At 36.1% G+C, this 55,124-nt stretch carries 52 protein-coding genes, 1 riboswitch and 2 other annotated features (1 of these 55 only partly in view); of the genes, 46 read left to right on the forward strand and 6 right to left on the reverse strand.

The annotated features are described in order from the left end of the window. The 3 genes from RYK16_RS03830 to RYK16_RS03840 all read left to right on the forward strand — a co-directional run. Window positions 1-807, forward strand: the 3' portion of a protein-coding gene (locus RYK16_RS03830; protein WP_314850895.1) for a hypothetical protein. It extends 66 nt beyond the left edge of the window; the window shows 807 of its 873 coding nt (coding positions 67-873); its start codon lies beyond the left edge, outside the window; it ends in the stop codon at window positions 805-807. A gap of 91 nt (window positions 808-898) precedes the next feature. Further along, the gene (locus RYK16_RS03835; protein WP_314850897.1) at window positions 899-1,174 is read left to right on the forward strand and encodes a ParB/RepB/Spo0J family partition protein; all 276 of its coding nucleotides are present in this window, start codon (window positions 899-901) and stop codon (window positions 1,172-1,174) included. Between the two features lie 13 nt (window positions 1,175-1,187). Then, window positions 1,188-1,919, forward strand: a complete 732-nt coding sequence (locus RYK16_RS03840; protein WP_314850898.1) for a pseudouridine synthase — start codon at window positions 1,188-1,190, stop codon at window positions 1,917-1,919. On the opposite strand, the gene RYK16_RS03845 is transcribed toward RYK16_RS03840, so the two are convergent. Further along, window positions 1,916-3,556: an NFACT RNA binding domain-containing protein gene (locus tag RYK16_RS03845; RefSeq protein WP_314850899.1), complete on the reverse strand. Its 1,641-nt coding sequence runs from the start codon at window positions 3,554-3,556 to the stop codon at window positions 1,916-1,918. The genes RYK16_RS03840 and RYK16_RS03845 overlap by 4 nt on opposite strands. Window positions 3,557-3,646: 90 nt before the next feature. Between RYK16_RS03845 and gmk the strand changes: the two genes are divergently transcribed. The 5 genes from gmk to RYK16_RS03870 all read left to right on the forward strand — a co-directional run bounded on the left by gmk (window position 3,647) and on the right by RYK16_RS03870 (window position 10,186). Further along, complete coding sequence (gene gmk / locus RYK16_RS03850) at window positions 3,647-4,219, forward strand: guanylate kinase (protein WP_294206802.1); 573 nt, start codon at window positions 3,647-3,649, stop codon at window positions 4,217-4,219. A 96-nt stretch (window positions 4,220-4,315) separates the two neighbouring features. Further along, on the forward strand, window positions 4,316-4,882 hold the full coding sequence (locus RYK16_RS03855; protein ID WP_314850901.1) for a helix-turn-helix domain-containing protein: 567 nt from the start codon (window positions 4,316-4,318) through the stop codon (window positions 4,880-4,882). Next, a complete protein-coding gene (locus tag RYK16_RS03860; RefSeq protein ID WP_314850903.1) occupies window positions 4,875-7,211 on the forward strand; it encodes a glycoside hydrolase family 2 TIM barrel-domain containing protein in 2,337 nt (778 codons plus the stop codon). The genes RYK16_RS03855 and RYK16_RS03860 overlap by 8 nt, the downstream gene beginning before the upstream one ends. Before the next feature lie 3 nt (window positions 7,212-7,214). Beyond that, the gene (locus RYK16_RS03865) at window positions 7,215-8,591 is read left to right on the forward strand and encodes a glycoside-pentoside-hexuronide (GPH):cation symporter (RefSeq protein WP_314850904.1); all 1,377 of its coding nucleotides are present in this window, start codon (window positions 7,215-7,217) and stop codon (window positions 8,589-8,591) included. 2 nt (window positions 8,592-8,593) lie between these two features. Continuing rightward, complete coding sequence (locus RYK16_RS03870; protein ID WP_314850905.1) at window positions 8,594-10,186, forward strand: alpha-galactosidase; 1,593 nt, start codon at window positions 8,594-8,596, stop codon at window positions 10,184-10,186. Window positions 10,187-10,585: 399 nt separating this feature from the next. On the opposite strand, the gene rpsD is transcribed toward RYK16_RS03870, so the two are convergent. Continuing rightward, complete coding sequence (gene rpsD, locus RYK16_RS03875) at window positions 10,586-11,188, reverse strand: 30S ribosomal protein S4 (protein ID WP_028078297.1); 603 nt, start codon at window positions 11,186-11,188, stop codon at window positions 10,586-10,588. Between the two features lie 348 nt (window positions 11,189-11,536). Between rpsD and RYK16_RS03880 the strand changes: the two genes are divergently transcribed. From RYK16_RS03880 to RYK16_RS04025, 30 genes are all read left to right on the forward strand, one after another. After that, window positions 11,537-13,267 carry a septation ring formation regulator EzrA gene (locus RYK16_RS03880; RefSeq protein ID WP_314850908.1) on the forward strand — a complete coding sequence of 577 codons (1,731 nt, stop codon included), beginning with the start codon at window positions 11,537-11,539 and terminating at the stop codon, window positions 13,265-13,267. Next, the gene (locus tag RYK16_RS03885) at window positions 13,248-14,387 is read left to right on the forward strand and encodes a cysteine desulfurase family protein (protein WP_314850910.1); all 1,140 of its coding nucleotides are present in this window, start codon (window positions 13,248-13,250) and stop codon (window positions 14,385-14,387) included. Before RYK16_RS03880 ends, RYK16_RS03885 begins: the two co-directional genes overlap by 20 nt. Beyond that, on the forward strand, window positions 14,380-15,567 hold the full coding sequence (gene thiI, locus RYK16_RS03890; RefSeq protein WP_314850912.1) for a tRNA uracil 4-sulfurtransferase ThiI: 1,188 nt from the start codon (window positions 14,380-14,382) through the stop codon (window positions 15,565-15,567). The genes RYK16_RS03885 and thiI overlap by 8 nt, the downstream gene beginning before the upstream one ends. Before the next feature lie 12 nt (window positions 15,568-15,579). Beyond that, window positions 15,580-15,819: a hypothetical protein gene (locus RYK16_RS03895; protein ID WP_314850914.1), complete on the forward strand. Its 240-nt coding sequence runs from the start codon at window positions 15,580-15,582 to the stop codon at window positions 15,817-15,819. 489 nt (window positions 15,820-16,308) lie between these two features. Then, entirely contained in the window at window positions 16,309-16,959 is a 651-nt protein-coding gene (locus RYK16_RS03900) for a hypothetical protein (RefSeq protein WP_314850916.1), read from the forward strand. 107 nt (window positions 16,960-17,066) lie between these two features. Continuing rightward, window positions 17,067-17,135, forward strand: a sequence feature (ribosomal protein L21 leader region). Window positions 17,136-17,152: 17 nt separating this feature from the next. Further along, on the forward strand, window positions 17,153-17,464 hold the full coding sequence (rplU, locus tag RYK16_RS03905; RefSeq protein WP_294021153.1) for a 50S ribosomal protein L21: 312 nt from the start codon (window positions 17,153-17,155) through the stop codon (window positions 17,462-17,464). Window positions 17,465-17,469: 5 nt separating this feature from the next. Next, window positions 17,470-17,781 (forward strand): ribosomal-processing cysteine protease Prp, encoded by a 312-nt coding sequence (locus tag RYK16_RS03910; protein ID WP_314850917.1) that lies wholly within the window; start codon window positions 17,470-17,472, stop codon window positions 17,779-17,781. 5 nt (window positions 17,782-17,786) lie between these two features. Then, the gene (rpmA, locus tag RYK16_RS03915) at window positions 17,787-18,074 is read left to right on the forward strand and encodes a 50S ribosomal protein L27 (RefSeq protein ID WP_006526413.1); all 288 of its coding nucleotides are present in this window, start codon (window positions 17,787-17,789) and stop codon (window positions 18,072-18,074) included. A gap of 65 nt (window positions 18,075-18,139) precedes the next feature. After that, the gene (gene obgE / locus RYK16_RS03920; protein WP_314850918.1) at window positions 18,140-19,414 is read left to right on the forward strand and encodes a GTPase ObgE; all 1,275 of its coding nucleotides are present in this window, start codon (window positions 18,140-18,142) and stop codon (window positions 19,412-19,414) included. A gap of 5 nt (window positions 19,415-19,419) precedes the next feature. Further along, window positions 19,420-20,007 carry a Holliday junction branch migration protein RuvA gene (ruvA, locus tag RYK16_RS03925; protein ID WP_314850919.1) on the forward strand — a complete coding sequence of 196 codons (588 nt, stop codon included), beginning with the start codon at window positions 19,420-19,422 and terminating at the stop codon, window positions 20,005-20,007. 9 nt (window positions 20,008-20,016) lie between these two features. Then, window positions 20,017-21,030, forward strand: a complete 1,014-nt coding sequence (gene ruvB / locus RYK16_RS03930; RefSeq protein WP_314850921.1) for a Holliday junction branch migration DNA helicase RuvB — start codon at window positions 20,017-20,019, stop codon at window positions 21,028-21,030. Between the two features lie 128 nt (window positions 21,031-21,158). Continuing rightward, a complete protein-coding gene (locus tag RYK16_RS03935) occupies window positions 21,159-22,334 on the forward strand; it encodes a CHAP domain-containing protein (protein ID WP_314850922.1) in 1,176 nt (391 codons plus the stop codon). A gap of 75 nt (window positions 22,335-22,409) precedes the next feature. Continuing rightward, complete coding sequence (locus RYK16_RS03940; RefSeq protein ID WP_314850923.1) at window positions 22,410-22,652, forward strand: hypothetical protein; 243 nt, start codon at window positions 22,410-22,412, stop codon at window positions 22,650-22,652. Window positions 22,653-22,691: 39 nt separating this feature from the next. Next, window positions 22,692-23,210, forward strand: coding sequence for an NUDIX domain-containing protein (locus RYK16_RS03945; RefSeq protein WP_314850925.1), 519 nt, complete (start codon window positions 22,692-22,694; stop codon window positions 23,208-23,210). Window positions 23,211-23,343: 133 nt separating this feature from the next. Next, window positions 23,344-23,616, forward strand: coding sequence for a DUF2500 domain-containing protein (locus RYK16_RS03950; protein WP_294206740.1), 273 nt, complete (start codon window positions 23,344-23,346; stop codon window positions 23,614-23,616). A 214-nt stretch (window positions 23,617-23,830) separates the two neighbouring features. Beyond that, window positions 23,831-24,026: a binding site (T-box leader), on the forward strand. 35 nt (window positions 24,027-24,061) lie between these two features. Next, window positions 24,062-26,674: a valine--tRNA ligase gene (locus tag RYK16_RS03955; protein ID WP_314850926.1), complete on the forward strand. Its 2,613-nt coding sequence runs from the start codon at window positions 24,062-24,064 to the stop codon at window positions 26,672-26,674. Between the two features lie 49 nt (window positions 26,675-26,723). Then, on the forward strand, window positions 26,724-27,665 hold the full coding sequence (locus RYK16_RS03960; RefSeq protein ID WP_314850927.1) for a serine aminopeptidase domain-containing protein: 942 nt from the start codon (window positions 26,724-26,726) through the stop codon (window positions 27,663-27,665). Window positions 27,666-27,828: 163 nt separating this feature from the next. Next, on the forward strand, window positions 27,829-30,864 hold the full coding sequence (gene ppdK / locus RYK16_RS03965) for a pyruvate, phosphate dikinase (protein ID WP_314850928.1): 3,036 nt from the start codon (window positions 27,829-27,831) through the stop codon (window positions 30,862-30,864). Window positions 30,865-30,964: 100 nt separating this feature from the next. Beyond that, window positions 30,965-32,464: a glycerol kinase GlpK gene (glpK, locus tag RYK16_RS03970; protein ID WP_314850930.1), complete on the forward strand. Its 1,500-nt coding sequence runs from the start codon at window positions 30,965-30,967 to the stop codon at window positions 32,462-32,464. A gap of 103 nt (window positions 32,465-32,567) precedes the next feature. Continuing rightward, window positions 32,568-33,029 carry a ribosome maturation factor RimP gene (gene rimP, locus RYK16_RS03975; RefSeq protein ID WP_314850931.1) on the forward strand — a complete coding sequence of 154 codons (462 nt, stop codon included), beginning with the start codon at window positions 32,568-32,570 and terminating at the stop codon, window positions 33,027-33,029. 9 nt (window positions 33,030-33,038) lie between these two features. Beyond that, a complete protein-coding gene (nusA, locus tag RYK16_RS03980) occupies window positions 33,039-34,778 on the forward strand; it encodes a transcription termination factor NusA (RefSeq protein ID WP_314850932.1) in 1,740 nt (579 codons plus the stop codon). 2 nt (window positions 34,779-34,780) lie between these two features. Continuing rightward, window positions 34,781-35,038 (forward strand): RNase P modulator RnpM, encoded by a 258-nt coding sequence (rnpM, locus tag RYK16_RS03985; protein ID WP_314850933.1) that lies wholly within the window; start codon window positions 34,781-34,783, stop codon window positions 35,036-35,038. 83 nt (window positions 35,039-35,121) lie between these two features. Then, entirely contained in the window at window positions 35,122-36,993 is a 1,872-nt protein-coding gene (gene infB, locus RYK16_RS03990) for a translation initiation factor IF-2 (RefSeq protein ID WP_314675055.1), read from the forward strand. Window positions 36,994-36,996: 3 nt separating this feature from the next. Continuing rightward, a complete protein-coding gene (gene rbfA, locus RYK16_RS03995; protein ID WP_314850935.1) occupies window positions 36,997-37,359 on the forward strand; it encodes a 30S ribosome-binding factor RbfA in 363 nt (120 codons plus the stop codon). An 86-nt stretch (window positions 37,360-37,445) separates the two neighbouring features. Next, window positions 37,446-37,745, forward strand: a complete 300-nt coding sequence (locus tag RYK16_RS04000) for a WXG100 family type VII secretion target (protein ID WP_314850937.1) — start codon at window positions 37,446-37,448, stop codon at window positions 37,743-37,745. An 11-nt stretch (window positions 37,746-37,756) separates the two neighbouring features. Further along, window positions 37,757-38,056, forward strand: a complete 300-nt coding sequence (locus tag RYK16_RS04005) for a pore-forming ESAT-6 family protein (protein WP_314850938.1) — start codon at window positions 37,757-37,759, stop codon at window positions 38,054-38,056. A 19-nt stretch (window positions 38,057-38,075) separates the two neighbouring features. Beyond that, window positions 38,076-40,130, forward strand: coding sequence for a hypothetical protein (locus RYK16_RS04010; RefSeq protein WP_314850939.1), 2,055 nt, complete (start codon window positions 38,076-38,078; stop codon window positions 40,128-40,130). Next, window positions 40,127-43,369 carry an FtsK/SpoIIIE domain-containing protein gene (locus tag RYK16_RS04015; protein ID WP_314850941.1) on the forward strand — a complete coding sequence of 1,081 codons (3,243 nt, stop codon included), beginning with the start codon at window positions 40,127-40,129 and terminating at the stop codon, window positions 43,367-43,369. Before RYK16_RS04010 ends, RYK16_RS04015 begins: the two co-directional genes overlap by 4 nt. Further along, window positions 43,359-43,619 carry a hypothetical protein gene (locus RYK16_RS04020; protein ID WP_314850942.1) on the forward strand — a complete coding sequence of 87 codons (261 nt, stop codon included), beginning with the start codon at window positions 43,359-43,361 and terminating at the stop codon, window positions 43,617-43,619. The genes RYK16_RS04015 and RYK16_RS04020 overlap by 11 nt, the downstream gene beginning before the upstream one ends. A gap of 35 nt (window positions 43,620-43,654) precedes the next feature. Then, a complete protein-coding gene (locus RYK16_RS04025; protein ID WP_314850943.1) occupies window positions 43,655-45,352 on the forward strand; it encodes a M3 family oligoendopeptidase in 1,698 nt (565 codons plus the stop codon). A 42-nt stretch (window positions 45,353-45,394) separates the two neighbouring features. On the opposite strand, the gene RYK16_RS04030 is transcribed toward RYK16_RS04025, so the two are convergent. The 4 genes from RYK16_RS04030 to RYK16_RS04045 all read right to left on the reverse strand — a co-directional run bounded on the left by RYK16_RS04030 (window position 45,395) and on the right by RYK16_RS04045 (window position 48,751). Further along, complete coding sequence (locus RYK16_RS04030) at window positions 45,395-46,126, reverse strand: amino acid ABC transporter ATP-binding protein (RefSeq protein ID WP_314850945.1); 732 nt, start codon at window positions 46,124-46,126, stop codon at window positions 45,395-45,397. A gap of 15 nt (window positions 46,127-46,141) precedes the next feature. After that, the gene (locus RYK16_RS04035; protein WP_314850947.1) at window positions 46,142-46,891 is read right to left on the reverse strand and encodes an amino acid ABC transporter permease; all 750 of its coding nucleotides are present in this window, start codon (window positions 46,889-46,891) and stop codon (window positions 46,142-46,144) included. 8 nt (window positions 46,892-46,899) lie between these two features. After that, the gene (locus RYK16_RS04040) at window positions 46,900-47,718 is read right to left on the reverse strand and encodes a transporter substrate-binding domain-containing protein (RefSeq protein ID WP_314850949.1); all 819 of its coding nucleotides are present in this window, start codon (window positions 47,716-47,718) and stop codon (window positions 46,900-46,902) included. Between the two features lie 55 nt (window positions 47,719-47,773). Further along, a riboswitch (Lysine riboswitch) is annotated at window positions 47,774-47,942 on the reverse strand. A gap of 41 nt (window positions 47,943-47,983) precedes the next feature. Continuing rightward, entirely contained in the window at window positions 47,984-48,751 is a 768-nt protein-coding gene (locus RYK16_RS04045) for a tRNA 2-thiocytidine biosynthesis TtcA family protein (protein ID WP_314850950.1), read from the reverse strand. Between the two features lie 59 nt (window positions 48,752-48,810). Between RYK16_RS04045 and truB the strand changes: the two genes are divergently transcribed. From truB to rplT, 8 genes are all read left to right on the forward strand, one after another. Then, window positions 48,811-49,653 carry a tRNA pseudouridine(55) synthase TruB gene (gene truB, locus RYK16_RS04050; protein WP_314850952.1) on the forward strand — a complete coding sequence of 281 codons (843 nt, stop codon included), beginning with the start codon at window positions 48,811-48,813 and terminating at the stop codon, window positions 49,651-49,653. Continuing rightward, entirely contained in the window at window positions 49,653-50,579 is a 927-nt protein-coding gene (locus tag RYK16_RS04055) for a bifunctional riboflavin kinase/FAD synthetase (RefSeq protein ID WP_314850953.1), read from the forward strand. The genes truB and RYK16_RS04055 overlap by 1 nt, the downstream gene beginning before the upstream one ends. Further along, window positions 50,572-51,888 (forward strand): RsmF rRNA methyltransferase first C-terminal domain-containing protein, encoded by a 1,317-nt coding sequence (locus RYK16_RS04060; protein WP_314850955.1) that lies wholly within the window; start codon window positions 50,572-50,574, stop codon window positions 51,886-51,888. Before RYK16_RS04055 ends, RYK16_RS04060 begins: the two co-directional genes overlap by 8 nt. A gap of 12 nt (window positions 51,889-51,900) precedes the next feature. Further along, entirely contained in the window at window positions 51,901-53,274 is a 1,374-nt protein-coding gene (locus RYK16_RS04065) for a hypothetical protein (protein WP_314850956.1), read from the forward strand. Between the two features lie 48 nt (window positions 53,275-53,322). Further along, window positions 53,323-53,649 (forward strand): Asp23/Gls24 family envelope stress response protein, encoded by a 327-nt coding sequence (locus tag RYK16_RS04070; RefSeq protein ID WP_314850958.1) that lies wholly within the window; start codon window positions 53,323-53,325, stop codon window positions 53,647-53,649. A 175-nt stretch (window positions 53,650-53,824) separates the two neighbouring features. Then, window positions 53,825-54,373, forward strand: a complete 549-nt coding sequence (gene infC, locus RYK16_RS04075; protein WP_294209304.1) for a translation initiation factor IF-3 — start codon at window positions 53,825-53,827, stop codon at window positions 54,371-54,373. An 11-nt stretch (window positions 54,374-54,384) separates the two neighbouring features. After that, on the forward strand, window positions 54,385-54,606 hold the full coding sequence (locus RYK16_RS04080) for a 50S ribosomal protein L35 (RefSeq protein WP_298664006.1): 222 nt from the start codon (window positions 54,385-54,387) through the stop codon (window positions 54,604-54,606). A gap of 16 nt (window positions 54,607-54,622) precedes the next feature. Further along, window positions 54,623-54,979 (forward strand): 50S ribosomal protein L20, encoded by a 357-nt coding sequence (gene rplT, locus RYK16_RS04085; RefSeq protein ID WP_298664005.1) that lies wholly within the window; start codon window positions 54,623-54,625, stop codon window positions 54,977-54,979. Window positions 54,980-55,124: the final 145 nt, after the last annotated feature.

The following is a 55,124-nucleotide window of genomic DNA, read 5'->3' on the forward strand; positions in this document are numbered from 1 at the left end:
CGATTAGTCACTCTTGCTGCACAACCTTTAGTACGGCATTTATTACGTCATGATGAAATGATTATCGGTATTGAAGAACATTATCATCATGATGGTGTTGTGGAATCTTCCTTTGTATTAACAGAAAATATATCTTTATTGGATGCTATTGATTTAATTGCTGTTTTACTGGAAGCTTATATTCGCCGTTATCATTGTAATCGTATTGTATTTCATACAGAGGATGAACAATTGGTACATGCGTATCAAGCGAATGCGGTAAGATATGAGCATCACCAATTTATCTATGATGTAGAAGAATATCGTCTACAGTTGGAAAATAGCGTATTTGATGAACGTGGTTATATCATCAACCAAGGCAAGATGGAGAGTATTCCGTTTGGGTGGTTTAATACAAGAGATAAGGGTTGTGGATGGATCGCGGCATACAACCTATTAAAACTAAATGGAAAAACCATGTTGATGAAGGATGTACTTGCTGGACTAAAACGTTTTGCATTTATCGGTAATTTATTAGGCCAAGAGAAAATATCTTTATACTTCTGGCTAAAGAAACAAGGTCTTAACGCACATATCAGTGTTGGAACCAATGCTAAGATTATTAAGAAGATGTGCGCAAGTAAGTCTGGAATCTTGTTGTATATCCATCGTACCAATGCACATTATGTGGCGTATGAAGTATTAAAGGATGGTAGAATTCAATTCTACAATGCGGTATATGGGAAAAAGAACCATATTACAACAGCCAGTGAATTTTTATCAGAGAATTCTTTTATCCCATTATCCTCATTAATCTATATTGACTAAGCTCTAACGGTGTTAGGGCTTTTTTCGTATTGCTACGATTGTATATTTTCATCTAGCAGTATGATAGAATTAAGGACGATTAGAGGACATTATGATTAATAAGAAAGTTCATATTTCTAAGATTCACTTTACACATACTGAGTCTGAATCTTTGATAGAGTCTATCGCAAAGCGTGGTGTTGCGATTGCAGTACAGGTTAATGCACATGATAACTATTATGAGTGTGTAGATGGAAATAAACGATTAACAGCTTGTAAGATTCTGTCTTTACAGGATAAGAAATTTGAAATGGTACCTGTGATGATTATGAATGATTATTCTAAGGCAGGTAGTGCTTTCTGGGGTAATACACAGAATAAACACTAATAAAGGAGAGAAGATGGAACGATTACAGAAGACAATAGCGAAGGCGGGTATTGCCAGCCGTCGTAAAGCAGAAGAACTCATTGTGAGTGGCAAGGTCAAGGTGAATGGCGTTGTTGTAACGGAGCTTGGAACACAAGTATCTCCTGATGATGATATTAGTGTAAATGGTGTTGTACTAAAGAAAGAAGAAAAGGTGTACTACCTTTTAAATAAACCTCGTAGAGTTATTTCTAGTGTCAGTGATGAAAAAGGTAGAGAAACTGTTCTTGCCTATCTTAGTGATGTAAAAGAACGCATCTATCCGGTTGGTCGTTTGGATTATGATACTTCTGGTATTTTACTTCTGACAAACGATGGCGATTTTGCAAATGCAATGATGCATCCATCGTCACATTTACCAAAGACATATGAAGTTGCGGTTAATGGTGTACTAACAGATGATATGTTAAATCGCTTGGCGAAAGGTATTATGCTATCGGATGGTAAGACATTGCCAGCCGAAGTAGTATTATTAGAACGTTCTACGAAGAAAAATAAAACTGTACTCCACATTACAATCCAAGAAGGACGCAATCGTGAAGTACGGCGTATGATGGAATATTTCCATTGTGAGGTCACAAGATTAAATCGTATTGGCTATGGTTTCTTAGATTTAGGAAATCTAAGACAAGGCCAATATCGTAAGCTACGTAGTTTTGAAGTACGTAAGTTGCTTGCGATGGTGAAGCGTTCAACAGAAGACTAAAGATCGATGTATTGACGAATTTGTTCTTCATCTGGATCAATATAAATCATCTTATATTTACCTAGTTCAACCATTCCAGGTTTCGCACCTGGAATTTTTTTGAGGTTTTTGATAGGACAATATGCGACCGGAACACTAGAAGACATACGACCTGCTGAGAAGTAAGCTGCAATATTTGCGGCTAAACGTATTGTATATTCATCTGGATTTTCATCATGCACAACAACATGTGAACCATGATAATCCTTAGTATGGAACCAAATATTACTCTTTTTTGTATGCCAAGTTAGTGCATCATTTTGCAAGTTATTTTTACCAAAGGAAATAGCTATACCTTGTTCTGTTGTAATCGTTGTATAAGAAGGTGATACTTCTTTTTTCTTTTTCTTCTTTTTGCCTTTTTCTTTTTCAAAAAGGTAACCAAGTTTTATAAGTTCTTCTCGTATTTCCATTGCTGTATCAAAGTCAGCGTACTTGAGTTGTTCCGCTAGACCACTGAAGTAATCGATTTCCATCTCGCAGAGCTGAATTTGTTCTTGCAAGTACACTTGACCTTTCTTTAACTTATTGTATTTTTGGAATGCTTTTCGAGCATTGCCTTTGCCATCTAATTTTGGATCTAGTGGAATATGAATAGGAGAGTCATCCACAAAACTATTTAGAGTAATCTCCTTGAGTCCTTTTGTATCAGTGATTTGATATGCGTAAAGTAAGTCTCCATATTCACGCCATTTATCGCAATCCTTAGCAGCTTCATACTCTTCGATTAAACGAGGTAACTTTGTGGTTTGGTGTTTTAACTGTCGATTGATAAAGTGTTGAATATCGCCAGAAATCTGTTTAATTCGTTCTTTTTCTTCACGATGGAAGTAGAGAATATCAATTCCTTCAAAAAGAGGATATTCCTTACATATCCCAACACTAGTCAAATTAATACAGTGGAACACTGGTTCATTATCACTGTTTGCGATAAAGATTGATTTACTGTTATAGATTTCCTCCATAATGCTATGGAAGGTTTGTCCTTTTGACATACGATATTCGACTTCTTTTGCAAGAAATGGAGAAAAACCAGAGAACTGCTTTGTTAGTGATATATTTGTATCTACAATCTGCTCAGTGAAAGGGTTCTTCTTATCTTGAGAAGGTGTTGGGATAAATTCAGCACCTGCTTGAATGGTACGTCTACTATTTTCAAATGGGGGAATACGCTTCATCGCATCGATGATTCGATTTTGCGCGTTTACTAAAATTACATTAGCGTACTTGCCCATTAACTCTACGTATAGTTTAAGATACTCTAGATCACCAATTTCATTATGATGACGAATATCGAAAACCATCCAACGGTCTAAATCTACCTGTTGGATTTTTTCAACAATAGAACCTTCTAGATATTTACGTAATACCATAACGAAGTTGGAAGGCTCATTAGGAGTTGGATAACTACGATTCGTAAATAGAATTCGGTTATATACAGAATGTGTCGAAATCAATAATTGTTTCTTACCTGCAGTACCATGCGTTTGTAGTAAAAGCTCAGTCTGAGAAGTCATATATATTTTCTGAATTCTGAATGGAAGTGTAGCTTGAATTTCAGGAATCAGTTTTGATAATAAAATACCATCTAGTGCCATTTGAAAACCTCTTTATTTTTCTTATTATATCATGATTGACTATGTTAAAATTAATGAGTAATCTATTAGGTAAGGATGGAGGATACAATTATGGCTAAGGGATTGTTAATTGTATTAAGTGGACCTTCTGGTGTTGGTAAGGGAACGGTTCTTAAAGAGTTTATTCATGATAAGGATTTGAAACTTGCATACTCGGTTTCTATGACTACTCGTAAGCAGAGACCAGGTGAAGTTGATGGTATAAATTATCACTTTGTCACGAAGGAAGAATTCGAACAAGCAAAGAAGAATGGTGAATTATTAGAGTCAGCAGAATTTGTTGGAAACTACTATGGAACACCAATCTCTGAAGTTGAAAGATTGCGTAAAGAAGGCAAGAATGTCATCTTAGAAATTGAAGTACAAGGATGCACTCAAGTTCGTGAGAAGGTGAAGGATGCCTTAACAATCTTCATTGTTCCACCAAGCATGGCGGAGTTAGAGAAGAGAATTCGTGGACGTAATACAGAACCAGAAGAAATCGTTCAGGAACGTTTGGCGAAGGCTGCACGTGAAATGGAACTCATTGGTATGTACAAGTATGTTGTATGTAACGACGATGCGAAGTTAGCGGCTGATATTATCCGTGTGATTATCAAGCGTCATATGAAATCAAATATTTAATTTGTCTGCCAGTTAATACTGGCAGTTTTTTTATATGCTTGCGTAAGCGTTTTCAATCATTTATAATGGAAACCAATAAATGGAGGCTAGTTTCCAATGGAAAATATACAGCAGGATATCTTAAATGCAACTTTGGTGTTATTCAATGATAGAGGACTAGACTTTACAATGAATGATATCGCAAAGTCGATGCATATCGCAAAGAAGACAATTTATCGTTTCTTTTCGTCAAAAGAAGAGTTATTGATTGCTTTATTGGATTATGGTTTTGAGAATATTCAAAAGGAAAAACAGAAAATCTTATCTAGTAATGATAGTATTGCAAAACGTTTAGAACAAGCTATGATTGCGATGCCAAAACAATATGCAAACATTGACTTTCGCATGTTAGTAAGCTTACGGGATGTTTATCCTGAAGCGTATGTTCGCTTGAATGAACATCTAGAAAATGATTGGGAACCTATTATCAAGTTAATTAATGAAGGTATTCGTAAAAAAGAAATTCGAAAAATTAATACATTCATACTTCGTCAGATTGTGACTGCTACGTTTGAGCAACTCTTATCTACAGATCAGTTGCAAGAAAGAAATTTAACGTATGCTAAAGCTTTAAAAGAAATGATGAATATCATCATGAAAGGGATAGTTATAGATAATGAATAAATTGAATAACAATTGGGAATATATCGACCAATGGAGTGATACGTTTATTAGAGATGGTGCTGCAGACAAGGTAGTTCGCATACCTCATACTGTTCAAGAATTACCTTTGCATTATGCTAATTCAGACAGTTATCAAAAGGTTGTTGGTTATCGTAAGAAATTGACATTTGATTCATCTTTAAAAGATAGAAGACATTTCATACGGTTTGATGGTAGTGCTCATGAGACTACAGTGTATTTCAATGGCAAAGAGTTGTATGTTCATTCGTGTGGCTATACTGCATTTATCGTTGAACTAACGGATTATATTCTCTTTGAACAAGAAAACATTTTAACTGTAAAAGTAGATAGTCGTGAAAGTTTGAATATACCACCATTTGGATTTGTGATTGATTATCTTACCTATGGAGGTATCTATCGTAATGTATGGCTTTATGATAAGCCTGCATACTTTATCAAAGATGTATTTGTACAAACGAAAACACTAGATACAGTCTCAGTATCTATCCAAACAGATGGGGTGATTCCTGTTGATTCATATCAAGTCAAGATTCTTGACTCAAAGGGTGAAATTATCGCACAACAGGCTGTATCAATAAATAAGCAACAAATACAAATACCTGTAAAGAATATTCATGCATGGAGTGCAGAATCACCTACGTTATATCGTTGTATTGTGGAACTTGGTGAGGATACTTTTGTAACAAACTTTGGATTCCGTACAATTCGTTTTGATCAGAATAATTTATATATCAATGACCAAAAGGTATTCTTGATAGGTTTGAATCGTCATCAATGCTATCCGTATATTGGTTATGCGGCTGTTGATTCTTTGCAAGAGGAAGATGTACGTATCTTAAAGGATGAGTTACATGTAAATGCGGTACGTACTTCGCATTATCCACAAAGTCAATCATTTATCGATGCATGTGACCGCTATGGTTTGTATGTGTTTACTGAGATTCCTGGTTGGCAACATATTGGGGATGAAACTTGGAAACAACAAGCAATCCGGAATACAGAAGATATGGTACTACAGTATCGTAATCATCCCTCTATTATTCTTTGGGGTGTAAGAATCAACGAATCATTAGATGATGATAAACTTTATTCGAAAACAAATGAAGTTGCTAGAAACTTAGATCCTACTAGACCTACAGCAGGTGTGCGTTATCTTACGAAGAGTCATTTGTTAGAGGATATTTATGCATTCAATGACTTTTCGCATCATGGTGATAATAAAGGTGCATTAAGTAAGACTGAGGTTATGGTTGATACACATCATCCACTCATCATCTCTGAAGCCAATGGCCACATGTTTCCGACGAAGAGTTTTGATACGCAAGAAAGACGACAAGAACATGCATTACGTCATGCACGTGTATTTAGTGATGCGATGGCTGACCATCAACATACTGGAGTTTTTCAATGGTGTATGTTTGATTATGCTACACATAAAGACTTTGGCTCTGGTGATCGAATTTGTTATCACGGTGTAATGGATAGTTTCCGTAATCCAAAACTTGCGGCAAGTGTATATGCTTCACAACAAGATGAAGAACCAGTTCTAGAAATCAGCACTTCTATGGATATTGGTGATTACAATGCTGGTAATCTACCGGATTTTTACGCATTTACTAATGCGGATGAAGTGCGTTTATATAAAAATGATCAGTTTGTATCAGCATTTTCTCATTCTACATATTCTGGTTTAAAACATGGTCCAATTCGTATCGATGATACAATTGGTAAACTACTTGAAACCAATGAGTATTTTTCGAAAGACAAAGCTGCTGATATTCGTAAATGCTTACTAGCAAGTAAAAAGTATGGTAGTAATTTGCCATTACGTTATCGCTTGTTATATGCGAAGATGATGTTTCAGTATAAGATGAGCTACAGCGATGGTGTCTCTCTATTTGGTAAGTATGTAACTGGTTGGGGATCTGATTCGATTACTTGGAGATTTGATGCTGTAAAAAATGGGAAAGTTGTAAAGTCTATTATTAAATGTCCGTCTGCTAAATTACATCTATCATACCAAGTTTCTCGTACAAGTCTTGTGGAAGGCGATTGTTACGATATGTCTATGATTCGTATTCAAGTAAAGGATGAATATCATAATTTAGCATCCTATGCACAACTACCACTCAATTTCATCACAACTGGACCTATTGAAATTGTAGGTCCTAGTACAGTTGTTACAGAAGGTGGTATGACAGGCACATATATTAAGACAACTGGAGAAGAGGGAGAGGCAATTCTTACAATTTCTACTCCAGATTGCAGCGCAATTACGATTCATTTTACAATTACAAAGGAAGTATAAATTATGAAAGAATTTGGTAAAAAACAATTCGTTGCATATGGTTTAGGTGCGGTTGGAAAGGATATGGTATATGCCTTATCTGCTTCCTATATCATGTATTACTATCAAGATATCCTAGGTTTATCTGCGTCTTTTGTTGGATTTATTTTGATGATTGCTCGTGTGTTTGATGCGGCTAACGATCCATTTATGGGTGTTGTTGTTGCTAAGACAAATACGAAATGGGGTAAATTTCGTCCCTGGTTATTTACAGGTACAATTTTAAATGCTTTTGTTCTATATGCATTGTTTGCGGTACCTGCAGTATCTGGTAAAGCATTAATGATTTATTTTACGGTGATGTATATTCTTTGGGGTGTGACATATACCATGATGGATATTCCATTTTGGTCAGTGATACCTGCAGTTACTTCTACGACAAAAGAGCGTGAGAATTTATCGGTTGTTGGACGTACCTGTGCGGGTGTTGGTTATGCGTTAATTAATGTATTTACCGTCATGGCTGTATCCAAACTAGGCGGTGGGATTGAGCGTACTGGATTTCGCTTGTTTGCGCTTATTATAGCGATCTTGTTTGTTATATTTATTTTATTTACATGTTTTACAATTCATGAACAGAAAGTGGAAAACATGCAGACAACATCTGTTAAAGAGATGTTTAAAGCACTGCTTAATAATGATCAAGCAATTGTAACTGTTGTTACAATTGTACTGATAAATTCTGCGTTATATATTACATCAAATCTTTTAATCTACTTCTTTAAATACGATATTGGGGGAACAACCTGGAAGGATGCGTATACATTGTTTACTTCTGTTGGTGGCATCTCTCAAATACTAGGTATGATGGTTGTATATCCAATCCTTAGAAGTAAATTATCAAATACAATTATTTTTAAGTTAAGTTTGTGTCTAGCAATATTTGGATATGCATTCTTACTAGCATTATGTTTACTAGGATATTCATCTGTTCTAACAATGCTGATGGTGCCTGGTGTAATGATTTTTGTATCTAATGGTATACTGACAGTTTTAACAACAGTATTTCTTGCGAATACAGTTGATTATGGTGAAGTGAAGACTGGTCATCGTGAAGAGTCTGTAATCTTTAGTATGCAGACATTCGTTGTAAAGGCTGCTAGTGGCTTAGCAGTATTCATCACTGGTATTAGTTTGGATCTCATTGGTTTAACAAGCAAAGATGGACTTGGAGAAGGAATACCAACATTCACTTCGCCATTATTAGGACTTCGTTTACTAATGACGATTTTACCTATCATTGGATTGGTTCTTGCTTTAGTGTTATTTACAAGAAAGTTTATTCTTACGGATGAAAAAGCAGAACAAATTCGAAAACAGTTAGAAGAAAAGAGGGTCTGAGTATGCAGGTTCAGTGGTCGATAGAAAGTGTTGATCAGAAAATTAAATTACAAGGCAATGAAAATTGGAAGGACGATGTACTACATATTCATGTGACAACTGCTCAAATGATACTCGGAAAAGTGGAAGCGAAACTATCAATTTCCATTGCAAAGGACGAGAAGATTTTCATGAATGGGTATCAAACATGGACATATTCTCCAGAACTTACAAGATATGATCATACACATGGACTAAAGAGAGTGCCGAAAAGTTTATTACGGAAATATGGGTTTGATCGTTATGGGGATTATCATTTTGTAGACTACCCACAAAAAAAGGGTATTACCCATGGTGAATCATGGTGCTATTTCCGTGATGGAAATAAATATCGCTTATTTGCGTCATTAGATGAAGACCCAGGATATACGTTATTTTGGTATGACGCAAATAAAACTGAATTAACAATTCAAAGAGACTGTAAGGATGTACAGACAAATGGTATCTTTCATGCATTTGATTTATTCTATGCGGAAGGTAGCGAAGAAGAGGTCTTTCAAGCATGGTTTGATGCATTGGAGCTAAAGCCACTTACAACGAAAAAACTGTTTGGATATTCTAGCTGGTATAATCACTATCAAGATATTAGTGAAGATAAGATACGTTATGATTTATCTGGTTGTGATAAAGTTTTTCAACCAAATGACCTATTTCAGATTGATGATGGTTGGGAACCGTTTGTAGGTGATTGGTTAGAAACAGATCCAGTGAAATTCCCAAATGGATTAAAATCGCTTGTAGATGAGATACATGCAAAGGGATATAAAGCCGGTTTGTGGCTTGCGCCATTTGTGGCAGAGGAGAAGTCTTCGATATATCAAAATCATCCAGATTGGTTCTTGCACCATCATGGAAAACCATGGTGTTTAGGCGCTAATTGGTCAGGCTTTTATTCGTTAGATATTGATCATCCAGATGTAATTGACTATATCAAGAAAGTGTTTCATCAAGTATATGATGTATGGGGCTTTGATTTAGTTAAACTTGACTTCTTATATGGTGCAGCTCCATTTGGAAATGCATCTGAGAGTCGTGCTAAGAGAATGAAACGTGCATTGCAGTTGTTGCGAGATATTTCAATTGGTAAAGAAATTCTTGCCTGTGGTGTCCCATTAATGCCATCTTTTGGATTAGTGGAATACAGCCGTATTGGATGTGATGTTGGTTTGGATTGGGATGACGTTTTCTATATGCGTTTATTGCATCGTGAAAGAATCTCTACAAAGAATGCAATTGTAAATACTGTAAATCGTAGACAATTGAATGGACGTGCGTTTATGAATGATCCAGATGTATTCTTTATTCGTACTGAGAATATCCATTTAACGGAAAAGCAGAAGGATGATTTAGCAAGGATACAAGCTTTATTAGGAGGGGTATTCCTAACAAGTGATAGTCCTGCAAATTATACTGATGATATGATTAGAAAGTATCAAGAATACCGTAAACTAGCATCTGCACTAGTAACAGATGTAAGTACAGATGATAGTATTACAATTGAATATGTTTTAGATGGTCAAACAAACATAGTTCATTTTGACTGTACAAATCGATAATGAAAACCCACTAAAGTAGTGCACTCTGGTGGGTATTTTTGTATCCTTGTTTCTTAACAAGGATTTTTATATTGTCTGTTGGAAGAGTATATATTTCTTTATCAAATGCTAGGTAAATGTTTTGGATATTTTAAAGATAGGAAATTATAGCAGAATAGTAAATACATATATATTAGTAACAATATCATTTATCTAGTTCTAGCTCCTCTATGTTATGGACGTTGGTGAACCTTTTCAAGCGTAGGTGTTGCTTGCATGTTTGCGTTAATGAGCTTACTTGTTTCAGCGTATTATCGTATTAAGAAAGCGTAGGGTAGTAAAATATAAAACGCATCTATTAGGATGCGTTTTATTGTTAGGTAAAGAAAAAAGCCAACTTGCGTTGACTTTTTACACTTGTTATCTGTTGTAGAATTCGACAACGAGTGATTCGTTGATTTCTTGGTTCAATTCGCTTCTTTCTGGAAGACGTACGAATGTACCTTTCTTGTTTTCCTTATCAACTTCAACGAAAGCTGGGATAGTGATAGCTGATTCTAATGATTCAGCGATTGCCTTAATGTTACGTGCATTTTCACGAACAGCAATTGTTGATCCTGGCTTAATTAAAGCTGAAGGGATGTCTAACTTCTTACCATTTACTTCGATATGACCGTGGTTTACTAACTGACGAGCAGCCTTACGTGTTCTAGCTAAGCCCATACGGTAAACGATGTTATCTAATCTACTTTCAAGTAGGATTAAGAAGTTAACACCTGCCATACCTTCCATCTTGGAAGCCTTGTTGAATAAGTTAGAGAACTGACGTTCATTTAAACCGTACATGTGACGGATTCTTTGCTTTTCGCGTAACTGTGTACCGTAGCCACCTAACTTAATACGCTTTGTAGGTCCATGTTGACCTGGAGCATAAGTTCTTTTCTTAAGCTCTTCGCCTGTTTCTAAGATGGAGAAGCTTAAGCGTCTAGCTTTCTTCCAAACAGGTCCTGTGTAACGTGCCATGTTTTGTTTCCTCCTATATATGGCTGAGAAACAATAACAGGTGCAGATCATCAATGCGGGGTGTTATCATGAGCCTTTTCACCTTTTGCAGCAGGATACTCAGGAACAAGTTTAACTGTTGATAACGCCTTACGCATGACTCTACATGCTGCCATTATTTAACGCACTCGATATAATACCATTAGTGTGTATAAACGTCAATTGTTTTCACAAGTTCTATCAGAAATAATCATTTGTGAAACACAAAAAAGAATTATGGAAAGATATGTGAAAGTGATAAGGCATATGCCCAAATATATAGATGCTGTGGTAAAATAAAAAAAGATATGACAAGAAAGGTGGAAACATATGAATCAGATATTAACATTGTTATCAGATATCAGATTTATTATTGCCGTAGGTGCAATCTTTGTTTTACTGTTGATTATTTTAATTGTTACTACAGTACGTGCACGTCGTTATAAATCTGAGTATATAGAATTAGAGAATCGCTATCAGTCTATTAAGCAAATTCCTTTGTCATTAAAAATGAATAAAGCAATTGCTGTAAGTAGAGTGAATCAGGATACAGTTGATCGTGTTAATTCAGCACAAAATAAGTTTGACGAAGTGCAGTCATGTATTTCTGCTTTAACAAGTAAGTTAGCAGACTTAGAACGTTATATTTCTGCGGGTACTTTAGCAAAAGCTAGTAATGCCATCAAGGAAATTGAAACATCCATGACTACAACAGAAGCGGATGCGAAGACACTTGAAAATATGTTAGATGCGATTCTTGCAAAAGAAACAGCACAGCGTGAAGAAGTGACGGCTTTAAAGAATCGTTTCCGTGCCCTAAAGGCCCAAGCTGCTGAAAATGCTCCAAAGTTATACTTTGCATGGCCTTTAGTAGAGCAGAAGGTTGTTGATACTGAGAAGATGTTTGCGACTTTTGAAGAATGGATGTTCTCCAGTGATTTCGATAAGGCAAACCGTGAACTTGTAAGTATCAAGGCAGTTATGGCAGAACTAGAAGAAATGATAGAGAATATGCCTTCATTATTAGAAGATGCTAAGGGTGTTATTCCTAATATGGCAGAAGTTCTTCACAAGGATTATATTCATAATCGTAATCGTGGTGTGTATTTGAAACACTTAAATGTAGAAGAAAACCTCAATCAAATGACAGAGTCCTTACGTGAATCTCTAAAGCAGTTAAAGACAGGGTCTACATTAGGCGTTCGTGAAACGCTTGATACTATGAAGGCAAAACTTCGTGAGATGGATCAGGCTGTAAAACAAGAGGGTGAAAGCTTTGATGCGATTCAAGAGTTATCAAAGGAATCTACAGCACTTGCGGATGAAGCAGATAAGAATGCGGCTTATGTAAAAGAAGCATTTGCAAAATCATCATCACGTTTTGGCTTTGCAGATTTAGAAGAAAAGCTTGCAGAGCAGACAGCTCGCTTACAAGAACTTGAAACGAAGATGCCTGTAGTAATGGATAGTGTACGTAACTATCAAGTTCCTGCTAGTACAGTTGTTGGTTCCTTGAAGGAATTAAATGAACAGATCATTGCATGCAATACAGAGTTTAAGAATATTCGTACACGTATTGAAGCTGCTTCTGGTGATGAAGAACGTTGTAAGAAGCAACTAGTGAAGTTGCAGATTGTTATGAATCAGATGCAAGTTAAGATTCGTAAGTATAAACTTCCAAATATTTCAGAAGCTTATGAAGATGATATGCGTCGTGCAAATGACTATATCCATCGTTTAGATAACTTGATGGAAGAAGTTCCATTAAATATGCAGTTATTAAATGGAACTCTACAAGAAGCATTAGATTTTATCTATAAGCTTTATAACAATGTTAATAACGTTGTTGGTACAGTTATGATGGTTGAAAATACAATTGTATTTGGTAACCGTTATCGTTCAACTTACGCAGATATCGACTCTGAGTTAACACGTAGTGAATTAAGTTTCCGTAACGGTGAATATACACAAGCTCTAACAACAGCAATCGCAACGATTGAAAAGATTCACCCAGGTAACTACGAATCCATGATTAAGGAGAATGCGAAGAGTGCTGCGTAGGGTGTATTTTGATGGCGCTTCTACAACAGCGATTCATTCAGATGTATTACAAACCTATAAGTCTTTATTGGATAAATATTACGTCAATAGTGAGTCTCTGTATGATGAAGGCAGCGAAATCAGTCGAATGATGGAAAAAGCCCGGAGTGCAATAGCCGGGCTTTTGGGTATAAACAGTGAAGACATTATCTTTACCTCAGGTTCTTCGGAAGCAAACTCTTCCGCAATCAAAGGTGTATGTTTTGCCCAACCTGGCAAGAAACATATTGTTACAACGAATGTAGAACATTCTTCTATCTTGAATGCATGTTTACAAATGGAACAGGTATTTGGATATCGTGTTACATATTTGCCAGTTGATGCTAGTGGTAAGGTATCCTTACAACAAGTCAAAGATGCAGTATGTGATGATACAGCAATCGTTAGTATCATGGCAGTAAACAATGAAGTAGGTTCTATTAATCCAATTGATGAGATTGCAAATTATGTAAAGAAACATACACATGCCTATATGCATGTTGATATGACACAGGCAATTGGTAAAGTTGATGTAGATTTTAAAAATATTGATCTAGCATCTATCTCTGCACATAAACTGGAAGGTTTAAAAGGTAGTGGTATTCTTGTTAAGAAGGTTCATGTACCATTTGTACCACTGATTAATGGTGGTGAACAAGAATATGGTATTCGTGGTGGTACTTCGAATGCTTGTGTAAACATGGTATTTGCTAAGACACTACGCTTTGCGTTAGAAAATGGTAAGAAGTATCATGATTATATTACAACTTTACAACAAGCATTACTTAGGGGACTATCTACAATACCTGGTATTTTAATCAATCAACCAAGTGATGCAGTCAATAGTGTTGTTAACTTCTCATACGAGAAGATACCAAGTGAAGTGATGCAGAATGCATTAAATAAAAAAGGGTTTATGGTGAGTGCGAGAAGTACTTGTGCATCTAAATCCGATGATCCAAGTTATGTTTTAAGTGCTATGGGTTATTCTTCCAAACGTGCAAGCTCTTGTATTCGTATTAGTTTAACGTATCATAATACAGAAGAAGAGATTGCTTCATTTATAGATTCATTAAAGGAGATTATTTCGCAATATGGTTAAGTATGATACAGTCTTGATTCGCTATGGTGAATTAAGTACAAAGGGTAAAAATCGAAGAGATTTTATTACTAGACTCTTTACAAATATTAAATATATGTTGCGGGATTATCCTGCGCTAACGTATCGTAAGACATACGATCGTATTTACATTAAATTAACGGATGAAGATCCAGAAGAAATTGAAACCAAATTAAAGAAGGTATTTGGTATTAGTTCATTCTCCTTTACAGAAAAGGTGAACAGTAATTTAGAAGATATCAAGCAAGCCTGTGTTCGTATTGCTAAGGAAAGTGATAAGAAGACATTTAAGATGATTACAAAACGTCATGACAAGAGTTTCCCGCTCAAGAGTGATGGTGTAAATCGTGAGGTTGCTGGAGAGATTCTACGCAATACAGATTTAAAGGTTGATGTACATGATCCTGAATTAGCAATTCGTGTTGAAATTCATAGTAATGAAACCTACATCACATCTAGTAAGATTCCTGGTGCTGGAGGATATCCAGCGGGTATCAATGGTAAGGTATTGTTAATGTTATCTGGTGGTATCGATTCACCAGTAGCAGCGTACCAGTTGATGAAGCGTGGATTACATGTGGAAGCTGTACACTTTGCATCTCCTCCATATACAAGTGAAAACGCAAAGAATAAAGTCTTAGAGCTTGCTTCGCAAGTGAGTGAATACCAAGGTCACATGAAAGTACATATTGTTAACTTTACGCAATTACAACTTGAAATTTATAAACATGCAGGAGATCCATATGCAGTTACGTTAATGCGTCGTATGATGTTCCGCTTAGCAGATATGATTTCCAAGAAGTATGGATGTCTAGCCATCGGTACTGGTGAAAGCATAGGGCAGGTAGCTAGCCAAACACTAGAGAGTATCAACTGCATTAATACAGTTACGAACATGCCAATCCTAAGACCGCTTGTATGTTATGACAAGATTGAAATTATTGATTTGGCACGTAAGATAGGAACTTATGAAACATCTATCTTGCCATTTGAGGATTGCTGTACAATCTTTGATCCAAAGAACCCAGTCACAAAACCATCTGTAGATAAGAGTGTTTACTATGAATCAAAATTTGATTATGAAACACTACTACAACAGGCGGTATATACACTAGAAACTGTAAATGTACAAGCTGTGAAAAAAGAAGAAGATTTCTTATAAAGAGGTGAAACTATGGCAAAGCATAATCAAGATATTCGCAATGAATTCAATGAAAAGATGCAACATTGCGCAACAATGGATGAACAAGAACTATTGGATATCGCAAACGTAACAATCGTCAAAGTTGAAAAAGATGATACATATAACACAAATGCGAAGTTAAAGATTTTTGCATTATTCACATCACTCTTTAACTGTGCAGAAAATGAACGTATGAAATACGTAAAACGTATTTACGCAGCTCTTAAATAATTGATGAATAATAGGTATTTCTATAATGAAGTGCCTATTTTATTTTGGTATAATGAAGGTACTATCAAGTTTTATTCATAATGTAGGGGAAGATATGAGAAATGTTGATATTAGTACCATCAGTAATACGATACTAATCATTTTATGGGTGATTTTGCCCAAGTTATATCGTATCTGGAAAAAGAAGAATATATTTTACGTTTATGATATCCCATTTGATTTAATGCCTATTTTCATCCTCTCAAATGGTTGGATGCGCTTTGGTATTTGGTTAATAATTTATGTAGTATTTATGTTAGTTTTAAAGTTAATCTTTTCAAAGGGAAAAGTGATATTGTTCAACGAGAAACAATCATCATAAAATAACGACACAAATAATATAAGTTAAACGTGTTAATTTAATAGAAATCATATTATTTAGTTTTATTTCTTGATATTTACTAATTTTGGTTAATATGTTATAAAATGGTCAATTTATAGGGAGAAGATATGATTAATAATTTTGAGTTAAATAAAGATAAGTTAGGTAAATTAACTCGTAAAGTTATATTAGTAGGAGGAATAATTAGTACGCTTCTAACTGGAGGATGTAAGACTAAAGAGAATAGTTCAACTAATCCATCAGTAACTGAAGTTACTCCAACTCCTACTGAAACACCAGATGTAGCATCAGACAATGAACAAGAAGAATATAAATATTATAGAATTGAATTTACTGTAAAGGTATATAATGATCAACCTCAAGTTACAATAGAATCTGAGAAAGAAGTAGAATATCAAAATACAGAAACACCTGAAGGTGGATTTGTAACAGCAACAGAAAAATGGCAACCGCATGTACCTGATGCCCCTGCTTATGATGAAGGTAGATCGGATATGACTGTCTATAGGCTTGTTGAAGTATTTAAAAGATATATATATTTTGATTATGACGAATTAATGAATGCTTTAAATAATATGGATTATTTAGGCCCTAATTTTGACTATGTTTTTGGCTATGTAACATCTGATAATGTCGATGAACTTTGTCTTGACGTTAGACTTAATTATAAACGTGAAATTCCAGCTGGAGAAGAAAATTTTTATATGGTACAAGGATATGTCAACGTTCGTAAGAAAGTAAAAGTTAAGAGCAAATAATATAGATGTAGAGGTGACTCTACATTTTTTAAACGTGTTAATTTAATAGAAATCATTGACGTAAAAGGACTTTACATGTAGTATATCTATGTTATCAGCCCTCTTGTCGAGGTCTGTAACCGCTCAGGAAAGGGTTAAGTACGTAAGTCCCCTTGATGGCGCGTCTTATGATAAATGTCAGGAGGTGTTCAAATTGTACGCAATTATCGAAACAGGCGGAAAGCAACTTAAGGTTGAAGTAGGTCAGTCTATCTTCGTTGAAAAGTTAGATGTTGAACCAGAAAGCACAGTCGTTATCGACAAGGTAGTTCTTGTTAGTGACGCAGCAACAAAGATTGGTACTCCATATGTAGAGGGTGCTAAGGTTACTTGCAAGGTTGTAAAGCAAGGCAAGGAAAAGAAGATCCATATCTTCAAGTATAAGGCTAAGAAGGGCTCTACTCGTCGTAAGCAGGGTCACCGTCAACCATATACAAAGTTGACAGTTGAAGCTATCGAGGCTTAAGTCTCATGATTGATATCCGTTATACGCAGCATGATAATCACATTACTTCATTAGAAATTAGCGGTCACGCTGGTTCTGCAGAAAGTGGTAAAGATTTGGTATGTGCAGCAGTTAGCGGTATTACATTCGGTTTGTTGAATGCATTAGATGAATTAACTGATGTTAAGAATATTAAAGTTGGTGATAATCTAATTCAAGTTAAAGTTGATAATCCTACAGCAGAGAGTGATTTACTACTATCTGCAGGGATTATTCAATTAAAGACAGTTCAACAACAGAATCAACGTTTTATTAAAATTAAAAAAATGGAGGTGTAAATACTATGAAGTTCACACTGGATATTCAGTTCTTTGCAAGTAAGAAGGGTGTATCTTCCACAAAGAACGGCCGTGATTCTGCCGGCAGAAGATTAGGTGCTAAGAAGGCTGATGGTCAGTATACAAACGCTGGCTCTATCATCTATCGTCAGAGAGGCACAAAGATCTACCCAGGCAAGAATGTTATGCGCGGTGGAGATGATACATTGTTTGCAACAGCTGCAGGTATCGTTAAGTATGAGCGTCTTGGCAAGGATAAGAAGCAGGTTTCTGTTTATCCTCAAGAAGCTTAATTTAAACAGTAATGGAATGCTCCTGACAGGTTCAGGAGCTTTTTTAAAGGAAAGGAGATTCCTTGATGATTGACTTTGTAAAACTACATGTAAAAGCAGGTGACGGTGGCAGAGGTTGTGTTGCTTGGCGCCATGAGAAGTTCTACGCTAATGGTGGACCTTTTGGTGGTGATGGAGGTAAAGGTGGCGATATTTGGTTTGCTGTTGATACCAATGAAACAACATTAATGAAGCTAAAGTTTACACGCAAGATTAAGGCTGGCAATGGTATGCCAGGATTAATCAAAAAGATGCATGGTAAATCAGGAGATGACATCATTGTGCCTGTTCCACTTGGAACGATGATTCGTAATGCGGCCAATGGTGATCTTTTAGCTGACCTTACAAAACCAGGACAAAAGGTATTGATTGCTCGTGGTGGTAAGGGTGGTCTAGGTAATATGCACTTCGCAACTTCGAGAAATGATGCTCCTGAATATGCGCAACCAGGTGAAGTTGGTGAGAGTTTAGATGTTCAAGTAGAATTACGTCTTTTGGCGGATGCTGGGCTAATTGGTTTTCCATCCGTTGGTAAGTCAACATTCTTATCCGTTGTAACAAGAGCGAATCCACAGATTGCTGCATATCCTTTTACAACACTGGAGCCAAATATTGGTGTTGTACAGATGCCAAACGGTCGTAGTTTTGTGCTAGCGGATATGCCGGGTTTAATTGAAGGTGCTGGTGAAGGCAAGGGTTTAGGACATGAGTTCTTGCGCCATATTAAGCGTTGTCGAGTATTGATTCACGTCATTGATATGTCTGGTGCGGAACGTAATCCTGTTGAAGATTATGAAATTATCAACAAGGAGTTAGCTACCTACGATTTAGCACTTGAGAAACGTCCACAGATTGTTGTCGCAAATAAGATGGATGACGAATATGCACACATGTATTTGGAGGAGTTTAAAAAGAAGTATCCAGATATTAAAGTCTATGAAACAAGTACGTTAGAACATAAAGGTTTAGATGAAGTTCTCTATGCGGCACTTGCAGAAATTGATAAAGCTCGTGAGGTCGAAATGGAAACTCCTGAAAGTACAGAAGAGACGGTTGTATATCGTTATGAACCGAAGAAACCAGACTTTAAGATTGTCAAACTTGGACCTGGTAGATTTAAGGTTGACTCTGAAAAGATTGATCGTCTATTTGATACAGTTGACTTCGAAAAGGAAGAAGAAACATATCAGTTTGCGATGACACTACAGAAGATGGGTGTTGATAAGGCTCTTTATGAAGCTGGAGCACGTGATGGTGATCAAGTTATTGTTAATACCTTTATCATGGATTATAAAGAGTGAGTGATATGATAGCATTTGTAAAAGGAAAAGTGGCATCGTATGGTGCTGATTGGGTTGTGGTCGATTGTCATGATATTGGCTATCAGATGGCATATCCACATCCTGAAAACTTACATCTAAATGATGAAGTATTTATCTATACATATCTTCATATTACGGAAAATGATATGAGTTTATTTGGTTTTGAAAGCCAAGATGAAAAAGCATTATTCTTAAAGCTTATCTCTGTTAAGGGACTAGGTCCTAAGACAGCGATGGGTATGCTAAGCAAATGTGGCTATCAGTCTATTGTTTCTGCGATTGAATCTGGTGATGTAACTCTATTAAAGAAGATGCCTGGTATTGGGGCAAAGTCCGCAAGTCAGATTGTATTAGATTTAAAGGGCAAGTTAGTTGCTGTACCTACATCTTCACCAAAACAAGATACAGTTTCTTATACTGCGGAAATTCGTGAAGCGTTAGAAGGCTTAAAGAATTTAGGCTATAAACAGGGAGAACTATCTGCAGTCGCAAATATGATGAGTGAAAACCCTGGATTAACGACCGAGAAGTATTTGAAACTCGGATTACAATTTTTGGTTAAACAGAAGTAAGGGAGGCATATGGAAGAGAGTGATCGTTTATTATCTGCAAATGCAGAAATGGGTGATGATGAAGAAAGTCTTCGTCCGCAAACACTTGATGAATATATAGGTCAAGATACGTTAAAAGAAAACTTACGTATCTATATTCAGGCGGCTTTGCAGAGAAATGAATCTTTGGATCATGTTCTTTTGTACGGGCCTCCAGGATTGGGTAAGACTACACTTTCATTTATTCTAGCCAATGAGATGCACTCTAAGGTTAGAGTAGCTTCTGGTCCATCTATTACAAAAGCTGGTGATTTAGCAGCGATATTATCTGTGCTTGAGCCAGGAGATGTATTGTTTATCGATGAAATTCATCGTTTGCCAAAGCAAGTAGAAGAAGTTTTATATCCTGCGATGGAGGACTTTGAATTAGATATTATGGTTGGTGGCGAAAATGGAGCAGGCGGAAGAAGTGTTCGCTTGGATCTACCTCCATTTACTCTTGTTGGTGCGACGACTCGTGCTGGTGATTTATCAGCACCGCTAAGAGACCGCTTTGGTATCGTGGCGAAGCTTGAGTATTATAACCAAGAGCAGCTATGTTCGATTGTTAGTCGTACAGCACGTGTGTTGAATGCACCAATTCATACTGCTGCAGTAGATGAAATTGCACGTCGTTCTCGTGGAACACCACGTATTGCGAATCGTTTGTTACGTCGTATCCGTGACTTTGCACAAGTACTTAATGATGGTCATATCTCTAGGGATATTGCACAGACTGCACTAGACCGTTTGAAGGTGGATTCCCTTGGATTAGACGAAGTCGATATTCGATACTTACGTGGCATTATCGAACGTTTCCATGGTGGTCCTGTTGGTCTTGAATCTCTTGCAAATGCAATATCGGAAGAGACTACAACACTAGAAGATGTATATGAGCCATATCTCATACAGATTGGATTTGTGAATCGTACCAGTCGTGGTCGTGTGGTAACTGAGAAGGCTTACGAGCATTTGCATATCACACATACAGATACATTATTTTAAGAATTTGTTAAGCACACATGGTTAAAATGTGTGTTTTTTTATGTAAAATGCTCTGAAAATTCGTGAATTTTGTGTGAAAAATATCCGTTTTCTTGCAAAGAATACAAAGAATCATATAAAATAATGATATGTTTAACAAGAAAAATAAGAAGACAAGTCTTGTTGCAGCAGCGTATATCGCCACAGTACTGCTTGGTGGATATGCTTCTGTACAACATGTATATGCGGACAATACAGCTCCAACAATCGACACAGAGATTTTACCAGTCATCGAAGTTAGCTCAGCTGATTTAAATCCACAAGAGACTATCAAGCATTCTATCTTACAGGAAAGAAGTCAATCTTTTGCCGATATGGATTATAAGAATATTGATGTAGGTAAATCAAAGTTAATTTTAGAAGGCTTTGATCGTAACCTAACCGGTATTCAACAGGCAACTGCTCGTGTGACTTTGGTGAATAAAGATGCAGATGATAAGACACTTGGTTATTCCTTTATTCAAAAGGTATTGATTAAGGTTGTAACAAGTACTGCTCCTGTTATTAAGTTAAAGTCTGATAGTGTAACTGTTAATAATGGTGATACTTGGAATGCATCTAACTATATCTCTTATATCAATGATGATTCTGGTGTGTTACCAGCATTAACTATCACTGGTAATGTTGATATGGCTACTGATGGAAACTATACAGTTTTATATACTGTTGTAGATACAACTGGTAATAAGTCATTTGCACAGTTAAATGTTACTGTAAAGACTCCTCAGGAAGTTATCGATAACAAGATTGAAGAAGAGCGTAGAGCGAAAGAAAACGAAAAGATTCAAGCTGCGAAACAAGCACTTGAAAATAGTTCAAGTTCAAGTGCATTTATCAGTACTGCTCAGTTACTTGCGGACGCTGATGAAGTTTGGAAGGATTATGTAAAAGCTGGTTTGATTACTGACCATCCAACTGGTGATACTGGTAATAACTATTCATTCAGCCAATGTACCTGGTGGGTATATATTCGCCGTCATCAGTTAGGCTTAACTGCTGGTAGCTTGATGGGTAATGGTAATCAATGGGCAAATACAGCTCGTAGTTTAGGATATACTGTTTCTAATACACCAATGGTTGGAGACGTTATGGTATTTGCTGCTGGACAAGAAGGTTCTGATGGTTACTATGGTCACGTTGCTATCGTAGAAGCGATTACAACAGATGGTTCTGTTATTACTTCTGAATGTGGTGCTAGCCGTAATGGTCAGCCATATTCACGTGTTATCTCTGATCCATCAAGATTCGAGTACATTCACTATTAAGATTTAGGAAGATACAAAGTGTATCTTCCTTTTTTGATAGTTGAAATCAGTTGTTGTTTTGAATAAAATACCTATATGAGCAGAAGAGATGAACAAAGAAATTTACGTATGAATCAAATTGCTTACTTCTTAATGACCTTTGCGGTATACATAGCGATATACATGGTTTTTGTGTTCTTGTTTAGTATCGTAAATGGATTCTTGAGTTTACATCCATATATTAAATTAATCATCTATATTCTATTCTTTGAAGCAGATCGTAGAATCACAGCATATGTGATGCGACTACCAATAGTTAAATCAATAATTCGTTTATAATCTGGTTAAACGGATTTTTTTGATAATAGGAGGGTCATTATGGAAAAGTGGGATTTATATACACTTGATCGTGTAAAGACAAATCGTGTAATAACACGTGGGGATTATATTCCGAAAAATCTCTATCATTTAGTTGTTCATGTATGTATCTTTAATGCAAAAAACCAAATGTTGATTCAGCAAAGACAAACCTTTAAAAAAGGGTGGCCCAATATGTGGGATATAACTGTTGGCGGTTCTGCTATGATTGGTGAAAATAGTCGTCAGGCAGCAACGCGAGAAGTCGCTGAAGAACTTGGATTAAAGATTGATATAGAAAATATACCACCTGTTATTACAAAGTATTTTAGTGAAGGTTTTGATGACATTTATATTTTAGAAAAAGAGATAGATATTTCAAAGCTAAGACTTCAGTATGAAGAAGTACAGGCAGTAAAATGGGCAAGTATTGATGAAATCTTAGATATGGTTGGTTCAAAGAAGTTTATACCGTATGATGAAAGCTTTATCCATTTTTTATTTCATCTTCATCAAACGAACAGTTTATATCAAAAGTAAGTGCACGCTGTAGAGCCTGATTCTGTTTATAGTTGGTAATTCGGCGTTTTTTCTAAAACCCCAAATTATTTAACATTACTGATAATTCTAGATTATAATAAATATAAATAGTGTGTTTCAGGAGGTGTTGAATATGTTTGGCTCCACAAAAAATAAATACAATAGGGAATCGGTTTTTGCAAAATTAATTGATAAAAAAGTGAGTAAGTATTTTGCTGTTCCGGGTAAAATTCCAACTCCAGAGGCGTTATATGAATTGGTTTTTATGACAGAAAAAGGAGAAAAGAATTTTGAGGTAAGTGTATTTTTCTATAATGTTGTAGATATTGGTATGGAAGGGCCGTTAGTGTTCCAAGGATATCAATTGATATCTTTTGGTGATTGGATAAAAGAGTATAGTGAGTAGCAGAATTTTTTGGAACTACAATATATTTTCTAAAATCAATATATAACGTCTCGCAGTCATTTCTTTTCTCATGAAGAGATATGCATTGATAGCGAAGGAAATTATCAAAGTTAACTACAAGGATGAGAAAAAGCTGAATAATATATATTTATAATCTAGCGTAATTCATTAAATTATTTCTTATTGAAAATGATGAATACAATGGTATAATCTAACCAAAGCAAAGAAGAGAAGTAGTAATATTAGTTGTTTTGATAGAGAGTCTGTAATTGGTGGAAACAGATAAAACGAAGATATGAAGTAGTCTTGGAGCTGTGTCTTTGAACTAGTAGTAGAAGATACCGTAGGGAAGCACGTTACGCTGTTGAGAAGTAAGCAAAGGTGGTACCACGTTTATACACGTCCTATGCATAGGACGTTTTTTTATGTTTAAGGAGAAGGTAAGATGGAAAAGAATTTAGCACAAAAGTATGACCACAAAGCCGTAGAAGAAGGCAAATACAACCGATGGATAGAAAAAGGATATTTCACTGCAGGTGATAAGTCTAAAGATCCTTTTACAATTGTAATTCCTCCACCAAACGTTACTGGTATTTTACATATTGGTCACGCTTGGGATAATACATTACAGGATATTATTGCACGTTATAAGCGTATGCAGGGCTATGACATGTTGTTTTTACCAGGTATGGATCATGCAGGTATTGCAACACAGGCAAAGGTTGATGCTCGCTTAAAGAGTGAAGGTATTTCTCGCTATGATTTAGGACGTGAAAAGTTCTTGGAACGTGCGTGGGAGTGGAAGGCAGAATATGCCAAGACAATCCGTACACAATGGGGTAAACTTGGAAACTCATTAGATTATAGTCGTGAGCGTTTTACAATGGATGATGGTTTTAACGATGCAGTTCGTCATGTATTTGTAAAACTCTACAATGAAGGTTTAATCTATCGTGGTTGGCGTATCATTAACTGGGATCCAGAGGCACGCACTGCATTAAGTAATATCGAAGTTTATTATCAAGATGATCCAGGTAAGATGTATCACTTCAAATATGTTGTAAAGGAAACTGGTGAAGAATTCGTCGTTGCGACAACACGTCCTGAAACAATGTTCGGTGATGTTTGCGTTGTGGTAAATCCTAACGATGAAACACTGAATCATTTGATTGGTAAACATACTACAAACCCAGCTAATGGACAAGAATTACCTATCATCGGTGATGATTATGTAGAAATTGGTTTTGGTACTGGTGCAATGAAGTGTACACCAGCACACGATCCTAACGACTTTGCGATTGCGGAAAGACATCATCTAGAAAAGCCAATCTGTATGAATCCTGATGGAACAATGAATGAACTCTGTGGTCAGTATGAAGGAATGGACCGTTACGTAGCACGTGAAGCTCTTGTAAAACAAATCGAAGCAGATGGAAATCTCGTTAAGATTGAAGAGATGACACATAACGTTGCGCACTCTGAACGTACACATTGCGTTGTAGAACAATATCTATCCCAACAGTGGTTTGTAAAGATGAAGCCACTTGCGGAAGATGTATTGAAATATCAAGCAGATGAAGAGACAAAGATTAACTTTTATCCAGAACGTTTTGAAAAGACATTTAATGGTTGGTTAGAGAATATTGAAGACTGGTGTATTTCTCGTCAGTTGTGGTGGGGCCATCGCATTCCTGCATGGTACAACACTGTGACTGGTGAAACATACGTTGGTGAAACTGATCCAGAAGATACAACAAACTGGGTACAGGATGAAGATGTACTTGATACATGGTTCTCCAGTGCCCTATGGCCATTTGCGACATTGGGTTGGCCAGAAGAAACTGCAGATCTTGAACGTTATTACCCAACCAATACAATGGTTACAGGGTACGATATTATCTTCTTCTGGGTTGCACGTATGGCATTCCAGGCAAGACATTTTACAAAGAATCGTCCATTTAAGGATGTACTAATTCACGGTTTATTACGTGATGCACAAGGTCGTAAGATGTCCAAGTCGCTTGGTAATGGTATTGATCCAATGCAAGTGATTGAAGAGTATGGTATTGATGCATTACGTTTCTTCTTAACAACAAACTCAACACCAGGACAAGATATGCGCTATATCCCTGAGAAGGTTGAAGCAGCTGGTAACTTTATCAACAAGATTTGGAATGCATCCAGATTCGTATTCATGAATCTTCCTGAAGGTATGAAGGTGGAAGATGTTGATTTAACACAGCTATCACTTGCGGATGCGTGGATTATCAATCGTCTTAACGAGACAATTACGCATGTAACGGAAAACATGGAAAAGTATGAGTTTGCCTTAGTTGGTAATGAACTATATTCCTTTGTATGGGATGACTTCTGTAGTTGGTATGTTGAGATGAGCAAGACGGCATTAAATGGTACAGATGAAGTAGCTAAACGTGCTGCACAATCAACACTGTACGTATGCTTAAAGGCTATTGTTGGTTTATTACAACCATTTATGCCTTTTGTAACAGAAGAGATTTATAGCTTACTGCCATGTGCTAAGGAAAGTATCAACTTAGAATCTTGGCCAACTGTAATTGAAAATGTAACTGCTTGTGATTTAACAGCGATGGCTAGAGAGATTTCTGCAATCCAAAAGATTCGTGAAGTTAAGATTGTAAATGATTTGAAGCCATCAACATTAATTCATATCGCATTAAAGGATCTTGATGGTAATACAATTAAGGCAGATGAAGCGATGTCTGCAATTATCATGAAGCTTGCAAAGGCAGAGTGGCAGGATACACTTGAAGGAGACTTAACAGTAGAAGCAATCCAAGGTGGTAGCTTATATATTCCATCTAGCGAATTAAGTAATCCAGAAGAAGAAATTAAGAAGCTTGAAGCAGAGATTGAAAGACTTAAGTCTGAGATTGCACGTTCTACAGGTATTCTTTCTAACCAAGGATTTATTGCGAAGGCTCCAGCAGCAAAGATTGAAAATGAAAAGCAAAAATTAGAAGCATATCAGAAACAATACGCTGTTATTGAAGAGCGCTTAAATGTATTGAAAAAGTAGTGGACATGTTATAATCATGATAACAATTCATGATTGACGGAGGTGCAGTATGTCAAATAAAGAAAACAAGCATACGCTATTAAAAGTATTAGGTGTTACTGCTGTCGCTGGTGCTAGCGCATATGCAGGAGCTGGATATTATGTTTTCCGCAATGCGTTTGATTTACAGAATAGTAGATATTTACAAAAATGTGGTGCAGCGATGCAGCTACCATTATTACAGATGGAAAGAAATGAGTGGTTTGCACACAGCAACCGTTTCGATGATTTTATTGATTCTTATGATGGTCTAAAACTACATGCATTACGTATCGTAAATCAAGAGGATTCTCATAAGTGGATTATTATCCAACATGGTATTGCTTCATATAGTGGAACTTTACTAGAACATATGTGGGAAGCAGATCATCGTGGATTTAATATTCTAGCACCGGATGCTCGTGGTTATGGAATGTCTGAAGGTAAGTACACTGGTCTTGGTTGGTGTGAACATTATGACTTAATTAGTTGGATTAACTATTTAGTTAATCTTGATCCACTTGCAGAAATTGTACTATTTGGTATGAACGTAGGTGCTGCTTCTGTCATGAATGCGGTTGGTGATTATTTACCACGTAATGTAAAGTGTGCAATCGCAGAAGGTGGATATAAAGAAATTAAAGATATCATCCAAACAAAAGTTCAAGATATCACGAAATTCAATGGTAAGTTCGTAATGCCATCCGTTGACTTCTATGTAAGACAAGTATTGCATTTTAGTCTCAATGATATCAGTACACAACGTCAGTTAAGAAATTCTGTAACTCCAATGTTATTCCTACATGGTTTACAAGATCGCATTGTACCAATTAGTCATGCGTATGATAACTATTACTCTTGTGCAAGCAAGAAGGAGATGTATGTATCTGAACAGGGTGGGTTTGGAAATCTAACAAGCGACCCACAATACTTCCCAAGATTCTTTGATTTCATTAAGAAGTATATAAAATAGCAATTTCATTAGGCGGTATCGTTTAGATATCGTCTTTTTTGTTTCATGCATGCATAGAAAAGATTAAGTTAATTTATTGGACATTCTCACAAAATTGACTCGTATGTATTGAGAAATGTAACCGGTTGCTTTATAATCAAACAGTAGATAAAGGGAGGCTATAATGGCTACTAAAAAGTATGTTTATAAGTTTTCTGAAGGTAATGGTTCCATGCGTGAACTGCTCGGTGGTAAAGGTGCTAACCTTGCTGAAATGAGCATTTTAGGTATGCCAGTACCGGATGGATTTACCATCACAACTGAAGCGTGCAATGCATATTACGCAGATGGTAAGAAAATCAACAAGAATATCATGGACGAAATTCACAAGCATGTTGAAATGCTACAGAAGGCAACAGGTAAGAAATTAGGCGGATTAGAGAATCCTTTACTTGTTTCTGTACGTTCAGGTGCACGTGCATCTATGCCAGGTATGATGGACACAATTCTTAACCTTGGTATGAATGATGAAGTTGTTAAGGTTGTTGAAGAGAAGACTGGCAACAAGAGATTTGCATATGACTCTTATCGTCGTTTTGTGCAGATGTTCTCTGATGTTGTAATGGGATTATCTAAATCCCGCTTTGAAGAAATCATTGATGAAGTAAAAGAAAAGAAGGGCGTTACTCAGGATATCGAATTAGATGCTGAGGACATGTTCGAATTAACAAATCGTTTCAAGGCTTTCTATAAGAAGGAATTGAAGGAAGATTTCCCACAGGATCCAACAGTACAATTAGAACGTGCAATCGAAGCTGTATTCCGTTCATGGAATAATGATCGTGCTATCTTCTATCGTAAGATGAATGATATTCCAAGTTCTTGGGGAACTGCAGTAAACGTTCAGACCATGGTATTTGGTAACATGGGTGATGATTGCGGAACAGGTGTTGCCTTTACTCGTAACCCTGCAACAGGTGAAAGAAAATTATTTGGTGAATACTTAATTAACGCGCAAGGTGAAGACGTTGTTGCGGGTATTCGTACACCTTCTCCAATTGCAGAACTTAAGAAGGCAATGCCAAAGGCATATAAGGACTTCACAGATATCTGTGCACGTTTGGAAAAGCACTACCATGATATGCAGGATATGGAGTTTACAATTGAACATGGAAAACTATTCATGTTACAAACACGTAATGCGAAGCGTACAGCTGCAGCTGCTTTAAAGGTTGCTGTAGATATGGAGAAGGAAGGTCTTGTAACAAAGGATCAAGCTTTACTTATGGTAGATCCTAAGCAATTAGATGACTTACTCCATCCACAGTTTGACGCAGATGACTTAAAGAAAAAGAAGAATGATGTAATTGCTAAGGGCTTGGCTGCCTCACCAGGTGCTGCTTGTGGTGAAATCGTATTCACTGCTGAAGAAGCTAAGACAAAGGCAACAATGGGACGTAAGGTAATCTTAGTTCGTCTAGAGACATCACCAGAAGATATCGAAGGTATGCATGTATCTGAAGGTATCTTAACAGTACGTGGTGGTATGACATCTCACGCAGCTGTAGTAGCTCGTGGTATGGGTGCTTGCTGTGTATCTGGTTGTGGAGATATTAAGGTTAACGAAGCTAAGTTACAATTCACAGTCAAGGGTGAAGTGTTCAAGGATGGAGATATTATCTCCTTAGATGGTTCTACTGGTTTAGTTTACCGTGGTGAAATCAAGACAGTTCCAGCTACAATTTCTGGTAACTTCAAGAAGTTCATGCAGTGGGCTGATGAGCGTAGAACAATGAAGATTCGTACAAACGCTGATACACCAGAAGATGCAGCAAGAGCTGTAAGTTTCGGTGCTGAGGGTGTTGGTCTTGTTCGTACAGAACATATGTTCTTCAATTCCCCTGAACGTATCAAGGCTATCCGTGAATTGGTAGTCGCACAAAACGTTGAACAACGTCAGATTGCATTAAAGCAATTAGAACCAATGCAGCAAGGTGACTTCGAAGGAATCTTCGAAGCAATGGGTGGAAGAAGTGTTACTATCCGTCTATTAGACCCACCTCTACATGAATTCTTACCAAAGGCTGAAGCAGAATCATTAGAAGTTGCTAAGGCTTTAGGAATCTCTGTTGAAGACTTGATGGCTGCAGCAGCAAACTTACACGAGTTCAACCCAATGATGGGTCATCGTGGATGCCGTCTAGACGTAACATATCCAGAAATCGGTGTCATGCAGACACGCGCAATTATCAAGGCTGCTATCAACATCAACAAGAAGCACCGTGGTTGGAAGTTAGTTCCAGAAATCATGGTTCCATTAGTTGGTGAAAAGAAGGAACTTGATTATGTTGCACAGATTATTCGTACAACTGCTGACGAAGTAATCAAGGAAGCTGGAGTGAAGCAGGATTATAAGATCGGTACAATGATTGAGATTCCACGTGCTGCGTTAAATGCTGACGAATTGGCACAAACAGCTGAATTCTTCAGTTTTGGTACAAATGACTTAACACAGATGACATTTGGATTCTCACGTGATGATGCTGGTAAGTTCTTGGATGATTACTACAGCAAGCATATCTACGATAACGATCCATTCGCGCACGTAGATGTAAATGGTGTTGGTAAGCTCATCTCTATGGCTTGTGAAAAGGGCCGTTCAACACGTAAGGATATTCACTTAGGTGTCTGTGGTGAACATGGTGGTGACCCTGTAAGTATTGAGTTCTTCCAACGTGTTGGATTAACATATGTTTCTTGCTCACCATACCGCGTTCCTATCGCTCGTTTAGCAGCTGCTCAAGCGGCAATTCGTGCTGGTGTTAAATCAGCTGTTGTGGCTAAAAAACCTGCAAAGAAAGCAGTATCAAAGAAGGCTACAAAGAAGGTTGCTGCTAAGAAACCAGTAGCTAAGAAAGCAACAACAAAGACAGTTTCCAAGAAAGTAGCTAAACCAGTGGCTAAGAAAGCTCCTACAAAGAAAACTGTTAAGCCAGTAGCAAAGAAGGCTACAAAGAAGGTTGCTACAAAGAAGGTAGTTAAACCTGCAGCGAAGAAGGTTACAAAGCCAGTTGCTAAAAAGACTGTTGCTAAGAAACCAGTAGCAAAAAAGCCAGCTGTTAAGAAAGTTACTAAGAAAGTAGTTGCTCCTAAGGCTGTGGCGAAAAAACCAGTAGCTAAAAAAGCTCCTGCAAAAAAGACAACTAAAAAGTCTAAGTAATTGATGATTAGGACTGCTATCATATTGGCAGTCCTTTTTAATACGTTATAATTGAGATATAACTACTATTATTAAATCTCTATGATAACGAGGTATACGCATGGAAAAATATATTATGTCGATTGATCAAGGAACAACAAGTTCACGTGTCATAATCTTTAATCATGATGCTAAGGTTGTTTCTTCTGCACAAAAAGAATTTCAACAATACTTTCCTAAACCTGGTTGGGTCGAACATGATGCCAATGAGATTTGGTTATCTGTATTGTCTTGTATGATACAAAGTATGCTTGATGCTAATATTAAACCAGAACAGATTGAAGGTATCGGTATTACCAACCAACGTGAGACAACGGTTGTATGGGATAAGAAGACGGGTATTCCTGTGTATAAGGCAATCGTTTGGCAATCTCGTCAAACCGCAGAAATCTGTAATCAGTTAAAACAAAATAATCATGCTAGCATGATTCGTGAAAAGACAGGGCTTCAACTTGATCCATATTTCTCTGCAACAAAGATTCGTTGGATTTTAGATCATATCGAAAATGGGCAACAGCGTGCAGAAAGTGGTGAATTACATGCTGGTACAATTGATACTTGGTTAATCTGGTGTCTTTCTGGAATGAAAGCACATGTAACGGACTACAGTAATGCATCTAGAACGATGCTATTTAACATCTATGATAAGAAATGGGATGAAGAATTATGTAGTCTTTTGAATATCCCAATGTGCATGTTACCTGAGGTAAAAGATAGTAGTTGTATCTTTGCGCACACTGCTACTGAATACTTCTTTGGTAAGCGTGTACCGATTGCTGGCGCTGCTGGTGACCAACAAGCTGCACTTTTTGGGCAACAGTGTTTTGAGCGTGGCAGCGTAAAGAATACCTATGGTACTGGTTGCTTTATGTTAATGAATACTGGTAATAAACCCCATCCAAGTAAGCATGGCCTAGTTACTACAATTGCTTGGGGTTATCAGGGTGAAATTACTTACGCACTGGAAGGTTCAGTATTTGTTGCAGGTAGTGCTGTACAGTGGTTGCGTGATCAGTTGAAATTCTTTAAGAATGCAAAAGAGTCAGAGAGACTTGCATTGTCCGCAAAGGAAGAACATGAATTAATTGTTGTACCAGCTTTTGTTGGTTTAGGTGCACCGTATTGGGATAATGATTGTAAGGGTGCAATGTTTGGTATTACACGTGGTACAAGTAAAGAAGATATGACAAAGGCAACATTAGATTCTATCGCGTATCAAAATCGAGATATTCTGGATGCGATGAAAGAGGACTCTGGTATTGTAATTCAATCACTACGTGTAGATGGTGGTGCTTCTGCAAATGATTATCTGATGCAGTTTCAAAGTGATATTATGCAATGTACAATTGAACGCCCTGAAAACGTTGAATCAACTGCGCTTGGTGCTGCATATCTAGCAGGCCTTGCGGTAGGATATTGGACTAATTTAGACGAGATAAAGAAAGAGAGAAACAGTCATATCTTTATGCCATTGATGGAAGTTACTGATGTAAATCATTTATATGAGCGTTGGCAAAAGGCAGTGACTTGTGCACGGATGTTTACAAAAAATGAGGAATAATCCTTAGTATAGAGGAATATGCTTGAAAATCCCTTTAAAATGGGGTATATTGTAAGCGAAATAAGGAGAGCGAAAGCTCTCCTTGTGTTATGTCTGGAGGCATATGGAAAACATTGATAAATTGACCGAATTATTTCAGCCAGTATTTGACGAATGCCACGTTCGACTTTACGAAATTGTTTGGCTTGGTAATGAGAAGACATTACAGGTCGCAATTGACAACGATGCACATACGATTGACTTAGATATTTGTGCAGAAGTGAGTGAAAAGCTTGGTGTAGTCTTGGACAAGTATGATCCAATCAAAGAAGAGTATAGCTTGGAAGTCTGTAGCCCTGGTGCAGAGCGAGAGATTAATGATTATGCTGAGTTTGAGCAGTTAGTAGATGAATATATCTATGTTGAACTCAAGGAACCATTTAAGAATATGGTTGAGATAACAGGATATGTTCGTGCTGTTGGTGCTGATGCGATTTCGTTAGAGTATCGTGATAAGGCAGTAAAGCGCACTGCTACGATTGAAAAGAACAATATTCGTTTTGCTAGATTAGCAATTAAATTATAAGGAGAAATCATGGAGATTAAATACACACAACTTCTCAATGCGATTCGCGGTGTGGAAGATGACAAGAATGTGCCTGAGAATATCGTATTAGAGGCATTAACAGAAGCTGTTGCAAAAGCATTTAAGAAGGATTCTGAATTACAGGATATTGAAGTAAAGGCAGAAATCAATAAGAAGAGTAAAACAATTGATATCTACCAGTACTACAATGTTGTTGAAGAAGTAGAAGATGATGAATTAGAAATCTCATTAGAAGATGCTAAGAAGTTAGATTCTAACGCTGAGTTAGGTGGACAGGTTCGTGAGAAGAAGGAAATCACTTCGATGTCACGTGCTGCTGCATCTTTAGCTAAGAACGTATTCCGTCAAAAGATTCGTGAAGCTGAAAAGGTTGCAGTATATAACGAATACATTGATCAGAAGGATGAGATGGTTATCGGTACTGTTGAGTCTGTTAAGGACAAATTCACTTTAATTAGTTTAGGTAAGACAGTTGCTTTACTTTCTAAGTCAGCTGAGATTCCTCATGAAAAACTAACAGAAGGACAAAGTATTCGTGTTGTAATTACTGATGTACAAAAGGAAACAAAGGGTTCACAGGTATTAGTATCACGTGCTGATGCGACTCTTGTTAAGCGTTTATTCGAAAAGGAAGTTCCTGAAATCTATCAGGGTGTTGTTGAAATCAAATCTATCGCTCGTGAAGCTGGCGAAAGAACAAAGATGGCTGTTCTCTCACACAATCCTGATGTAGATCCAATTGGTTCATGTATTGGTCCTCGTGGTTCACGTGTTCAAAAGATTATCGATGAACTACATGGTGAAAAGATTGATATCTTTCAATGGAATGATGATGTAACAGAACTTGTTAAGAATGCTTTAGCACCAGCAGAAATCCTTTCTGTTCTTCCAGGACAGGATGATAATAGCTTGCTTGTTATTGTTAGTGAAGATCAATTATCTTTAGCTATCGGTAAGCGTGGTAAGAATGCACGTCTAGCTGTGAAGTTAACAGGTCATAAGATTGATATTAAGACTCGTCAAGAACTTGAAGAAATGGGCAAGGATTATGATGAATTACTCGCTCAGGCAGAAGTAATGAAGCAGAAACTTGCGGAAGAAGCAAAGGCTAAGAATGTTGAACGTCAAAAGGCTGCTGCTAAGGAAGAAGAAGAAAAGAGACTTGCAGCTATCGCTAAGTTTAGAGCAGAGAATCCAGATTCTATCGTTGATGAAGACGAAGACTATATCCCTGAAGAAATGATGGAAAGAGTAAACGATACAATCATTGATGAAATCTCGAATCAACCAGATGAAGAACACGAAGAAGTAGTTGAAACACCAGTCGTAGAAACAGTTCAAGAAACTGTAGTAGAAGAAAAACCAGTTGTAGTTGAAAAGACTACAGAAGAAAAGGAAGCTTCACGTAAGCATGCAGACTTAGAAGAACTAGCTAAGAAAGCTACTTATGTATCACACTTTGAGAAATTGGTTGATTCATCTAAGCCTAAGAATACTGATTCTAAGTACAAGAAGAAAAAGAAGAAGGATGAGGAAGAGTACAAGGTTAGAAACAAGGATCTTGAAGAACAGATCAAGAAGAACTTGCTTGTTGCTGATAACCGTCCTATCTATAGTGAAGAAGAGTTGGCCGAAATTGAAGCTCAACAGGAATCTGAAGCAGAGAAGGAGTATGACATCGACTACGATGAGTATGAAGAATACTACGATGACGATGAAAACATGTAAGCATGCCTAAGAAAATCCCAATGCGTAAATGTGTAGCAACCGGAGAACAACTCCCTAAAAAGGAGTTGCTCCGTGTTGTTAGAACACCAGAAGGTACATTAGCTGTTGATACAACAGGTAGAACAAATGGCCATGGTGCATATTTAAAGAAAGACTTAGCAGTCATTGAAGTTGCTAAGAAGAATAATGCTTTAGCAAAAGCATTATCACAAAAGATTCCAGATGAATTCTGGGATGAAATTGCGAAAGCAATGAAGTAGTGGTATCCATTTTGAAAGGAAGGGATGTTACCGATACAGTATTTCGAGATGCAAATCTCAAACAAAGAAAGAGAGGTACATAAATGCCAGTTCCAACAAAACGCAAACCTGCAAATAAGAAGAATGTTTCCAACAATCGTAATAATACGAAGAAAAAACCATTTAACAAAAATGAGAATCATCAATCTAAACAACCAGTAGAGATTACAGAGATTACATTCAGTGATGGTATTACAGTTGGTGAATTAGCAGATAAATTAAATCGTCAATCGAGTGAGCTCATCAAAGCATTGTTTATGGAAGGTAAGATGGTTACCATTAACAGTGCACTTGAAGATGAAATGGTTGAACTTGTATGCATGAATTACAACATTGAAGCCGTTAAGGTGAAAGAAAGAGAAGCAGATAGTTTGGAAGATGAAGAACAAGATTCTGCTGAAGACTTACAAGAACGTCCACCTGTTGTAACTATCATGGGTCACGTAGACCATGGTAAGACAACACTATTGGATACAATCCGTCGTTCTAAGGTAGCTGCTGGTGAAGCTGGTGGTATTACGCAGGCAATCGGTGCGTACCAGGTTACAGTCAACGGCCGTAAGGTAACTTTCTTAGATACTCCAGGACATGAAGCATTTACTGCTATGCGTGCTCGTGGTGCTAGTGTAACTGACTTAGCTGTAATTGTTGTTGCGGCTGATGATGGTGTTATGCCACAGACTCGTGAGGCAATTGACCACGCCAAGGCTGCTGGTGTTCCAATTATTGTTGCTGTAAATAAGATGGATAAGCCGGACGCAAATCCTGACCATGTTAAGTCTGAGATGGCTGAACTTGGTATTATGCCTGAAGAATGGGGTGGCGATACAATCTTTGTCAATACCAGTGCGAAGAAGGGTGATGGTATTGATGAATTATTAGAAACTATTTTAATTGTTTCTGATGTGAAGGAATTAAAGGCTAACCCTAACCGTACAGCAACTGGTACAGTTGTTGAAGCAAAACTCGATAAGGGTAGAGGTCCAGTTGCGACATTACTTGTGCAGAATGGTACATTAAAACATGGTGACCCAGTTGTAGTAGGTACATGTTTTGGTAAAGTACGTCGTATGACAGATGAAAATGGAAATGAACTAAAGACAGCAGGTCCATCACGACCAGTAGAGATTATTGGTCTAAATGATGTACCTGAAGCTGGTGATATCTTCCGTTCTTATGAGAATGAGAAGGAAGCACGTGCAGTTGCGGATAGACGTAAGCGTCGTAAGATTGATGCCGATCGTCGTAAGACAAGCGCAATGAGCTTAGAAGACTTATCATCGCAGATTGAATCTGGTGACTTAAAAGAAATTCCAGTGATCATTAAGGCAGATGTACAAGGTTCTGCAGAAGCTGTGAAGTCCTCTATGGAGAAGTTGGATGTATCTGGTGTACGTGTGAATGTGATTCACGCTACAGCTGGTGCTATTACTGAATCTGATATCATGCTTGCAAGTGCATCGAATGCTATGATCATTGGTTTCTCTGTTCGTCCTGATGCGAATATTCGTAAGAAGGCTGAAGAAGCTGGCGTACAAATTCGTCTACATGACATCATCTATAAGGCAACAGAAGAAATGGAACTTGCGATGAAGGGCATGCTAGAGCCGGTATACAAGGAAGTTGTGATTGGACAGGCTGAGATTCGTGAAACATATAAGGCTTCTAAGATTGGTACAATCGCTGGTTGTATGGTTACAGATGGTAAGCTTGTTTCCCGTTGCAATATCCGCTTGATTCGTGATGGTATCGTTATCTATACTGGTAAACTTGCTTCTCTTAAGAGATTTAAAGATGATGCCAAGGAAGTACTATCTGGATTTGATTGTGGTCTAACGATTGAGAATTATAACGATGTTAAGATTGGCGATACAATCGAAGCATATGAAGATCGTGAAGTACCATTAGAAGGATAAAGTATGGTAAGTGTAAAACAAAAAAGACTGGAAGGAATTATTCGTAAGAATATTTCTGAAATTATCCAGTTTGGTGTAAAAGATCCTGACGTTGGATTTGTTACAATTACAGATGTTCAAGTTTCAAATGACCATAGTTATGCAAAAGTCTTTGTTACATTCTTGGGACAAAATCCGCGTATGCAAGCTGGTTTACGTGCGTTAAATCGTGCCGCAGGATTTATCCGTTCAGAACTTTCCAAGCATATGACAATACGTCGTGTGCCTGAGTTAAGTTTTGTTATCGATGAAACAGAGATGAATGGTCGTCATATTGATGAAATCATTGCTCGTATTCATCGAGAAGAACAGAAAGAGTCTGAATAGTTTATGAAGCAGAAGAGAAATCTTCTGCTTTTTCTTTTAGGGAAAGGTAAGTTTCACTCTCTATATAGAAAGTGAAAGGAGGTACTATGAGAAAGATAACCGTGGAACCAATGCAATTAGAAGCGTGTGCAATGCGTATGGAGGAACGTAATTCTTCCTATCTGAAGAATGTTGCGACACTATTTTCTGCAGTTGATGCGATGAATGCAGGTTGGCAGGGAAAAGATAACCAAGCATTTACAACGAAGCTTTCCGCATTACAATCTGACTTTAAACAACTATCAATTTTATGTACGGAGTATATTGAGTTTTTGCGTAATAGCGCGCGTAGTTATCGTAACACGCAAGATGAATTAACAAGTCAAGCAGGCATGCTAGGAATGTAAAGGAGGTAAGGATGAGTAATATTCAAATTTCATTAGCTGAGGTAAGTGATACAGCGGCCAAACTACGTTCAACAAATCAATTGATGTATGATGATTTAACTGCAATGCAAAAAGAAATTACATCATTAAATGGTACTTGGGTTTCTGATGGTGGTGAGGAGATTCGCAATCGTTTCCAATTATTCGCAAATCGTTTTGAGAAGTATCGTGTATTAATTGATACGTATGCAAAGTTTTTAGATACTACAGTATCTAGTTATGATTCACTAGAATCTACAATTACAGGAAATGCGTCCGGTATTCAATATTAAGAAGGTTATTACTCTGCTTGTGTTAAGCTTGTTAGTTCCATTTGTGGGTTGTAAAAAGAAAGTAACAGATACGATAACGAATGGTGAGTGGTTAACTGAACTAACCACACAAGCAGGTATTACTAGCTACCAACAAGATGAACCATATTACTTAAATATTAGTTCAAATTCTCCTTATTTTAGTGTTGTTCAGTCATCTGTTGAGTGGGAACTATTAACACCATCAAAAGCATTTGATCCATCAGCTACATTAAATAGAGAAATGGTTGCGTATACATTAATGAATCTTATCTCTAGAACACATGAAGGTTCTTCAGATGCTATTAAGGATTTACAAGATTGTAGTTATCCAGACCAGGTCAAGGCTGCTGTCGCGAGTGGTTTAATGAGCCTAGATGAGCGCCAACGTTTTTGTCCAAAAGAAGTCATTTCAAAAGAGGAAGCTTTTAAATATTTAGCACAGGTTATTGATATTGTTAATAACCGTAAATTTACTGATACAAAAACAACAGTAAAGCTAAAAGATGATGTGCAATTTTCAGACGAGGAACCTAAACAGTTTGATGAGGAAACATTAACTGCATACTTTCAATCAGACTCTTCTATACAAAGTGGAATGTATATTACATATGATGATGCATATTATCGTGTATTAAATTGTGAGTATACAAATCAAGGGATTAAAACAACCTTAGAACTAGTAAATATGGAAGATGTGATTGATCAGTTTGAGATACAGGGTGGTACGAATTTAGAGTTTAATCATGCAAGAATCTTTGATGGTAATGGAAATATTGTACAGGAAGGGACAGAGCAGAGTCATTCTCTGTCCCTAATGTCTACGACACTAATTAATCATACATTCGATATAAATGGATTCCGTGTATCGCTAAAAGGTACTACTAATTCTCTACATGCGGAAGTGTCTAAACAATTGAAAGTTGGTGGACTGTTATATGCAAATGCAGCATTAGATAATTTGCAAATTCAATATAAGTGGGATAAGGATGAAGAAAAAATTCAATATGGTTACTTAAAAGCAGATTTTACAACTTCAGAGAATATTGGCTTGCGAAATGGTATGTATAAGGAGTTATATGGTGATTTTTCAAAACTAAATCCGAAGGATTTCATTAGTACAGTACAAAATATCTTTCAAACAAAGCAGGAAGTTTTGACTGACACACTTACGCTTTGTACTGTTAAAATTCCTTTGCCAAATGCGCCTATGGTATCTGTAGTGATGAAATTGAATTTAAATATCTATGCAACAGGTAAAGCAGAATTAGCGTTTGTGCAGAATCATGTCGTGGGATGCGAAATTCGTAATGGGAATATGCGTATTATCTCTGATCATAGTAAGAAAGCTACCGCATCAATTCGTGCTGAAACAGGTATTACACTTGGTACGAACCTTGCATTACATGCATTCAATCAAAATATTATGGATGCGGAGGTTGATGCAGGTGTGAAAGGGTATTTTCGTACAAAAACATATCTATATAACGATGAAGGAAAAGCTGAAGCATACGATATAGATATCCAGCCAGACCTTGTAGAAGAGTTAGCTGAAGGAAATTCTAATGTAAAAGTTTGTACAGAATTAAATGCATATTGGCTATGTAATCTAAAACTAAATAGTTCTCATAGTCTTGCTGGAAGATTTGGCTTTGGTAAAAACATTACGATTCTAAGTGAAAAGAATGCACCACTATTTCCAAAAGGAAAAGTAACGTACGAAAATTGGATGAGTGTTGATCATTGTAGTTGTGAGGACAGAGAAAAAGCAGCGATAGTTGATCCAATACAAGTGAAAAAGAGAATTACTTTAAAAGACTATTCATTGATTACTGGTGTTGGTATTAGTACGGGTATACAAGTATCTGGACTTCCAGAAGGATATACAGTAGAAGATTTAATATATACAAGCAAGAATGAGGAGATTGCTGTAGTGAATGTATTTGGAGAAGTAATAGGAAAAAAGACAGGTGGTACTGATATATTGATTCAGACAAAGGATAAAAAGCACCTTGTGCACTGCCATATATTGGTTGTTGAGTTAAATCGAAAATGATTTTATATGCTGAGTATAAAGATGAACTATGTTTGATATTGGTTGATGAGAATCGAGTAGAACATACAATATTCGGTTCTCATTTTACGTTGTATCAAAAAGATAATAGTGTTGTCATTCAAGTTATAGAAAATGGTATTTCATATTTATTAAAGACAGAACAATCTTGTATAGTACAAGAAATTCAGTTCAGTGTAGTACCTTTGTATCAAGGATGGAACCAATTCAAGTCGTATCTTTATCAAGATACGATAATCATTGGTACAGTCATGAATGATATAACCGTTTCAACAGAGTTGTTAAAGAGAAATGCAATTACTATTAATTATGTTACAAAGGAAATCATTGTTGATGCATCCATACATGCATACATAAATCAAAGACGTTTCTATAAAACTTCTTTTAAATCAGGTGATTTATTAGAAACTTATTATCTTCGAATACAATTTGAAGATGATTTCATTCTTGTAAATCAACCTGCAAATAGTAACTGTCATTTAAGTTTGTTCAATCCAAAGCAAACAATACTTTCTCCAATCAAATATGAAGAAATAGATACGATATATCAACCTGATCTCATAGATGAATATACATTAACAGTAGAAGAGCCTGAACACATCAGTCATTACGAAAAACGTTCAGTAATCTTTTCTGTAGGTCCTGCGATTACAATGAGTTTAGCATCTATGAGTGGTGCTTCTATCTCTATGTATCGTGGTTATATGAATGGTAGAGATATTGTGGATATGTTACCAATGATTTTACTACCGAGTATGATGTTACTTAGTACAATTCTTTGGAATCCACTTCAACAACTACATGAGAAAAAAGATAATCAGAAAAAGGTTCAACTACGTAATAAAGAGTATAAAACGTATCTTGAACAATTGAAAATGAAAGTTGATAAAATTCATCAAATATATACAGTTTATACGAAGAAACTAGTCGCAAATCATACGCAGCTCCAAAAACAGTTATATCCTAAATATATTTATCTTCCAGTTGGTCAAACAAAAGGAGCGATTAAATATGTTTTTGAACAACCATTTCAATTTCAGAAGAATGATGCTGAATTTCAAGAGTGCTTAAATGATATTGTCGTATATGCAAATACATTAGATGCACCTTATATTTTAAAACTTCAAAGTGGATGTCATATTGTATTACAGTATTTAGATGAATATCTTTTCTGCATTCTTCGCTATTTATCAACAGCATATCGCCATCAAGATGTACTGATTGCATGCTTGATTCAAACAAAAGATGATGTTTCATATAGCTGGTTAAAAAAGATACCGCATATGTATCACAATGGATCACGTTGTATATCATCATCCATACAAGAATTAAACATTAAAACGCAAAACTTCAATGGAATAAAAGTATTATTTAACTTTTCAAATCAGTATTTAAGTGAATTGAAAGAATGGATTACATTTGATACTGTTGAACATTACAATGCAACACACATTCTGATGAAAGAAGGGGATGCTATCATTGTTCGAAATCATGAGAAAAAGACATTTCATCAATGTTATAAATACAATGATTTGATAAATGCGGATGTAAAACATCAAATATCTACTAAACAAAATTCTATAACAAATAATCACTCTTTCTTTTCCATCTATGACGTTGATACGATTGAAGACTTAAATATATATGATCGATGGAGTACTAGTGATATATCAAAGTCTATGCAGATTCGTTTAGGAAAAGACGTATATAATCAACCAATCTATTTTGATTTACATGAATGCAAGGATGGTCCACATGGTCTTATTGCAGGGACAACAGGTAGTGGAAAAAGTGAACTGATTACTACATTACTTTTATCTTTAGCTATTTCATTTTCACCTAATGATTTACAGATTGTATTAATTGATTTTAAAGGTGGTGGAGCGGGTTCTGTATTATGCTTAAAAGACCATCAATTACCTCATGTCTGTGGGAATCTTTCAAATCTTGATATTGATGATATGAAACGGTCATTGCATGCATTAAAGAATATATGTTCTTATCGTGAAAAACTATTTAAAGAAGTATCGAACACGTATGGATCTCCTATCATTAACTTAAACGCATATCGAAAGGCAATTACATCAAATACCGAATATCCTTCATTAGCTGAACTTGTCATTGTGGTTGACGAATTTGCTGAGCTTAAAAGAGAAAGACCAGAGTTTTTAGAAGAACTGATTGTTATTGCTCGTGTTGGTAGATCACTTGGAATACATTTAATTCTTGCTACACAGAAACCTGCAGGTGTTGTAAATGATCAAATTTGGGCAAATACAAATTTCCGTATATGCATGCGTGTTGCAGATAGACAAGATTCAATGGAGGTATTGCATGATGCTAAAGCTGCATTCTTACAAAAACCAGGAGAGTTCTATTTATGTAATTCGGGCGGAATTCAATACGGTATTGCAGGATATGCTCATGCAAAAAAAGCACCGCTAAGACATATCGAAATCTTAGACCAACAAGGAAATGTTGAAGTATCATCTTCTTTAAAACAAATACAACCTGCACAGATCACACAAGTATTGAATACTATACGAATGCTATACCCATCTAATGTAAAACAATTGTGGTTAAGTCCATTGTCGTTATATTCAATTCCTTGTGATACCGAGTTTTCAATTGGTTATATTGATGATTATTATTTATTTACACAACCCAAACTATTATTAAATTTTAAAATTAATCATAGCTATCTGTTTGTTGGTAAATCTTATCAAGAACGAGATAATATCGCAAAACTATTGTTGTATCGACTTCAACAAAGAAACCAAACAGTATTTATAATTGATGACTTATTCTTTAAGAATAACAGTAATCTCAATTTATTTCACAATGACAATCAAGAAGTTTTATGTGATCTATTTAGTAATCTAAAGCGAAACCAGAACTTATATCTATTCATTACGGATTTAACTCTATTTTTGCAGAATGATATCAATAGAGAATATTTAATGAATTTACTTGAGATGAATCAAAAGTATAATATTCGTTTATTGCTCCTAAATCAAAGCGTTGTTACGATTCCATATCGAATCTTAACTCTAATTTCATGTAAGGTTAGTTTAAGTAATGATAACGTACAGGAAATACAAGCACTATTTTCTACAACTGAAAAATGTATTCAAAAAAAGAGAGGGTATGGCCTAGTTATGTTACATCAGAATTTACTCGAATGCAGTTTCTTTCAAATGGGAGATATCCATGAGTCGTAGTGATATTCTATGTATTTATATTGAGTTTCCAATGATTAAAAGAGAATATGAATGTAGAGTAAATTTAGATAATCGTTTTCAAGATATTCTAGAGCAATTAGTTGTATTAAAGAGTGAAGATTTTGGTAATATGTATCAACTATCTGATTCGATAATCATTCAATGTAATGATACGAAACAATGCTGTAGTATGAATGAATCACTAAGAACTTTACGAGTAAAAGAGGGTATGACTTTCAAGGTTTATTGAACAGTGTTAAAATACTGCCATGGAGGTTTATTGCTATGACAAAATTTAATGATATGAAATATACCCGTCCTGACTTTGAAGAAACAAAGGCAAAGATGGAAGAACTTGTTTCAGAGATGAGACAAGCTAAGGATGCAGGAACATTTTTAAATGCATTCTGGCGTATGAACAAGTTACGTCGTCATTTATATACAATGATTGTGCTCGTTAACATTCGCCATAGTATCAATACAGCTGATGAATTTTATGATGCCGAAAATAACTATTGGGATGAAACAGGTCCACAATATTCTGTAATTGAAAATGAACTAGTTAAGGCAGTTTTAGAAGCACCATTTAGAGAAGAATTACTAAAGGAAATTCCAGAAACTTACTTCCAATTAAGTGAATGTTCTATAAAGGCGTTTGATCCACGTATTGTGCCACTTTTAATTGAAGAAAACAAATTAACAAGTGAGTATGGAAAATTAAAGGCATCTGCGAAGATTGAATTTGATGGTGAAGTATTAAATCTTTCTGAAATTAGTGCTAAGGTTGATACACCTGACCGTGAAGTGCGTCGCAAGGCTTATGAAGCGAAGATGGCTTGGTTTAAGGAACATTCTGCTGAGTTTGATGAAATCTACGATAAGTTAGTAAAGGTTCGTCATCAAATGGCAAAGGAACTTGGCTATGATAATTACATCCAATTGGGTTATTATCGTATGAATCGTTTAGATTACAATGCAGAAATGGTTGCAGGATATCGTAAACAGATTCTTGATTATGTAACACCAGTTGCTACACGTTTATTCGAAAAACAGAGAAAGCGTATTGGCTATGATAAGCTTGCATACTATGACCTAGGATTCTCTTTTAAGTCTGGTAATGCAAAACCTCATGGTACAGCAGAAGAATTAGTTGAGTATGCAGTGAAGATGTATCATGAGATGTCACCTGAAACTGGTAAATTCATCGATGTAATGAATTCTAATCAGTTATGGGATCTTGTTAGTCGTCCTAATAAACAGATGGGTGGTTATGAGACTGAAATTTATGAGTATGACGTACCATTTATCTTCAGTAACTTTAATGGAACATCTGGAGATGTTGATGTATTAACACATGAAGCAGGACATGCTTTCCAAGCTTACTTATCAGATCAAATTGAACTTATTGATGTAAAGTGTCCAACAATGGAATCAGCTGAAATTGATTCTATGTCTATGGAATTCTTTGCATATCCTTGGATGGAATTATTCTTTAAAGAAGAAACCGAGAAGTATAAGTTTGCACATATGGCAGGAACAATTACTTTCTTGCCATACGGTGCATTAGTTGATCATTATCAACATGAAGTATATGAACATCCAGATATGACACCAGCAGAGCGTAAGGCATGTTGGAGAAGATTAGAAAAGATGTATATGCCTTATAAGGATTATGAAGGCTGTGATATCTTGGAAGAAGGTACATGGTGGTACCAACAAGGTCATATTTTCGAAAGCCCATTCTACTATATCGACTATACATTAGCGCAAGTTTGCGCACAGCAATTCTTCATCCGTATGGATAAGAAGGATCCTACATACTGGGAAGACTATAAGAAGTTATGTAGACTTGGTGGTACGTTATCCTTTACAAAGCTTGTAAAGGAAGCAGGTATTCGTGTTCCATTTGAAGAGGGAACAGTTAAGGAAATTGTTTCATACCTTGAAGACCATCTTAATAGTATTGACGATACAGCACTATAAGAAAATGAAAAGGACTTGCATGCATGCGAGTCCTTTTGTTTGTTATAAAACAGCATTTAAAAATTCTTTTGTACGTTCACTCTTTGGATTTGTAAAGATTTCTTCAGGAGTTCCTTCTTCTTCAATCTTACCATTATCCATAAAGATAACTCTATCTGCAACATTTCTTGCAAAGTTCATTTCATGTGTAACAAGAATCATTGTGAGTCCTTCTTCTGCTAACTGCTTAATTACAGCTAAGATTTCATTTACCATCTCTGGGTCTAATGCAGAAGTAGGTTCATCAAACAACATGATTTCAGGCTTCATACATAATGCACGAGCAATAGCCACACGCTGTTTTTGTCCTCCGGATAAGCGTCTGACATCTGCAGTTGCGAACTCTTGCATGCCAACTTTTTCAAGATAATGCATTGCAGTTTCAGTAGCTTCTTGTTTTGAAACCTTTAATACTTTTACCTGTGGCATGATGCAGTTATCAATTACAGAGTAGTTACCAAATAGGTTGAACTGCTGGAAGCACATTCCTACACGATTGCGGAATTGATTTATATTTTTGATTGATAGAACATCTTCGCCAAACACATGAATCATTCCACTATCAGGGATTTCTAATAGATTTATACAACGAAGGAGTGTAGATTTACCTGAACCAGATTTTCCAATCAAACAAACAACTTCTCCTTGATCAACTGAAAAGTCAACACCTTTAAGTACTTCTAAAGGACCAAAATTTTTATGAATATTTTTAATTTCAACAAGTGGATTATTCATCTTGACTTTTCCTTTCTATAATTCTTTTCCACTGAACTTCATCTGTTCAGGCGTTGTTACACTTTGCGGAAGACTTGAACTTGTCTGGTTTAATTTCTTTTCAATCGCATTTAATATGATTGAAGTTACCGTAGTTAATATGAGGTAAATAAGAGCTTCAATAAAATATGTTTCTGAGAATTTATAAGTTGTTCCTGCAATTGATTTTGCTTGGAACATTAGTTCTGTAATTGAAATTATCATCAATACAGAAGAGTCTTTAATATTAACAATAAATTCATTACCAATAGCAGGGAAGGCATTGCGAATAGCCTGTGGCAATATAACATGTAACATAGCTTGTACATTTGATAAGCCAAGAGATCTAGCTGCTTCCATTTGGCCATTATCTACGGATTGAATACCCGAACGTACAATCTCTGACATGTATGCTCCTGTATTAATTGAAATAACAAAGATAGCAGCTTGTAGGTTTGTCCAATGAATGACATTTAATAATGCATAATAGATAAATACTGCTTGTACCATCATTGGTGTACCGCGGAATATACCGATATAAATACTAGATAGTATTTGGAATATTTTCTTTAAAATCTTTACATAGACAGGCGCTGTACGGTCTGCTTTAAGAGCGCGTAAACCACCAATTAATAAACCGATTGCTAAACCGATAACTGTACCAGATAGGGCAACAATTAATGTTGTTTGTACGCCTAGTAATAAACTAGGCCAATAACGTACTAATAACGCAACTATATTGTTCATAAATTTCATCATTCATTCACCGCCGGTTGTCTTTCTACTGCCTCTAACATCATCTGTTGACGCTCTTCTTCAGAAATGGCATTCAGTGCCTTCTGTAATTTATCTAATAGTTCTGTATTGTCTTTCTTTACAGCAATAGATACGGATGTATCTGCTGTGAATCCATGACCTTCTTTGAAGGTAACATATGTCAAATCAGGGTTAGAAGCGACAATACCTTCCGCAACTGGAAGTTCTGCTGTAATTGCATCGCATCCTCTGTTCAACAAGTCGTTTACAAGTGAAGGGTAACTTTCCATAGCTGTACCATGTTTTACGCCATTAATTTGATCAATGATTGTGTCGTACAGTGTATTGAGCTGACCCTTTACTGTTTTTCCTTTTAGTTCTTGGATATCTGTAATTGAAGTAAGGGTACTATCTTTACGTACAATAACCACTTCTTGACTAGTGTAGTATGGATCAGTAAAATCGACCACTTCTTTACGATCCTCTGTCGCTGTCATACCTGCAATAACTACATCAATTTCATTCTGCATTAACCCAGGTATTAAGTTATCCCAATCATACTTAACAATTTCAACTTCCATACCTAATGATTTAGCTAGCTTCTTGGCGATTGTAACATCATAACCATCACAATAGTCTACAGTAGAAATCTGTTCGGTATATTCATTTGCTGTTGTTGTAGACCAATTAAATGGAGCATAGTTACATTCCATTCCAACAGTTAGCTTATCATCATGCGTATTTTTTATAGATGAACCGCATCCCGTAAGGAATATCATGGATAACGTTATAATAGATACTTTTCTGATCATATTCATAAATACTCTCCTTATAAATAAAACCCGCATGCTATCACATACGGGTTTAGTATCCATAAGTTATAGCGCCACTTCATTTTCATGAAGGAGTGATATAGATATTCTCTATATCCCCACGAGATAAACTTGCCAGTTTATACGTTCGGCGACGGTTACCTTTCATACATATCATTGCCTGCCAGCTCCATGCATTACTATTTTGCGTCGCTACCTCTATTCGGTTTTTATGACTCATATAATCTTATATATAAGATTGAATGTCAAGTTATTTATTTGTATTTTCCCAATCTTCTCCTTTAACCCAGAGTTTAATTTGTTCTTGGTTGGATAGGGAAGTTAAGAAATTCTTTTTTGCAAACGGATACGTTTGGTAGATATTTGCAAGCAATTCCTTTGTGTCCTGACGTTTCGTGAAGCCATCGTTAGGGCATGTACTCTTTACAACTGGTAATTGCTCATGTCTAATTATATTTTTGATCTCATCCTCATAAACATATACAAATGGACGGATAAAGCCCATACCAGAATTCTTTAGGTACATTGCAGGTGTAAAGGTTGAGATACGACCACCATAAATCATATTCATGAATAGTGTTTCGATTGCATCATCTGCGTGGTGGGCGAAAGCAGTCTTATTGCAATTGTATTCTTGGGCAGCCTTTACAATCGCTCCCTTTTTTAAAGTGGAGCAAAGTGAACATTGGATGTTTCCATTTTTCTTATTAGGATGTAACTGTAAGATATCATATAATTTTGTCGGATAATCGATATATTCGATATCATGTTCTTTCATAAACTTACGAACTTCTGTAAAGTCCATATCAGAAAATCCCATTTCTAGATGGATTCCAATGACAGAGAACTCTTTACCACTAATGCGTTTTGCGGCTTTTTGGTAAATTGATAAGGCATATAGTAGTAGGATACTATCTTTACCTCCGGAGACACCTACACAAATTCGATCTCCATTTTGAATTAAGTTGTAATCTGTATCTGCTTTATAGATAGCACCTATAATCTTCTTTAATGACATAATTTAAGCTCCTCAAACTTTGCTATTATACCATGATGTTGCTATAATATTAACGCTATATGGATGCAGTTATACTACTAAATAAACCGGCTGGGATGACATCGTTTGATGCAGTTGCCAAATGCCGTAAAATATTTCATGAACGTAAGATTGGCCATACAGGGACATTAGACCCTGAAGCTTCTGGGCTAATGATTATTTTGCTTGGTAAATATACCAAGCTTTTACCGTATTGCGTGAAGAATCATAAAGCATACCAAGCAACTTTAAAACTTGGTGAAATGACAGACACAGAAGATATTTGGGGTACAGTCATTGATACAAAGCCACCAACAATTCATACTTCTGAAGAAATACATAAGGCTGTTCAATCGCTGACGGGGGATATCCTACAAGTACCACCAATGTATTCAGCACTAAAAAAAGATGGTAAGAAGCTATATGAGTACGCTCGTCAAGGAATTGAAATTGAGCGTGAAGCTAGACCGGTACATATCTCTAGACTAGAAGTAGAGAAGATTGATGAAACGAATTATCGTATGGATGCTGTAGTATCCTCAGGCACTTATATTCGTACATTGATTGCGGATTTTGGAAAGCAACTTAATGAGTTGGCTATTATGTCTTCTCTAGTTCGTACTAAGATTGAACATCTAACACTTGAGGATGCTTGTAACTTTGAAGATTTAGAATCTGGCAAGGGTTTTTTATCACCAATACAGGTGATTGATCCTAGTTATAAATTTGTAGAGACTGATCAAGTAACCAATATTAAAAATGGAAAGCGTATCAAATTAGATATCACAGATCCACAGGTTATTTTTACATCGAATGGTGAACTTCTTGCGGCGTATGCGTTACAAGAAGATGGTTTATATCATTGTTTAAGAGGTTTATTTTAATGCGTGTAATCAATATCGGAGTTCATACAGTACAGAAGTATCAAAATCCAATGTGTGCTTGCATTGGATATTTTGATGGTATGCACCTTGGACATCAAGCTTTGGTAAAAGCAACTATTGAACTTGCAAAAAAACATGACTGTGAATCTGCACTGATTACATTTGAACCAGATCCATGGGTTACGATTAAGGGCTTAAAGGATGTTAAACACATTACAACAATGCGTCAAAGAATTAATCGTGCAGTTGAACTGGGTATTCAAAATATTATCATCTTAGATTTTGATAAAGAGATGAGTGAACTTTCTCCAACTGACTTTATACATAAGACCTTAGCAAAATTAAACTTAAAAGGTATAGTGTGTGGTTTTGATTTTCATTATGGTTTGCATGGAGCAGGGGATTGTAATACTCTCAAATCTGAAACAGATTATGATGTTGTTGTAGTTGATGCGGTTGAGGATGAAATTGGTAAGATTTCTAGTACACGTATTTGTGATGCTATCATTCAAGGTGATATGCCAGCAATCAAAAAGATGTTAGGGCAATACTATAGTTTAGAAGGTATTGTTCGCCGTGGTCATCAACAAGGAAGACTGATGGGTTTTCCAACTGCGAATATAGATTACTCTGATGAATACTTATTACCAAAACAAGGAGTCTATGCAAGCCGTGTAGAGATTGATCATCAAGTATATGGTGCAATGACCAATCTTGGCCATAATCCTACATTTAATACTTCTGAGAAGCTTTCATTAGAAACATATCTCATTGGTTATACCGGCACTTTGTATGGAAGAATTATCAAGGTTCAACTGTTAGAATACTTACGTCCAGAGATTCATTTTAAGAGCCGTGAGAATCTGATTTTACAACTTGAACAAGATGTTCGAGATATTAAGAAAATACTATTAAAATATGAATGAGTTATTTTTAGAACGAATGAAAGAAATGCTTAAGGATGAATATCCAGCATATCTTGAGAAATTAAATGATCCAGCTAGAAAAGGTTTACGTATCAATACCTTAAAGATTACGCCGGATGATTTTTTTGCGTGTACAAATTATGAGTTAGAAAAAAGTCCATTTGCGAAGAATGGATATTATGCAAATATAAAAAGTGGTGTAGGTTTTACACCGGAGCATATGTCTGGCTTCTTTTATATTCAAGAACCTAGTGCAAGCTCTGCAGTGACAATCTTAGATCCTAAACCTGGAATGAAGGTTTTAGATATGTGTGCAGCACCTGGCTCTAAGTCTACGCAAATTTCTGAAATGTTAGAACAAGAAGGTTTGCTTGTGGCTAATGAGATACATCCTACACGTTCTCGTATTTTATTAGAGAACATTGAGCGTTGTGGTAGTGCTAATACAATCGTATTGAATAACGATTCAAAGGATATTTATAAAGCATTTCCTGAGTTTTTTGATATGGTTCTGTGTGATGCGCCATGTTCTGGTGAAGGAATGTTTCGTAAAGAAGACCAAGCAGTAGAACAATGGAGTTTAGAAAATGTTCAAGCATGTGCTTTACGACAGTCATATATCTTAGAAGAGGCATATAAGTGCTTAAAACCAGGTGGAACTATGGTTTATAGTACCTGTACATTTGCGATGGAAGAAAATGAATTATGTATGCAGAAGTTCATACAAGAACATCCTGATATGCACTTGGTTCCAATTGAGACTGACTTTGGAAGAAAAGCATTTGATGTTGGATGTCATACAGATTACGCAAGAAGAATCTTTCCGATGGATGGTGGTGAAGGTCATTTTATCGCTAAGCTTCAAAAAGATGGTATATCAACAGAATCATCTGTTAAATTAATGCAATCTCAACCATTACCCAAAGAAGCCAAAGAATTCTTTGATGTATTCTTTGTAAACCAATATCCATATTATTTTGTTAAAAATAATAAAATATATGGTGGTACACAACCATTTTATGATGTAGGTAAATGTCATTTGCTGCGTCATCAAGTCTTTCTTGGTGAGATGGAGAAGAATCGCTTTACACCTAGTCATGCCTTATTTATGTCTGCCTATACCAAGTTTCAAAACACAATCAATCTACAGGAAGAAGATGTTCTTCGTTATATGCGAGGAGAACAACTAAATCTTTCTTGTAAGAAGGGGTGGTATGCAGTGTGTTATCATGGTGTTGTAATTGGTGGTGCTAAAAGTGATGGTACTGCATTAAAGAATAAATACCCTAAAAATTTACGTTTACGATGAAAGGATGAATCCATGAAATTAGACTTGTTTTCTTTTATTGATGAAACGATGGAATATTACAAAAGTAAGAGTGCGATATACCAATATGCCGAAGGTAAACTAAATAAATTCTTTTCGGATGAGTTTTTAAATGGTGAAGATCCAGTTATATCTATGCGTTCAAGAATCAAAGCGGAAGATAGTTTAAAAGAGAAGTTAATTCGCAATCAGTTCTATCTTCAATACGAAGCAGGTAAAGATGCAATCTCTCACTTAACTGATTTGATTGGTATTACAATGCAATGTCGTTTTATTCGTAATGAAGATCAGTTATATAAATCATTATTCAATAAATTCACACGAAAGAAGGGTACACCTTACTTTGTGGCAAATAATGATCCTGATATCTTTATTGATTTAAGTGTGTTTCAACCACAGTTACAAAGAAATGGTTTCACGATTTATCGCATAGATGGTTATTATACATTCAACGATGAGATGATTCGATTTGAACTACAGATTAAATCACTTGTACATGCATTCTGGAGTGAAATCGAACATGAAGTTGTTTATAAGAATCCTGACTTTATTCTCTACGATCAATTTAATAAAGATATGTTAGGTGCTATTCGTGATAATTTAGATGTCGTTGATCGACAACTTGAAATTATGTATGACGAGATTAGCCATCAAACAAGACAAACACAGATTGGCATGGATGAAGTTGGATTTAAACAGTTTGTAGCACGAAGTATCAACGAGCTGGTAAATCGTAAGATGAGAGAATCGGTTGGTTTTACATCTGACTTTAAAAAGTGTTCTGCGATGATTGCACAATATGTATATGTTCGTGATTTTATCAATGGAGAACATAATAAAGAGCGAATGATGGATTATCTAGAAACATTGAATATGCTTGCGACTAGTAAGCTAGACCTTTCAGAAGAAATCCATTTGGAAAGAGAATATCAAATGGAAGATGAGTTTTGTCGAATCTTTGGTAAGTATTGGCAAGCACAGTTAAATTCAAACTTCCAATGGCATATCTTCTTTGCAATGCTATTTAGTATTCAGCCTGGAAGTAATATTGATGACTTTACTGATTTCTGTACGATTATCAAACGCTTACTGATCGAACCAAATTGGTATCGTAATACTTTTCAACAATTTGGTGATGATAAAGCATTTGCAATACAGAAAGATTTAGAACTTGTATTGGTAAATACACTTGTAAAGATAGATGATATTGAAATAGTACATGAGGATAAAGTGTATTTGTGTATGCAGACATTCCGTCACTATGTGACACAATTAGAAAATGAGTATGATGATTACAACGAATTCATACAATACTATGAGAAAAATAAACTAGAACTCTCTAGGTTAATAACGGATCATTTCCATTGAGTCTGATATTTTGTTATAATAAACTAGTAAATAAAAGAGGTGAATAACATGGCACAGGATTATGTTGTTTTAAATGAGAAGAACGAAAATGGCTTAATAGCTATTAACAAGACTGTATTTAAGTCTATTGCAGAAATTAGCATTGATGATATTGAAAATGCAATTCGCGTACCACAGGCACGTTTTACAAAGCCTTTAACAGTAAAGGTGGATGCTAACCAATTACATATTACAGCTGATATTAAAGTAAAGTATGGCTCTAATGTTGCGGCTACTTGCGAGTTGGTACAGAATAAGATTTATGAAAACATCGTTTTTATGACTGGATTTAAGCCAGCAGATGTGACTGTTAATGTCATTGATTTTGAAATCTAGTATTGACATTTAAAGAGAAATTTAGTTAAATAGTATAGTAATTTGAAAAACGGAAAGAAGGAGCACCGCTTCTCACCTGATATCCTACGGATTTGGGTATATGCCGAGATGATCAAAACGATTATTTTAGCAGGTGCAATCTTCGTACCTGCTTTTAAATTTATAGGAGGTTTACTTGGGTAAAATTAAGAATAACAAAAACAGAAGACCAGAGTCTCATGACATGGTTAATGACGACATTCATTTCAAAGAAGTACTTGTAATTGGTCCTGATGGGGAACAATTAGGCACAATGTTACGCCGTGAAGCTTTAGAAAAAGCATACAGTATGGATCTTGATTTAATGTGTGTTGCACCTAATGCGACAGTACCGGTATGTAAGATTCTTGACTATGGCCGTTACCACTTCGAAGACCAAAAGAAGCAAAGGGAAGCTAAGAAGAATCAACATGTTACTGAAGTGAAGGCATTACGTCTTTCTCCAGTAATTGACCAGCATGACTTTGAAACAAAGTTAAAGCGTTCAAGAGAATGGATTGAAGCTGGCCAGAAAGTTCGTATCGATATGCGCTTCCGTGGTCGTATGATTACAAGACAGGAAGTTGGCCGTGATGTTTTAAATAAGTTTACTGAGCAGATCTCAGATATAGCAGATGTAAGTAAGTCCGCCGCAATGGAAGGCAATACATTATCTGTTGTATATTCACCAAAAAAAGGTAAGTAAAGGAGAATACTATGAAAGCAAAAGCAAGAAAGCCAAAGAAGATCAGAATGAAAACAAAGAAGACCTTCGCTAAGCGTAGCAAGCTAACAGCAACAGGTAAGTTGAAGGTACAGCACAACTACGTATCACACTTTGCAGCAAACAAGACACACAAGCAGAAGATGCATTTAGCTAAATCTACAACTGCACACAGTTCCGATTTAAAGCGTACTAGACAGTTGTTGCAAGGTTAATTAGGAGGTAAAGAAGATGAGAGTAAAGGGATCAACACCTACACGTAATAGACGTAAGAAAATATTAAAATTAGCTAAGGGTTATTTTGGAAGCAAACATTTACTTTACAGAACAGCCCATGAGCAAGTTATGCGTTCTCTCCGTTATGCATATATCGGAAGAAGACAGACAAAGCGTGAAATGCGTAAGCTTTGGATTGCTCGTATCAACGCTGCAACAAGACAGTATGATTTATCATACAGCCAGTTCATGCACGGTCTTAAGTTAGCAGAAATCAACGTTAACCGTAAGATGCTTTCTGAAATCGCTATTCATGATGAAAAGGGATTTGAAGCATTAGTTGACGCTGCTAAGAAGGCATTAGCTAAGTAAGAGCTTTAACCGATTTCGTATGAAGTCGGTTTTTCTTTTGCGCAAAAGAAAAAGGAATGTATCACTTGGATATCATCCCTTAATCATTATGGCACTTTAAAATCTCATGGGGTTGGGGATAGGCTATAAACTTTTGTGGGCACGA

It is taken from the genome of uncultured Solobacterium sp. (genome assembly GCF_963550625.1).
In the GTDB taxonomy this organism is placed as follows: Bacteria; Bacillota_I; Bacilli_A; order Erysipelotrichales; family Erysipelotrichaceae; genus Bulleidia.

Excerpts from the sequence above, each read along its gene's own strand:
- RYK16_RS04060 (WP_314850955.1), top strand. The coding sequence starts at position 50,572 with ATGAATGAGTTATTTTTAGAACGAATGAAAGAAATGCTTAAGGATGAA.
- RYK16_RS04025 (WP_314850943.1), top strand. The coding sequence starts at position 43,655 with ATGACAAAATTTAATGATATGAAATATACCCGTCCTGACTTTGAAGAA.
- RYK16_RS04065 (WP_314850956.1), top strand. The coding sequence starts at position 51,901 with ATGAAATTAGACTTGTTTTCTTTTATTGATGAAACGATGGAATATTAC.
- ruvA (WP_314850919.1), top strand. The coding sequence starts at position 19,420 with ATGATAGCATTTGTAAAAGGAAAAGTGGCATCGTATGGTGCTGATTGG.
- rpsD (WP_028078297.1), bottom strand. The coding sequence starts at position 11,188 with ATGGCACGTTACACAGGACCTGTTTGGAAGAAAGCTAGACGCTTAAGC.
- RYK16_RS03910 (WP_314850917.1), top strand. The coding sequence starts at position 17,470 with ATGATTGATATCCGTTATACGCAGCATGATAATCACATTACTTCATTA.
- RYK16_RS04045 (WP_314850950.1), bottom strand. The coding sequence starts at position 48,751 with ATGTCATTAAAGAAGATTATAGGTGCTATCTATAAAGCAGATACAGAT.
- rnpM (WP_314850933.1), top strand. The coding sequence starts at position 34,781 with ATGCCTAAGAAAATCCCAATGCGTAAATGTGTAGCAACCGGAGAACAA.
- RYK16_RS04070 (WP_314850958.1), top strand. The coding sequence starts at position 53,323 with ATGGCACAGGATTATGTTGTTTTAAATGAGAAGAACGAAAATGGCTTA.
- nusA (WP_314850932.1), top strand. The coding sequence starts at position 33,039 with ATGGAGATTAAATACACACAACTTCTCAATGCGATTCGCGGTGTGGAA.
- RYK16_RS04055 (WP_314850953.1), top strand. The coding sequence starts at position 49,653 with ATGCGTGTAATCAATATCGGAGTTCATACAGTACAGAAGTATCAAAAT.
- RYK16_RS03845 (WP_314850899.1), bottom strand. The coding sequence starts at position 3,556 with ATGGCACTAGATGGTATTTTATTATCAAAACTGATTCCTGAAATTCAA.
- rbfA (WP_314850935.1), top strand. The coding sequence starts at position 36,997 with ATGGTAAGTGTAAAACAAAAAAGACTGGAAGGAATTATTCGTAAGAAT.
- ppdK (WP_314850928.1), top strand. The coding sequence starts at position 27,829 with ATGGCTACTAAAAAGTATGTTTATAAGTTTTCTGAAGGTAATGGTTCC.
- gmk (WP_294206802.1), top strand. The coding sequence starts at position 3,647 with ATGGCTAAGGGATTGTTAATTGTATTAAGTGGACCTTCTGGTGTTGGT.
- RYK16_RS03935 (WP_314850922.1), top strand. The coding sequence starts at position 21,159 with ATGTTTAACAAGAAAAATAAGAAGACAAGTCTTGTTGCAGCAGCGTAT.
- RYK16_RS03840 (WP_314850898.1), top strand. The coding sequence starts at position 1,188 with ATGGAACGATTACAGAAGACAATAGCGAAGGCGGGTATTGCCAGCCGT.
- RYK16_RS03945 (WP_314850925.1), top strand. The coding sequence starts at position 22,692 with ATGGAAAAGTGGGATTTATATACACTTGATCGTGTAAAGACAAATCGT.
- RYK16_RS04080 (WP_298664006.1), top strand. The coding sequence starts at position 54,385 with ATGAAAGCAAAAGCAAGAAAGCCAAAGAAGATCAGAATGAAAACAAAG.
- RYK16_RS03900 (WP_314850916.1), top strand. The coding sequence starts at position 16,309 with ATGATTAATAATTTTGAGTTAAATAAAGATAAGTTAGGTAAATTAACT.
- RYK16_RS04035 (WP_314850947.1), bottom strand. The coding sequence starts at position 46,891 with ATGAACAATATAGTTGCGTTATTAGTACGTTATTGGCCTAGTTTATTA.
- glpK (WP_314850930.1), top strand. The coding sequence starts at position 30,965 with ATGGAAAAATATATTATGTCGATTGATCAAGGAACAACAAGTTCACGT.
- RYK16_RS03865 (WP_314850904.1), top strand. The coding sequence starts at position 7,215 with ATGAAAGAATTTGGTAAAAAACAATTCGTTGCATATGGTTTAGGTGCG.
- rplT (WP_298664005.1), top strand. The coding sequence starts at position 54,623 with ATGAGAGTAAAGGGATCAACACCTACACGTAATAGACGTAAGAAAATA.
- RYK16_RS03880 (WP_314850908.1), top strand. The coding sequence starts at position 11,537 with ATGAATCAGATATTAACATTGTTATCAGATATCAGATTTATTATTGCC.
- RYK16_RS04030 (WP_314850945.1), bottom strand. The coding sequence starts at position 46,126 with ATGAATAATCCACTTGTTGAAATTAAAAATATTCATAAAAATTTTGGT.
- RYK16_RS03855 (WP_314850901.1), top strand. The coding sequence starts at position 4,316 with ATGGAAAATATACAGCAGGATATCTTAAATGCAACTTTGGTGTTATTC.
- infB (WP_314675055.1), top strand. The coding sequence starts at position 35,122 with ATGCCAGTTCCAACAAAACGCAAACCTGCAAATAAGAAGAATGTTTCC.
- RYK16_RS04020 (WP_314850942.1), top strand. The coding sequence starts at position 43,359 with ATGAGTCGTAGTGATATTCTATGTATTTATATTGAGTTTCCAATGATT.
- RYK16_RS03950 (WP_294206740.1), top strand. The coding sequence starts at position 23,344 with ATGTTTGGCTCCACAAAAAATAAATACAATAGGGAATCGGTTTTTGCA.
- RYK16_RS04015 (WP_314850941.1), top strand. The coding sequence starts at position 40,127 with ATGATTTTATATGCTGAGTATAAAGATGAACTATGTTTGATATTGGTT.
- RYK16_RS03835 (WP_314850897.1), top strand. The coding sequence starts at position 899 with ATGATTAATAAGAAAGTTCATATTTCTAAGATTCACTTTACACATACT.
- rpmA (WP_006526413.1), top strand. The coding sequence starts at position 17,787 with ATGAAGTTCACACTGGATATTCAGTTCTTTGCAAGTAAGAAGGGTGTA.
- RYK16_RS03895 (WP_314850914.1), top strand. The coding sequence starts at position 15,580 with ATGGCAAAGCATAATCAAGATATTCGCAATGAATTCAATGAAAAGATG.
- RYK16_RS03860 (WP_314850903.1), top strand. The coding sequence starts at position 4,875 with ATGAATAAATTGAATAACAATTGGGAATATATCGACCAATGGAGTGAT.
- RYK16_RS04005 (WP_314850938.1), top strand. The coding sequence starts at position 37,757 with ATGAGTAATATTCAAATTTCATTAGCTGAGGTAAGTGATACAGCGGCC.
- truB (WP_314850952.1), top strand. The coding sequence starts at position 48,811 with ATGGATGCAGTTATACTACTAAATAAACCGGCTGGGATGACATCGTTT.
- RYK16_RS03870 (WP_314850905.1), top strand. The coding sequence starts at position 8,594 with ATGCAGGTTCAGTGGTCGATAGAAAGTGTTGATCAGAAAATTAAATTA.
- RYK16_RS04040 (WP_314850949.1), bottom strand. The coding sequence starts at position 47,718 with ATGAATATGATCAGAAAAGTATCTATTATAACGTTATCCATGATATTC.
- RYK16_RS03940 (WP_314850923.1), top strand. The coding sequence starts at position 22,410 with ATGAGCAGAAGAGATGAACAAAGAAATTTACGTATGAATCAAATTGCT.
- RYK16_RS03960 (WP_314850927.1), top strand. The coding sequence starts at position 26,724 with ATGTCAAATAAAGAAAACAAGCATACGCTATTAAAAGTATTAGGTGTT.
- rimP (WP_314850931.1), top strand. The coding sequence starts at position 32,568 with ATGGAAAACATTGATAAATTGACCGAATTATTTCAGCCAGTATTTGAC.
- ruvB (WP_314850921.1), top strand. The coding sequence starts at position 20,017 with ATGGAAGAGAGTGATCGTTTATTATCTGCAAATGCAGAAATGGGTGAT.
- RYK16_RS04000 (WP_314850937.1), top strand. The coding sequence starts at position 37,446 with ATGAGAAAGATAACCGTGGAACCAATGCAATTAGAAGCGTGTGCAATG.
- RYK16_RS03885 (WP_314850910.1), top strand. The coding sequence starts at position 13,248 with ATGCGAAGAGTGCTGCGTAGGGTGTATTTTGATGGCGCTTCTACAACA.
- obgE (WP_314850918.1), top strand. The coding sequence starts at position 18,140 with ATGATTGACTTTGTAAAACTACATGTAAAAGCAGGTGACGGTGGCAGA.
- RYK16_RS03955 (WP_314850926.1), top strand. The coding sequence starts at position 24,062 with ATGGAAAAGAATTTAGCACAAAAGTATGACCACAAAGCCGTAGAAGAA.
- thiI (WP_314850912.1), top strand. The coding sequence starts at position 14,380 with ATGGTTAAGTATGATACAGTCTTGATTCGCTATGGTGAATTAAGTACA.